Raw genomic sequence first — 57,671 nt, forward strand, 5'->3', positions numbered from 1 at the left:
TTTTTCAGCTACCACCCCATTTAGCATATAGTGAAGATACATTGCAAAGGATACTATCTCAGCTAAACCCTTCCTATTTGAACGTAATTGAATTTAGGCATAAAAGCTGGTGGCGGGAAGACGTGTATGCTCAATTGAAACAGAAGAGAATTGTCTTTAGCGGTATCTCCTACCCTAGCTTACCCGATGATGTGATCAGCAATGGAAGTACTGTTTATTACCGTTTTCACGGGCTGCCTAAGCTTTATTTTTCAGATTATGATCCAGCCTTTCTACGCCAGATCGTTTTGCTAATCAAAGAAGATCCTACTATTAAACAAGCCTATTTATATTTCAACAATACGGCAGCTGCAGCCGCTTTAAGCAACGCGAAATATGTTCAGGAGTTTATACAAGGTAACACTGAGCAATACTATCAATCACCATTACACTAAATAATAGACAAAACTACAGAGCCCATAGCGGAGTGCTATGGGCTCTGTAGTTTTAATTCAATAATTACTTATTTACTCACTTCTTCTATCACCTCACCTATTGTAGCATTGGGCGTTTGAATCCTCAATAAGGCAGCAACTGTAGGTGCAATATCTGTCATATACACTTTCCGATTCAGCTTACCCGGTTTGATATTCCATCCAAACCACAACAAAGGAATGTGTGCGTCATACGGCGACCACACACCATGGGTAGTACCTTTTGTAGACCAGCTATCATACCATTGAGGCTTGAATACAAATTGTATTTCGCCACTCAGTTTCTGGTTATAGCCGTTAGCCACCATCATTTTTAGTGGCCCAGGAAGCATTAAGTCATTTAATTGGTTAATCTCAAATGCTTTTGCGATTCCAGGATATTTTAATAATTCCTGTATGATAAACTGGTTAATTGCCGCTCTATTCAATTTAGAAGAGGCAATTATTTCATCATTTAAGTAGATCTGATAGTTAATAACCTGTGCAATGATCTGCTTTACGCCAAAGGCGGATTCTAATAAAACATCCAGGTTCTTTTTGATATCCGCATCATCCAGAACACCAGCCGGGAGTTTATGTTCTTTAGAAAACTCTACGTTATGGGCAGCACCATGATCGGCAGTCAAGAACAGTAAATAGTTACCTTTTCCAACTTTGCTATCCAAGTACTTTAAAAAGTCGCCCAGCTCTCTGTCAAACCGCAAATAACAATCTTCTGCTTCAATAGAGTTAGGCCCAAAGGCATGTCCTATATAGTCAGTGGAAGAAAAACTTATCGTTAAGAAATCGGTAAGTCCGCTCTTGCCTAGTTGCTCGGCTTCTACTGCAGCCTTAGCCATTTCAAAGGTTAGCGTATTACCATAAGGCGTACTGCGGAAACTCTCATATTTATTTTTGGTTATAGCATCAGTATTGTGGTCAAAAGTATTGTCTTCCCCAGGTATCGGGTTTTCATAACTTTTATTGTCTTCCGTACTCTGAACATAAGTATTAATCGGGTAAAGCGTTTTCCAACCTTGCTTTAGATAGGTATCAGGTAAATGCTTAGCATTAAAATTTTGTACCCATTGAGGCAAACTGTTCATATAAAACGTACTACTAATAAACTGCCCATTGGCGTTATCAAACCAGTAAGCGCCATTAGCGGTATGCCCACCCGGCAAAATAGCACCTCTATCTTTTAGAGCGATGGCAATGGTCTTATTCCGGAAATTGGTCGCTAGTCTTAATTCATCTGTAATGGTATTAGCCCAAAGGTTTTTGGGAGACATCTTTCCGGCAGAAGATGTGCTACCTACCGTTTGTACGCTATCATCTTCTGTACAATAAACATTACGCTTAAGCGCTTTATTGTACCAGGAGTTACCCATGATACCATGAAATGAAGGCACACTACCTGTATATACGCAAGTATGGCCGGCAGCCGTATAAGTAGGCGTATAAGGTATAAACGTATTTTCACAACTAAAGCCCTCTCTAAGGAGGCGCTTAAAACCATCTGTACCGTACCGCTCTGAATAACGGTATAAATAATCCCATCGCATTTGGTCCACCACAACACCAACAACTAGCTTAGGCTTATTTTCATTGTTGATCTTAGCAGGTTGAGCAAAAACTGTTAGAGAAACGATAGTTAAAAGAAGCGTCAAACGACTTTTCATTGATAACAGATTAGGGCGCAAAATTAGCATTTGCCTATTACTCAACAGTATTATAAATGTATTAATTCGACAGTTGATCCATAAACTCCGCCCTTTGATCCACAATTTGAGCCTGTCGAGCAACGGATTCAATACATTTATAAAAACTGACTATTAATGAGAACGCTGCTATTTTTATCTTTTGTCGCCTTTTATTCAACGGTAAAGGCTCAGCAGGTTGCTGAAGTAATCAACGCTGAAAACAGCTTTGCCGGCTATGCGAAAGCGTATAATACAAAAGATGCCTTTTTAAACTTTTGCGACAGTAATGCTGTTGTTTTTAATCAAGGAAACGCAATAAATGCAAAAAAGGCTTTTAGCAGGTTAAAACCATCCTCTGACAAATTATTGTGGCAACCAGCATTTGCTGGTATTGCAGCCTCTGGAGATCTGGGCTTTTCCACGGGACCATATGAAAAACGCCCATCTTTAACAGATACTATCACGTATGGTGGTGCCTTTTCTACTATTTGGCGTAAAACAGAAGATGGCCAATGGAAGTTTTTGGTGGACATGGGCGTGACGTTGGGAAATGCGCCCATGGCGGTCCAGCAAGTAAAAAAGGCATCTGTAGGTAAAAAAACCAGCCTTAAAGAAATAGAAAATGTTAAAAACCTAGACCTTCAGTTCATTTCCGCATACAAGGAAAACGCTGAAAAAGCATATACCACCCATTTACACAAAGAAGCCTGCCTAAACCTCAAAAATGCCATTTTATTACTAGGGGAAAGCCAGTGGTCTAAAGTAATAAATAGCATTCCTACCGGCTTAGAAATGGCTCCAATGGAAGCTGGCATCTCTAAAGCGGGCGATCTGGCGTATGTATATGGTCTTGTTACATTTGAAGGCAAAAAAGAAAACTATCTCCGTGTCTGGCAAAACACCGCGAAAGGCTGGAAAATCATATTACAAACATTAAGCTGGTAATCAGCCAATAATACCATTCAACTAATCATTTTATTACCTTTGCGCGGCAGCAATGAGTTTTAAGGCTCCCTATTAAGCCAATTCATTACTGCCTGCGCTTTTTTATTTTACTATAGAAACACTAGAAAACCTTTATAATTAATCGTAAACCATCAATAATAAATTTGCAATTATGGCAGATATTTTTGAGCGCCTTATGAAAAACTATGGTCCGTTAGGACAGCATCGTGAAAGAGCACATGGTTATTTTGCCTTTCCTAAACTGGAAGGTGATATCAGCAGCCGCATGAAATTTCGTGGCAAAGAGGTAATTGTTTGGAGTTTGAACAACTACCTGGGCTTAGCTAACCATCCGGAAATCCGTAAGGCTGATGCAGATGCCTCAGCTGAATTTGGTTTAGCTTACCCAATGGGTGCACGTATGATGAGCGGTAACTCTAATCATCATGAACAACTAGAGAGTGAATTAGCAGAGTTTGTTGGCAAAGAAGATGCGGCCTTACTGAACTATGGTTACCAGGGTATGGTTAGTATCATAGATGTATTGTGCAGCCGCCATGATGTGATTGTTTACGACGCAGAAAGCCATGCTTGTATTATAGATGGCTTGCGCTTACATCCGGGTCACCGTTATGTATTTAAGCATAACGACATGGAAGATTTTGACAAACAAATGCAACGCGCTTCTGCTTTAGTTCAAAAGCAAGGTACAGGTGGCATCCTTGTAATTACGGAAGGTGTGTTTGGTATGGCTGGTGATCAAGGCAAGCTGAAAGAAATTGTTGAATTAAAAGATAAATATGAGTTCCGTCTTTTAGTAGACGATGCGCATGGATTTGGAACACTCGGTGAAACAGGCGCTGGCGCAGGTGAAGCTCAAGGTATTCAAGATGGTATAGATCTTTACTTCTCTACATTCGCCAAATCAATGGCCTCTATCGGTGCGTTTGTAGCTGGTGATAAAGCGATCATCGATTATATCCGTTATAATATTCGTAGCCAGATCTTTGCAAAGAGCCTTCCAATGCCAATTGTAATTGGAAACCTGAAGCGCTTAGAGATGTTGCGTACAATGCCTGAACTCCGCCAGAAACTTTGGGAAAATGCATTAAAACTGCAAGCTGGTCTAAAAGAGTTAGGCTTTGATATTGGCAATACAGATACAATGGTAACGCCTGTTTATATGAAGGGCGGTGTAGAAGAGGCTACCTCTATGACCATGGATCTGCGTGAAAACTATAGTGTTTTCGCCTCTGTAGTTGTATATCCAGTGATTCCAAAAGGTCACATCATTTTCCGTTTGATTCCAACTGCGACTCACACAGATGAAGATATCCAGGCTACTTTAACAGCATTCGCTGAAACAAAGAAGAAGCTAGATCAAGGAGCTTACAAATCAGAAGCTATTCCTGATATGGCTGAACAACGCTAGAATTTTGAAGTATCCATAATAAAAAAGCACTGCCCTTAAGCAGTGCTTTTTTATTATTTCAGTATCCGTTCCATGTAAGAAAGTGCAGGCCTGTAGTACATCTTAACGACCAATGTTCCAACTTCATCTATTCAAAAAAAACGTACTACAAGTCACGTAAGCCTTCTGGCAATTCATACAATACACAGTTTCTACTGCAAGTACGATCAACCAGTTTTGTTACATGTTTACCCATCGCCCTATATTGGAAACAGACCGGCTCCGCATTGTGCCATTAACTCACAATCAGTTAATTAATTACTTACAAGCAGATGGCTCATTGGAAGAAGAATTGGAGGTAGAACCATTAAAAAGAAAAATCAGTCTAGAGCTGATAGAGGCTTTTGAAAAGGTCATATTGCCTGCGGTTGGAAATCCAACCTGCAATTATCTCTTTTCTACTTTATGGACAGTAATTGATAAAGAGAGAAAGGCTATGGTTGGCGATATTTGTTTTAAGGGTGATGCTAACCCAGATGGCGAAGTGGAAATTGGATACGGCACATATCCACAATTTCAAAAACAAGGCTATATGACAGAAGCTGTGGGAACTCTCTGTCAATGGGCATTTGACCAAACAAGAGTGGCATGCGTATTAGCCAATACCCACTCCACCAACATAGCATCTCAAAGGATCTTACTCAAAAACGGTTTTAAACCCTTTTTTGAGACACCAAATAAAGTCTATTGGCGCTTGCAAAAAGTAGAAGGATTAGCAGTAGAAAGAGCTTAACACCTACTCTATTCACTATTTAAAGAAATTTATAACATAACCTTGATTAACATTTTCTAAAAATTTATTCAGGAACGCTTTTAATCCAATCTGCATTCGCTCACAATCAAGTACATTTAGGACTTAAATTTTTCGTTCATGAGAAATCTGTTCCTACTTCTCTTTTTTGTACCGTTACTGACCCTGGCACAAAAAAAGCAAATCACCCTTGAAGATATTTACAAGAAATCAACGTTTAGAAGCGAACCATTTGGTGGCTTTGCAGGAGAAGACAATAGCGGCCTCTTTGATCCAAAAGAAATAAAGGATGAAGCTGGTCAAGCTGTAAATACTCAAGACTATCAAGTTAGTGCAGACAAGAAACGCATTATCTTCTTTACCGGCAAGGAAGCTATCTATCGCCGTTCTTCAAAAGCAACTGTCTATTTGTATGATGTAGCATCAAAAAAAACAACCCGCTTAAATGCTGGAAAGATCCTACACCCTACTTTCTCTCCTGACGGTAATAAAGTTGCCTACGTTTTCGATAACAACCTTTATGTTTATGATATAGCCTCTGCAAAAACTACTGCAGTTACTACTGATGGCAAGTGGAACTATATCATTAACGGTAACTCTGATTGGGTATATGAAGAAGAGTTCTCTTTTAGCCGTGCATTCGATTGGAGTCCTAATGGTAATTATATTGCTTTTTATAAGTTTGACGAAAGCAAGGTTAAGGAATTCAACATGACCATGTTTGATGACCGCTATAACAAAGACTATCGTTATAAATATCCCAAAGCTGGCGAAAGCAATTCAACTGTAAGCATTCAAATCTATAATGTTAACACCGGAGCTATCGTTCCTGCTCAATACGAACAAGGCGACATCTATATTCCTCGCATTAAATGGACTGAGGCAGATAATAAATTAGTCGTGTATTGGATGAACCGCTTGCAAAACGAACTTAAACTGTTATTAACGGATGCTGCAACAGGTACAGCCACTACTATGTACGATGAAAAAAACAAGTACTACGTTGATATTAATGATGATTGGTGGTTCCTTAAAGATGGTAAAAACTTCTTGTTTGGTTCAGAAATGAACGGTTTCTACCGCTTATATTTATATAGCATTGACGGCAAGCGTAAAACAGAAATCACTAAGAACAACTATGACATCAGTGATGTAAACGCCATTGATGAAAAGAACCGCCTGATCTACTATACCGCAGCTTATCCTACTCCAATGGATCGCACCCTGTTTGTTACAGATTTCGACGGAAAGATGAACAAGCAGTTAACTACAGAAACAGGCTGGCATAGAATTCAATTTAACGCTGACAATACAAAGTTTCACGATTACTATTCCAACATTAACACACCGCAGACTGTAACTCTTTACAACCTTGTAAAAAACAAAGGAAGTATTACAGCAGTTAAGGAAAAAGTAGTGAGTGAAAATGCCAAGCTAATATCTACGTTAAATGAATATGCGATAGGTAAAGTTGACTTTATCCGCGTACCAAATACAAAAGGTGATACGCTTAATGGCTGGATGCTAAAACCCACAAACTTCGACCCAAATAAAAAATACCCAGTACTGTTTTGCAACTATGGCGGCCCTGGCTCTCAACAAGTAGCGAATCGCTTTGGCGCAGCTAGTATGTGGCATCAGATGCTGGCAGAAAAAGGATTTATCGTTGTTTCTATAGACAATAGTGGTACAGGTTTCCGTGGTGAAGAATTTAAAAAGAAAACCTATCTGAATCTAGGTAAGCTAGAAATTGAAGACCAGATCGACGCTGCCAAATGGTTAGCCAAAATGCCTTTTGTTGACGGCAAAAACATTGGCCACTGGGGCTGGAGCTTTGGTGGATTTATGAGCTCTTTGGCTATTACAAAAGGGGCCGATGCGTTTAGTGCAGCAGTAGCTGTAGCACCTGTTACCAATTGGAAATTCTACGACAATATCTACACTGAGCGCTTTATGCGTACGCCACAGGAGAATCCTAAAGGATATGAATCAAACTCTCCTGTTAATTATGTAGATAAGATTCGTGGTAAATATTTAATCATTCACGGCACAGCAGACGACAACGTACATTTTCAAAACTCTGCACAAATGATTACAGCTTTGGTAAAAGCGAATGTAGATTTTGAAAGTGGCTACTATCCTAATAAGAACCATAGCATTTCTGGAGGCGTAGACAATACCAGCTTCCACTTATGGAGTAAAATGACGAACTGGATTTTAGAAAACCTGGGAAATGAAAATGTAAACAAAGCTCCAGTTGGCAATGCAATTAATGCCCAACCGAGTCAAACAAATAAAACGTTTTAATTAATAAAACAATTTAAAAAAGAGGCTTCGTTTGAAGCCTCTTTTTTTATTTAACTCCTCACGCGTAATTTTATACCCTATCCCCTTTCCATATGCATATACAAGAACGCTATATCTTAATGTTGGAGGACGATTATGACGATCGCTATTTTACAAGCGAAGTAATGAAAGGCTTAGACATAGCCGTTCCTATTAGGTTTTTATCCAACACCGACCTGCTCTTTGCCACACTTGAAGAAAGTAATCCGCTTTTAATTGTGATCGACTATAACCTACATCCTGAAACAGGTCTTGAAGTTCTCCAAAAAATCCGTCGCCACCCTACCTACCAGCATATTCCTGTTGTTATCCTTGGTGACACAAAAAACCCTGACTTTGTAACAAAGTGCTATCAATGCGGAGCCAATACCTACGCCACAAAACCTACAACAATCGATGCTACTAAGAATAAAATAGAGTTGTTCTTTAAATATTGGTTGGAAGTGGCAGAAACTTTATCTCCCTTAGATGAAAACGAAAATGCAGAAAACCAATGAATGCAAAAAAAATTGCGATAGCTATAACTGGCGCCAGTGGCGCTATCTATGCTCAACTACTGTTACAGAAATGCCTGCAATTGAAGGAGCAGTTTCAGGAAGTTTCTGTTGTAATGAGTGATAATGCTAAATATGTATGGCAAACAGAATTGGGTAACGATAGCTATAAAACTTTTCCCTTTCGCTTTTTTGAAAAGAGTGATTTTACAGCACCTTTTGCTTCTGGCTCTGCACAATACGATGCCTTGATTGTAGCACCTTGCTCCATGGGAACTTTAGGTAGAATTGCCAATGGCATCTCTAATGATTTAATTACACGAGGAGCAGACGTAATGCTCAAGGAACGTAAAAAACTGATATTAGTACTACGCGAAACACCATATAACTTGGTACACATTAAAAACATGGAAACAGTAACACTCGCAGGTGGCGTCCTGTGTCCAGCTACTCCATCGTTTTATAGCAAGCCACAAACAATTGAAGAATTAGCTTTAACGGTTGTAGATCGCGTCATCGATCTAGCCGGCCTTTCTAATAAGTCATTTAGGTGGGGGCAAGATAGCTAGTTAGCATATGTTCCACCTGCATTGATCCAGTCAACTATCTTTTGCCTGTCTGCAACTGATAACGCTGGATTGGGAGGCAGCGGCATTTGGTTTGGCGTTCCCGCTGCATCTACAGCTCGTGCTTTTATACGCGCTTTTTGTTCTACTATATTACAGGCAATAGTCCAGTTCATGCCACCTTGCAGATTCGAATTGTTATGACAAGTAACACAATTTGCTTGAAGAATATTGCGTACTGCTGTAAACAAAGGACCAGCCGCCGTTTCACTTACAGTTGCAGATGCCGTTTGTGTACATCCATTGGCATCTTTTACAACCACACTGTAATTACCGGCATTAAGATTAGTAAATGTATTGGCTGACTGAAAAGCGCCATTGTTTATACTATAAGTAAAGCCTGTACTACCTGATGCAGTAACAGTTATACTTCCTGCTGTACCACCACAAGGAACGGCACTGGTAGTATTTGATGATATTGAAATTGTGGTGCCAATACATGCAGTAGTGGCCGTAACTGTAAATTGTTGCGAGCCTGTACATCCATTACTATTTTTTGCAGTCAGGGTGTAAGTTCCAGCAGCCAAGTTATTAAAAGTGCCGGACGACTGAAAGGCACCACTATTAAGACTATAAGTAAATCCAGTTCCCCCTGAAGCAGTAGCTACAATACTTCCAGTACTTTGTCCGGTAGGTGTGCTAGTTACGCTACCCGTAAGTAACACTGTTACACCTGCACATGGATCTGTGTTGTCCGATCCGCCACCTTTACTACAAGAAATAAAGGTGAATACAATAAAACAGACCTTTATTAAGGATAGATTTCTTCGCATGGTAAGGGGCCATTTATCTTACCATACGCTGATATAGCAATTCAGGTTGCCTATATTAAAGTTCAGACAATGCTTTAAACAATAAAAAAGCGAGGCTTTGTGCCTCGCTTTACTATCAATTAGTCAAAGAAATTAAGCTGATGCAAATTGCTTGCGAATTAAGTTTAAGGCACTACCGGCTTTAAACCATTCAATCTGCTGTTGGTTGTAAGTATGGTTCAACTTGATTTTATCTTGTGTACCATCCTGGTGTTTCAGCACCATAGTCAATTGATGACCTGGAGCCAATTCAGTTACACCAACAATATCGATCACATCATCTTCCAGTACTTTATCGTAATCTTCTTTGTTGGCAAACGTTAAAGCCAGCATACCTTGCTTTTTCAGGTTGGTCTCGTGGATACGGGCAAAGCTTTTTACCACTATCGCACGAACACCTAAATGACGAGGTTCCATAGCCGCATGTTCACGAGAGGAACCTTCACCGTAGTTCTCATCGCCTACTACTACTGCACCAATACCTGCTGCTTTATACTGACGTTGAGTTGCAGGAACAGGTCCGTACTCTCCAGTCAGTTGATTCTTCACGCTATCCGTTTGTCCGTTAAAGAAGTTAACAGCACCAATAAGCATGTTGTTAGAGATATTATCCAAATGACCGCGGAATTTCAACCATGGACCAGCCATTGAAATGTGGTCTGTAGTACACTTGCCTTTGGCTTTGATCAATAAACGCAGGTTGTTTATATCAGTGCCTTCCCACGCTGGGAATGGTTCCAGCAATTGTAAACGGCTAGATTCGGGGCTAACCACCACTTGTACGCCACTACCGTCTTCTGCAGGAGCTTGATAACCTGGATCTTCTACAGAAAAGCCTCGAGGAGGTAATTCAAAACCTTTCGGCTCATCCAGCATTACTTCTTCACCTTTCTCGTTGATCAGCTTATCTTTTAATGGATTGAAAGATAAACGTCCCGCAATAGCGTAAGCAGTAACAATTTCAGGGGAAGCAACAAACGCATGCGTAGATGCTAAACCATCATTACGTTTTGCAAAGTTTCTATTGAATGAGGTAACGATCGTATTCTTTCTGCTTGGATCGTCCATATGACGTGCCCACTGACCAATACAAGGTCCGCAAGCATTTGCCAGTACCACACCACCAATCTCATCAAATGTGTTCAGGTATCCGTCTTTTTCAATGGTATAACGCACCAGCTCAGAACCTGGGGTTACAGTGAACTCACTGCTGGTTTTCAGACCTTTTGTTTTTGCTTGTGCAGCTATAGAAGCTGAACGGCTGATATCTTCATAAGAAGAGTTGGTACAAGAACCAATCAGGGCCACTTCAACAGCATCAGGCCATCCGTTAGCAGCTACAGCCTCTGCCATTTTAGAAATAGGAGTAGCCAAATCTGGTGTGAACGGACCATTCACATGTGGTTCTAATTCATCCAGGTTAATTTCAATTACCTGATCATAATATTTAGCTGGAGTAGCCTCTACTTCAGTATCTGGACGCAAATGCTCACGAACGCCATCAGCTAATGCAGCCACTTCTTCACGTCCTGTAGCTTTCAGGTAACCAGCCATTCTTTCATCATAAGCAAACAATGAACAGGTAGCACCTATTTCAGCACCCATGTTACAGATAGTTGCTTTACCAGTACAGCTGATGCTATCAGCACCTTCTCCAAAATATTCAACAATAGCACCGGTACCACCTTTAACAGTAAGGATACCAGCAACTTTTAAGATCACATCTTTGGCAGAAGTCCAACCACTCATTTTACCGGTTAGCTTAATACCAATCAGCTTAGGCATTTTTAATTCCCATGGCAAACCAGCCATTACATCTACCGCATCAGCACCGCCTACACCAATGGCAATCATTCCCAATCCACCAGCATTGGGCGTGTGAGAATCTGTACCAATCATCATTCCACCTGGGAAAGCATAGTTCTCCAATACTACCTGGTGAATAATTCCAGCACCCGGCTTCCAAAAGCCAATGCCATATTTATTAGAAATTGAGGCAAGGAAATCGTACACCTCTCTATTTGTATCAATAGCGGTATCCAAATCCTGCTTTGCACCAACTTTGGCTTGAATTAGGTGATCACAGTGTACCGTAGATGGCACTGCTACCTGCTTGCGACCACATGTATCAAACTGTAATAATGCCATTTGAGCCGTTGCATCCTGCATGGCTACACGGTCTGGAGCAAAGTCAACATAATCTTTACCTCTTTCATACGTACGTGCAGCAGGGGTAAAAGAGTGTGCATACAGGATTTTCTCAGCCATCGTAAGGGGACGGTTCAATAACTTACGGGCATTTGCCACTTTTGCAGGCAATTCGCTATACAGCTTTTTTATCAGGTCTAAGTCAAATACCATTTCTTAATTGTATTTTAAAACAGAACTATATACAGGCATTCCATTTGCGGTTTACCTAACTTGCTTGAAGTGTGCAAAGTTATTGAAAACGAATTAAACATTGAGACCCCATCTGAAAGCTTGGCCGGTTATCTCAAAAAAATTATATTAGCCATATGAACCAATTGAAAGACTATATTGAGTGGCAGGCATTTGGTGTTTGTACCGCTTTAGGAGAAAAAATGGGAATTGCCACTACTCGTATCCGTATGTGGTTCATTTACATTTCTTTTTTAACGCTTGGATCTCCGGTAGTGATTTATATGATTGCAGCATTCTGGCTCAACATTAAGCGCTACATCTTTGCGGCCCGCCGCAACCCGCTGCGTTATTTGTAGTTTTTGCAGAGCCTTAAATGATTGAATTCCACTATAAACTTGACTCTTACCAATCTATGCTAGGTCAGTTGGCTGAAGTTTTCCAAACCAAGCTAGTTGATCAAACCCTAAATATTCCTCTATCGTTTGGCCAAGGCTTTTTTAAATTGGTAAACCTCCCCTACGGATTACAATCGCTAGTTTATAATATTCACTTAAATGATGACCTTCTATTCGTTAGAGAAAAAAATGACAAAGAATTCTATTTGCTAAGTTTCGACCAGATAAGTAGGGCCAACAAAGGTTCAATTCGCATCAATTCAGAAGATCTTACAGCAGAGCAATTACGGAATACCGCCATATATCTTACCAGCTTTCTTTTCGATGTGGAGTTAGGGCTCCAAAAAGATACCACACTAACAGGCATTCGTATCTTATTACCTGTACAATGGATGAATGAATACCTGGAACTAGGTGAAAAAGAAGATATCCTGGAAAAATATGTGAGCCTGAAAACTGCAGGCATTTGGTACATGCCCGTCGACATAGAACTTAAAGAGCTTTTAGATGAGATTTTATCAACTGAAAGAAAGCCACTGCTATTCACTTCAAACAGGATGATGCGTATTGTAGAGAAGTTTTTTGATTGGCTCTACAATCAATTACAATACCTATCGCCGTCAAACGGTATTTCACGTGCAGATATACTGGCTGCCCAAAAGGTAGAGGCTATACTTACAAAAGATATTACAGCACTCCCTCCTACTATAAAGGAGCTGGCCAGGGAAATAGCTATGAGTGAGTCTAAACTAAAAAAGATCTTTAAATCAGTATACGGAATGCCCCCTTACGAATACTTTCAGAAACAACGTATGCAAAAAGCCATGACGTTATTAAAAAGTGGAGTGCATTCCATTAAAGATGTGGGTTATACTTTGGGATACGCCAATTTGAGCAACTTCACGTTGGCTTTTAAAAAAGTCTATGGTGTACTTCCTTCAGTTATAATTAAGGAGTCTAAATAAGTTCTTTCAACTTATTTACAACTGTATCAACTTCAGCTGTTGTATTAAATCGGCTAAAAGAGAAGCGTAAAGTCACCCAGTTATCCACTTTTTTTAAGGCTTGCATTACATGCGATCCCACAGAAGCTCCACTACTGCAAGCGCTTCCACCAGAAACACAGATGTTATTTATATCCAGATTGAACAATAACATTTCGGATTTCTCGCTTTTGGGAAAGCAAGCGCTCAAAACTGTATAAAGAGAGTTACCAGCACAATTAAACTCAACTCCTGGAATATTTTCTTGAAGCTGCTCCATCATATACTGGCGCAGCGACTTGATATAAGTACTATCCTTTTCAAAGTTTGCCATAGCCAGTTCAAGAGCCTTAGCAAATCCAACAATCCCATAAACGTTTTCAGTACCAGCACGCATATTCCGCTCTTGACCGCCTCCATGTATAAATGGCTTGATAGAAATATTCTCGCTTACATAAAGAATACCGGTCCCTTTTGGTCCATGAAACTTATGCCCAGCACCAGATATAAAATGCACTTTATATTGATGTAAGTTCAAAGGGTAATGACCTACTGTTTGAACACAATCAGAATGAAAAATAGCACCATATTTCTCACACAAACCACCTACATATTCGATATCGAGTAACGTTCCAATTTCATTATTGGCATGCATTAGCGTTACAAGCGTTTTCTCTGTCTGATTAGCCAATTGGTTTTCCAGGTCATTGTAATCAATCTCGCCATTCTGTAATAGGCCTACAAAGCTGGTGCTAACAGTATTTTGGTGACCATAATACTCTACAGTGTGGAGTACAGCATGATGTTCAATAGGAGAAGTAATTATATGACGGCAGCCCAAATCACGAATGGCTGCAGCAATAGCCGTATTGTTGCTTTCCGTTCCACCTGAAGTAAAGAAAATCTCACCAGGCTTGGCGCCCAAAAGACGCGCTACTGTTTTACGTGCATTTTCTATCCCCAATCTTGTTTCTCTACCATAAGAATAAATGGAAGAAGGGTTTCCAAAATAAGTAGACATGTAGGGTAACATGGCCTCCATTACTTGTGGGTCCAGAGGAGTGGTTGCAGCATTATCAAAATAAATACGTTCCATATTAATTTTCAAGACGGCTTAAGTTTTCAAAACAGCTTTACGGTTCTTGTTGTATCCTTACATCCCTCTACACCTCAATCTTTCGCACTATAAGCAAGCAAGACGGCGCAAAGTTACGTAAAGAACTATAGAAAATCGAATGAATGAAATAGCACCAAACCCTTATTCCATCTACTTTTCAATAAGCAAAACCCTACCAAAGAGCTAGATTAAGATTTATTTCCCTACTTGAAAGCACTATAAAAAAAAGCAGGCTAGTTAGCCTGCTTGTAAAGTTCTTTTATAAAAAAGGAAAATAACCTCCTAAGTTCCCCTTTAGAGGACAGGGGTTTACATGAACTCCCGAATATCTTGCATCAAACGCATAGCAATATTATTGGCAGTTGTCTCAAAATTGCTTTCGGCATAAATGCGAATGATCGGCTCAGTATTAGAGGTACGCAAATGCACCCAATCATTATCAAACTCAATCTTCAAACCGTCCTCAGTATTTATGGGATTGTTCTTGTATTTCTTTTGAATACTTTCAAATATCGCTTTTACATCAAAGCCTTTTTGAAGCTCTATTTTATTCTTAGAAATAAAATAGTCAGGGTAATTTCCACGGAACGACTTTAAACCCTTACCATAAGCAGCATAGTGAGATAAGAACAAGCCAATTCCAATTAAAGCATCACGTCCATAATGAAAGTCAGGAACGATGATACCACCATTACCCTCACCGCCAATGACAGCTTCTTTTTCTTTCATCTTAGTTACAACATTCACCTCACCTACTGCCGATGGATAATAATTGCCGCCATTTTTTAAAGTCACTTCCTTAAGCGCTTTCGTACTACTCATATTGCTTACGGTATTGCCTTTCCGCTTGCTTAATACATAATCAGCAATGGCCACAAGTGTATACTCCTCGCCAAACATAGATCCGTCTTCACACACAAAACAAAGTCTGTCCACATCAGGATCTACAGCTATTCCAAAATGAGCATTCTGTTTTACCACTTCATTACTAAGTGCTGTCAGGTGCTCCGGTAAAGGCTCTGGATTATGGGCAAATTTGCCATTCACTTCTCCATTTAACACAATCACTTCTTCTACTCCTAAAGCCTTTAATAGGTCAGGAATTACCATTGAACCGGTTGAGTTGATACAATCAACAACTACTTTAAACTGGCGTTGCGCAATTAATTCTCTATTGGTTAATGGATAATTTAAAACCAGTTCTATGTGTTTTTGTAGATAAGTATTATCAACAGCTATCGTTCCCAGCTTATCTACAGGGGCAAACGTAAGTTCCTCTGCAGCAGCTCTTTTTAATACTTCAGCACCAACAGCAGCTGAAATAAATTCGCCTTCACTATTCAGAAGCTTTAAAGCATTCCATTCTTTTGGGTTATGGCTGGCCGTAATAATAATACCGCCTATCGCTCCCTCTTTTTTAGTAGCAATTTCAACTGTTGGTGTTGTCGACAATCCTAGATCTACTACATCTACTCCTAACCCAATTAGGGTATTTACAACCAGGCTGCTAACCATAGAGCCACTGATACGGCCATCGCGACCAACTACTACCTTAGGGCTAGTAGTTTTATTGTTATGTTCTTCTGCCAAAATACTTCCGAAAGCGGCAGTAAATTTTACCACGTCAATAGGTGAAAGGGTATCGCCGGGCTTTCCGCCAATAGTTCCTCTAATTCCAGATATGCTCTTGATCAATGCCATGGTACAAAATTTAGGGTGGCAAAAATACGGTTTTAGTGCAAGGTGTTTTCAAAGAGTTGAAATTTGAATGCCACACCTATTACTTTTGCAAAAAAGGTAAAATGGCAGCGGCTGAATGGTATAAAGACTGGTTCAATTCTTCTTACTATCATAAATTATATTTTGACAGGGACGAGAAAGAAGCTGAGGCCTTTATGCAACAGCTAATTCAGCATTTGCGTCCCGCTTCCAACAGTCGCATGGTAGATATTGCCTGCGGAAAAGGCCGTCATAGTAAGTTTCTGGCCACCCAAGGCTTTGATGTTACCGGAATCGACATTTCTCCAGACAGCATCCAATTTGCCCAACAATTTGCTTCAGACAACCTGCATTTTTATGTTCACGATATGCGGCTCTTGTTTTGGATCAATTATTTTGACTATGCCTTTAACCTCTTTACATCCTTTGGCTACTTTGCCACTCGCCGGGAGCATGATGATGCTATACGCACCATTGCCGCTAGTTTAAAGCCGTCTGGGAAAGTGGTCATTGACTATTTAAATGTTCATTATGTAGAAGACCGCCTGGTACATAATGAAGTTAAATCAATTGATGGAACAATCTATGAGATCCATCGCTGGCATACCGATACCCACTTTTATAAAAAGATTACGGTTACCGACCCAGCCCTATCTCACCCACTTTTCCATGAAGAAAAAGTAGCCAAGTTCTCACTTGGCGATTTTACAGACATGCTATCCTTTCAAGGCCTGCAGGTTACAGAGGTTTTTGGCGATTATCAACTGAACCCATACGATATCCGAAAAACTCCTCGCCTCATCCTTATTGCCCAGAAACAATGACACAAAAAATGACTCCTACATATAAAATAAAAGAGGCCTGTTACTTACAGGCCTCTTTTATTTTATTTTCCTCATAATCCCTTTAATCCCAAGAATCTTAGTTCTTTCCTAGTTCTGCTTATTATTCAATAACATCCATTTAGCGGTCTCATAGTAGGCTGTTGTTACCCCCGACAGCTTTTGTTTGATGGAATCCTGCTGGGCTGGAGTAAACTTTTTGTTACTGATAAAATGAAGTTCTTCTTTTATAAAATTGATATTCTTAGTAAAGTAATAGTCGTCCGTTACCAAGCCTATTCGCCCTTCATCATGGTGTATAATAAAGGCAAAATGATTCCCACCTGCATTATTTAAAACGTTTCTGCCCAATGTTGTATTTGTAAAAGTTTGACCAGTAATAGATGCTATGGTAGGCAATACATCTATTTGCGAAACGACTTCACCTCGCTGTTGAGCTGGCACCCATTTCGGTCCGAAAAACAATAAGGGCACGTGCTCATCTGTTAAACGTTCCTGCGTCCATACATCACCATAAATAGCCTTGGCATTCCCCGATACACCATGATCACCTACAAAAACAAATACAGTATTATTAAAGTACTTTTCTTTCTTGGCAGCTTCCATAAACGTTTTGAAACAATAATCCGCATATCGGAAGGAGTTATATTCATCAACTGATTCAAAACCATATTTCTTTAGTGTGTCTACTGGCACGTCTCGCTTTTGAAACACCTTCTCTTCTTCTGGTATCATAAAGGGACGGTGATTATCCGCCGTCTGTACAATAGCAAAAAATGGTTCTGTTTGTGTGGCAAAGCGTTTATTAGCCTCCAAAAACAGATCCTTATCACTTATACCCCATACATTGATAGGCTTAGATTGGAATTGACCTTCCGTTACCATTTCCAGCCCTTTTATGTTTTGTAGAAGGCCAGCAAAATTGTTGAAGGAAGGATCCCCGCCTAAAAAATACATCTTTTTGTATCCCTCAAAATCATTAATAATAGTGTGCTGGTTCAGCGCTTCAGGGTTTCTGGTAGAAAACTTGGATAGCTGTACATCCGGAATGCCAGTTACCGTTGCAAATAACCCTCTGGCAGTAGAGAAATGGGGTGAAAAGCAGCGGTTAAAAAAAGCTCCTTCTCTACGCAATGAGTCAAAGAAGGGGGTCGAGCCTGTTGGATTCCCGCTCATACTGCTTTTATACATACTGAATGACTCACACAATACTAGCACTACGTTTGGTTTGGATAAAACCACGTCGGGCTTAGACATACGCTCATACGACGTTTGCCCTTTGGGCAGTTGCAACCAGTCCTTCATTACGGGGAAGTACTGCTCAGCAGCATTAGACGTAGCCTGTGGTTTCCTAAAACGTAGCGTTGTAAAAAAGTTCTGCAGGGGATTTAATGCCATGTACGAACGGAAACTGTCTTGCAATACAAAGGCATTATTCCATTTCAAAGGTTGACTGGACAAACTTCCGTATACCAGTAAACCAAACAAGCAAGACGCCATTAAAAACCACTTCCGCTGGTATTGAATACCCCGCCCATCAGTTTTTACAATTACATAGGAATGGGTTTGCCAGAATATCCAACGTAATCCTAGTACGGCAAGCAATAACAATAATAACAGCCAAAATACGGGATACGACTCCCACATCATAGTGGCAGAAATACCCGGATCCTCTGCAAAATTCAGAGCGCTGGCATTTAAACGGGTTTTATTATAAGAGAAACAACCAAAATCAGCTGCAAAAAAGAATACAACGATAAAGGTTACAAATGCTAGGTACCAGGTCCACCACTTTCGGTTCCGTTCAGAATAAAATGGCGAAAAAGTTGGATAAAGGCTAATCAAGACTATAGGTAACAAAAGCAAACTTATCCAACGCAGGTCGAAACGAAGACCCAATAGAAGCGATGGTACAATATTTCCCCAAGCCTCCTCTTCTGGCTTAAATGCAATAATTAAAGCCAGGCGAAAAGCCGTAAATAGCAATACATAGATCAACAGTAGGTTGATCACCCACAATATCGTTTTCGGAAGTCCGGTCTTTATTAACATATCAGCTAAAGCAGTTTGAATGGGATAGTAGAGTGCTAAAGTCGCACTTTTATGGGGAAACAGCAATGGTTTTTCGATGGGTGAACATTTTCATTCGCTTACATTTGCCCAATGGATGTTCAGCTATTGACAATGACGATATGGCAAAAATTAGACGCTTGGGATAAATGGCTGTTCATCAAATTAAACAGCGGATATACCAACCGCTTCTTTGACTTCATCCTGCCTTACATCCGCGACTCTGTTTTCTGGGCGCCACTCTATATATTCATTTTGGTTTTCATGACAGCCAATTTTGGTAAAAAAGGCTGGCTTTGGTGCTTGGGATTTATTTGTACCGTTGCCACTATTGATATTATCGGAGCTCGGGTGTTTAAAGAAGGCTTTGAGCGGTTGCGCCCCTGCCAGGACCCCCTGTTTTTTCAAAATGTAAGACTATTGTTAAAAAACTGTTCGGGCAGCTATAGTTTCGTATCCAACCACGCGGCTAACCACTTTGGAATTGCCACTTATATGGCCATCACTCTTCGCCCCACTCTAGGCAAATGGATCTACGCCCTTTATATTTGGGCAGCGTTCATTTCGTATGCACAGATCTATGTTGGAGTACATTATCCGCTAGATGTTATCGCCGGCGCCGGCCTTGGCACACTAATGGGATTTGCTTATTCGAAAACTTTTCACAGACAAGTAGGTAATTTTACCTTAGCATAATTAACCTTGACCTATTAATGGAAATTTTCATACTGCTGGGCCTTATTTTAGTAAATGCGTTATTTGTAATGTCAGAAATAGCACTAGTATCGGCCCGGAAAGCCCGCCTGGAAAGTGCTGCAGAGAAAGGCGATGCCAAAGCAAAACTCGCCTTATATCTTTCAAATAGCCCTGAGATCTTTTTATCAGCTGCTCAAATTGGCATTACCCTCATTGCCATTTTAACGGGTGTTTATTCTGGCGAACGATTCAGCGTATATGTTCAACCCTACCTGGAAAAGATAGAAGCACTGCGTCCGTATGCAGAAACCATCGCCACAACTATCATTGTTATATTGGTGACTTTCCTGTCTATTGTCTTTGGAGAATTGATTCCAAAACGGATCGGCTTATTAAAAGCAGAAAAGATCGCTAAAATGGTAGCTAAGCCTGTACACGTGTTTTCCAAGATCACACACCCCTTTGTTTGGCTGCTAAACAGGACCAGCAATTTATTCTTCAAACTCTTCAATATAAAAACATCCTCAGACGATGCCGTTACAGAAGAAGAAATCAAGGCCATCATTAGTGAAGGAACTGAAGCAGGCACCATTGAAGAAGAAGAAAAGGAAATGATCGAGCGGATCTTTCACCTTGGAGACCGCAATATCACCTCCTTAATGACGCACCGCAGCGATATGGTTTGGTTTAATGTAACGGATAATGAAGAAACGATCCGTCAAACGATAATTGATCACCCCCACTCTTTATACCCTGTTTGTGAAGGAGATATAGACAGCATTAAAGGCGTAGTCTCCATAAAGGATCTTTATGTTGCCGATGATTTCACGCTCTTTAAAGACCTGATGAAACCGGCATTCTTTGTTCCGGACAACAATACCGCCTACCAGGTCATGGAAAAATTTAAGCAGTCACAAACCTATTCCTGCTTTATCGTGGACGAATATGGCAGTATTAGGGGTATGATTACAATAAATGACATCATGGAAGCTATCATTGGCGATATGCCAGAGATAAATGATCATGACGATTATGAAATAATTGAACGCGAAGACGGCAGCTACCTGGTAGATGCCCAAATTCCTTTCTTCGACTTCCTCAACCGTTTTGACAAAACAGAATGGATGGCTGAAAGCGAGTACGAATACGATACATTAGCAGGATGTATTCTTCATGAGTTAGAGCGTATTCCCCAAACTGGCGACAAACTAGAATGGAAAGACTTCAAAATTGAAATCATCGACATGGACGGCCACCGTATCGACAAGGTTTTAGTTACTCCCAGCCAGGAAATCCTTGACGAAATGGAAGAAGATTAACGAACTCTCCTTTTTCTTATTTTCCGTTCTTATCTATTTACTAAAGGCAAATAAATAATTGCAGATTAGAGTTAGTGGGCTGTAATTAACTAGCCTTCTAACCCTAATCCCCAACCCAATGTCTTATCCGCATTCACATCTTACCTATCTAAGGTGTATATAGTGAAATGATATCAAAAGCATTCCAGGTCAACTCTAGTACTATTATCGCCTATTCATCAATCCCGGTTCACCTTTCCTTCCCTACCACTCCCTTGTTACTTCACAACTCCGCCTCTGGTCCTTCATAGTAAAGCCTATGTAAAGCCATAGTAACGTCATGGTAGTCTGTAGGTTCACCCGTACCTTACCCGTAGCTCACCCCTACCTCACCCGTACCTTGGCCCGTATCAGGCTGTCTACGCGCCGTTATAAACTCATAAGAAATAGTAAAGAAAAGTATAATAAGAAAGGCTGAAAACACCTTAAAAGAGAAGAACCTAAAGATACAAAATCAGCCCCTGTAGAGCAAGTTCTCCTGCCTTGAACATTGATAATTGAGCATTAAACATTTCCTTCCTTCACTATTCATCCTTCCTTGTTCCTTGTTCCTTGTTCACTATTCTTTTCTCCCTAATCCCAAAATCACCCCAAATCCCGGTTCCAACAATCTATGGCATGCCATTAGCAACAGTGTCTGATCAATCTTTATAAATCCTCAAAATATGCAGATACAGGAGCTTAAAGTGCTAAAAGGCCCCAATTATTGGAGCATAAGGCGCCCAAAACTCATTCAAATGAAATTAGACCTGGAGGACTTAGAATACCGTCCTTCCAATAAGATTGAAGGATTTAGAGAGCGGATTGAGCAATTAATACCAACATTAATTGAACACCAGTGTAGTGAAGGACATAGAGGCGGATTCTTTAAACGTGTGGAAGACGGCACCTGGATGGGGCATATCATTGAACATATAGCGCTGGAGGTCCAATCTTTAGCAGGTATGAATTGCGGCTTTGGCCGCACCAGAAGCACTGGTGAACGAGATGGCATTTATAATGTGGTATTTGAATATGATCAGGAAGAAGCTGGTATTTATACAACAAAAGCGGCTGTACAAATTGCACAAGCGTTGGTCAATGGTATAAAATATAATATTGAAGCGGACATACTAGCACTTAAAAGAATTCATAAAGAAAATAGACTACCCTCATCCCTAACCCACCTTATAAGGGAAGCCAGTAAGCGTAACATACCGTATATGCTTCTGGATAACAATTCACTTATTCAATTGGGCTATGGCAACCACCAAAAGCAAATTCATACTGACAGGATCAAGCCTGCATCAGGTATATTAATAGAAGATCTTTTTGCTAAAGGCAATAATGGCCGCATTCCCATTATTTCAATTGCAGGTTCCAGAGGGAAGACACTAACGTCTCTCCTAATAGCTCACATAGCTCAAGCCGCCGGTAAAAATGTAGGCCGCTCTACTTCCAACTACTCCTCTATTCAGAACCACCTAACATTTCACAACAATTGTACAGAAAGAGACGCTGCCCAACTTGTGTTAATAGATCCAACCGTCGACTTTGCTGTGTTACCATGTGATCACCAAAGCATATTAACTAGCGGGCTAGCGTTTCAGAAGTGTGATGTGGCAATTGTAACAAATATTATCTCTGATTATGTTGGCTCAAATAACATTCGCTCTATTGAACAACTAGTCAGAGTCATCCAAGTAGTACCAGAAACCGTTTCTGATCAAGGCTATGCGATTCTAAATGCAGACGATGATTTAGTTTATAAAATGCAAGAAGACCTAAGCTGCAAGATTGCTTTGTTTAGTATAAGTGAATGTAACTCACACATTAGAGCACATTGTGAAAAAGGCAACAAGGCTGCCATTCTTGAAAATGGATTTATATCAGTATTGACCGGCAGCGACAAAGTCCGGCTAATGCCAGTTGAAGACATTCCAATCGCATCCGACAGGAAAAATATTGACTTTATATTAGCGGCAGTATTATCTACTTATTTATTTCAAGATATCACACTAGAGAATATCCGACAAGCACTGCAAACGTTTACACCTTTGTCTACACACAAACCAGAAATGCTGAACTTCTCTAACTAAAAGCTATACTACATTACCATTTCAACTCCCATTTAGTTATTCGCCAAAAGACCTTAATTAGCATCATCTATGTTTTCCTAACTTCTCACTATTAAAGCATAAAAAAGCTGACATCTATCTAAAAGAAAATTAACTGATCTTTTTGTTTGAAATTCTTGCTTATTTTTTTTGTTGGAATGGTTGACTCCCTTATTTTTGCACTCCATTTACGGATTGAGCTATGGTGTAACGGTAGCACTACAGATTTTGGTTCTGTCTGTCTAGGTTCGAATCCTAGTAGCTCAACAAAAAAACCAGATGTATTTAGTCTGGTTTTTTTATGCCCCAAACTGATCTGAATTAATAACTTGAGAAGATTTAGGTCATAAAAAAAGCGCTTGTTTACCAAGCGCCTACTTCTTTTAATCGATCCAGACAATGATGTAAACTGGTTTCCCAATCAGGAATCGTTAAACCAAAGGTTGTTTTAATCTTTTCTTTATTCAGCACGGAATAAGCAGGACGCTTTGCTGGAGTTGGAAAAGCGCTAGTTGGAATTGCATTTACTCGGCATTTCGATTGTATATACTGCTGAATAGCATTTGCAAATTCAAACCAGGATATAATTCCATCGTTACTATAATGGTAGATGCCTGGAACCCACTTACCAGAATCAATAATTGATAAAATAGCCTTTGCCAAATCCGCCGCATACGTAGGACTACCCAGTTGGTCTGCTACTACACTGATTTCTTCTTTAGATTGCAGCAGGCGAAGCATCGTCTTTACAAAATTGTTCCCATACTCCGAATACACCCATGCGGTACGAATAATTATGCTTTCTGTATTTACAGCCAAAGCTCCCTCTTCGCCTCTAAGTTTTGATAACCCATAAATATTTTGAGGATCTACAGGATGCTCTTCTTTATAAGGATCACTCCCATTTCCATCAAATACGTAATCGGTGGATATATGAATAAACTTAGTCCCAAATTGAGAAGAAACAAGCGCCAGATTTTTAGTACCTGTTTCATTAATCAGAAAAGCTGTTTCCCTTTCTGTTTCAGCTTTATCTACAGCTGTATAAGCAGCACAATTGATACAATAATCTGGATGTAGCTGATTAAATATCAATTTAACATTTTCCAGATCAGCAATATTCAAATCCTCTTTGGTAAAAAAATGGATTTGCGCCTTAGGATAGCTATTCTGAAAAGCTTGAATCTCTTTTCCCAATTGACCATTTGCTCCTGTAACAACAATTTTCATAGCAGGGATTAAAATTCAAAATTGGATACGCAATCTTTTAGCAAAGGCAATTCAATGTCTTTTGAAGAAACAACGGCTTGCTTTAAGTCAACCTGCCAATCAATATTCAACGCAGGATCATCAAACCGTATTCCCCCTTCACTTTCTTTATTATAAAACTGGTTGCACTTATATAACACAGAGGCTGTTTCAGACAATACAGAAAACCCATGCGCAAAACCGGCAGGAATTAATAACTGCTTTTTATTTTCCGAAGTAAGTTCAACACTAAAGTACTTTCCAAATGTAGGAGACCCTTTACGTATATCAACTGCCACATCTAAAATGGCACCCTCTAAAACACGTACTAATTTTACCTGAGCAAAGGGGTTTAATTGAAAATGCAACCCCCTGATTACGCCATGCGAAGACCGGGATTGATTGTCTTGAACAAATTTGTAGTCAATTCCATTTTTATGAAAAAGGCTCTCATTGTAAGCTTCAAAGAAATAGCCGCGGCTATCTCCAAATACAGTGGGTTCAATAACAATCAACCCGGGTAAATCACAAGCAGTAAACTTCATTTTTAGAAACTCCAGTATTGTCTGGATTTTAATTTATTACGATAGGTACCTTTTAAATCAGCAACTAAGGCATGTGGTTTTGTAAGTGTTGCAAAGTCTGTATCATCTAATTCAGCGTAAGGTTCATGACAAACACTTACAATAACTGCATCATATTCACCATGTGCTTTTTCTGTCAAACCAAAACCATACTCATGCTTCAACTCTTCTGAATCAGCATATGGATCTACTACATCTACATTTAAGAAGAAGGACTGCAACTCTCTTACTACATCAGCCACTTTTGAGTTACGGATATCACTAACATTCTCTTTGAATGTAGCACCCATTACCAGCACTCTTGCTGATTTCACATCGCTTACATTTTTAATTATATGTTGTACCACTTTGCGAGCTAAGTACAGCGACATATTATCATTGATATAACGACCAGCTAGAATTACACGAGAATTATACCCTAGCTCACTAGCCTTATACGTTAAGTAGTAAGGATCCACACCTATACAATGGCCTCCAACTAAACCTGGAGAAAACTTCAAGAAGTTCCATTTGGTACCAGCTGCTTCTAATACTTCATAGGTATTAATTCCCATTTTGTCAAAGATGATCGACAACTCGTTCATCAATGCAATATTCAAATCACGCTGCGTATTCTCAATAATTTTAGCAGCCTCAGCTACCTTAATAGATGAAGCTTTGTGAACACCTGCTTTCACAACCACTTCATAAACCTTCGCAATTATATCTAAAGATTCAGCGTCACAACCAGAAACTACTTTTACAATTGATGCTAATGTATGTTTCTTATCACCTGGATTGATACGCTCTGGAGAGTAACCCAATTTGAAATCTGTCTTCATTCTTAAACCAGACAGCTTTTCAATGATAGGTAAGCAATCCTCCTCTGTACATCCTGGATATACAGTCGATTCAAACACTACATAGTCACCTTTCTTAATCACCTTCCCTATTGTTTCTGAAGCTCTTTTAACAGGGTTCAAATCAGGCACATTATGATCATCAACAGGAGTTGGTACTGCTACAATAAAGAATTTTGCTTCACGTAGTACGTCAAGTGAATTGGTAAAGGTGATATCACACCCTTCAAAAGCTTCCTTTTCCAACTCATTGCTAGGGTCAATGCCCTGCTTCATCAACTCTATGCGCTTCTCATTGATATCAAAACCAATAACAGAAAGCTTTTTGGCAAATTCTAAGGCAATAGGAAGTCCTACATAACCTAATCCAATTACGGCTAACTTTTCTTTCTTTTCCAGTAATTCTTGGTACATAAATGATATTTCGTGTAAGGGTTTAATTGTTCTGGTTTCCCCTTGAGGTTTATTGGCTTTTTATTTTTAATAAGAAGCGTCAGATAGACCATCGCTAGCGAATATAGTCTAAAACACTTTTTGTAATGTACTGCAGTTGACCCTCTTCCATCTCTGTATGAATAGGAAGGGAAACTACTCGTTCGGTCAACCAGTCTGTGACTGGCAGATTAGTAGCATCGGCTCCAAATGAAGCAAACATTTGTTGGCGATGTGCTGGCACAGGATAATAGATCATAGATGGTATACCTTGACTAGCTAAATGATCAACCAATCCGTTTCTATCTACCCCCTCTAGTAAAAGCGTATATTGATGAAACACATGTTTACAATATGGGGCGCGGAATGGTGTTGTTATTTTTGGATGACCAGCAAATGCAGCGTCATAACCATCTGCCACCTTTCTACGTGCATCTATATAGGAATCAAGGTAACGCAACTTTATTTCTAGTATTGCTGCTTGAATAGTATCTAACCGACTATTACACCCTACTACATCATGATAGTAACGCTTACTTTGTCCATGATTAGCAACCATACGTAATTGAGCGGCCAATGCATCATCATTTGTCAAAATAGCGCCACCATCTCCATAACAGCCTAAATTTTTTGACGGGAAAAAAGAGGTTCCGCTACAAGTACCTAACGAACCCGTTTTTTTAGTTGTACCATCAGAAAAATAGTAATCACTTCCTATAGCCTGGGCATTATCTTCTATTACAAATAAATTATGTGCTTCTGCTATTTTCAAAATCTCCTCCATGTTAGCCGCCTGCCCATAAAGATGTACAGGAACAATAGCCTTTGTTTTGGGTGTGATGGCTTTTTGTAAAGCGGCTGCATCCATACAAAACGTTTGCGGGTCCACATCTACAAATACCGGCGTCAAACGTAAAAGGGCAATTACTTCTGTAGTAGCTATATAAGTAAAGGACGGCGTAATCACTTCATCCCCCGGTTGCAAACCTAATGCCATCATTGAAATTTGCAGGGCATCGGTACCATTTGCACAAGGGATCACGTGTTGCACACCATTATATTGGGCTAAAGCTGTAGCAAAACTTTGAACCTGCGGACCATTAATAAAGGCACTACTTTCAAGCACATTTATTACCGCAGCATCCACTTCCTCTTTAATCTTTCTATACTGTTGCTTTAAATCAACCATCTGTATTGGTCGCATGTAAATAATTTTTGGCTGCGCAAAAGTAGCAAATATGAAACGAAACAAACTAGGCTTGCTACATTTGCGGCATAGCCTCCTCAAATAATAGATTGTGCTTATCTTTTATAACATCTTTATTACGCTTTATTCCTGGGCAGTGCGCCTAGTTGCTTCTTGGAACCCTAAAGCCCATGAATGGGTTGCTGGCCGAAAAAACTGGGCGACTACCCTTTCCAATCAAATTAATCAAGATCACCCCTGGATTTGGGTGCATTGTGCTTCTGCCGGCGAATTTGAGCAAGGAAAACCAGTTATTGAACAATTAAAGCAAACGTATACGCGCCATAAAATTCTTGTATCCTTCTTTTCTCCCTCTGGTTACGCAGCGGGGAAAAAATACAAACATGCCGATGCTATTTGCTATTTACCACTAGATACACCAAAAAACTCTAAACAATTTTTAGATATCGTTCAACCACAACTGGTAATCTTTATTAAATATGATTATTGGTATCACTATTTAAAAACTATAGCCAATCGAAATATCCCCCTATTGCTAGTTTCTGCTATTTTCAGAGAAAGCCAACCATTTTTTAAATGGTATGGAGGCCTTCATAGAAAAATACTCACTTTTTTCTCTCACCTATTTGTTCAGGATGCGTCTTCTAAAGAGCGGCTTCAGTCTATTGGCATTTTAAATAGTACCGTTAGTGGCGACACCCGATTTGACCGTGTAGCCGCTATTGCCAAAAACTTTACAGAAGTAACACACATAGAGAGTTTTATCGCAGATGCTAAAGTTTTGGTTGCAGGTAGCACTTGGTCTGATGATGAAAAAATGATTCAAGAAGCGTTGGCAAACCAGAACCATCTTAAGGCTATCATAGCACCTCACGAGATAAATGCTGCCCATGTCGATGACTTGTTGAAACTTTTCCCCAATGCAGTCAAATATTCAGAAGCAGAAAAAAAAGAGGTATGCCAATATCAGGTTCTGATTATCGACAACGTGGGTATGCTTTCACGCCTATATTATTACGCAGATATAACATACATTGGTGGAGGCTTTAATAAAAGCGGTATCCATAATACACTTGAGCCCGCAGTATGGGGAAAACCTGTATTATTTGGACCCAATTACCAAAAGTTCAAAGAAGCTAGGGATCTAATCCAACAAAAAGCAGCTTACACTGTAACAAATGCAGCTGAACTCACTCAAACACTAAAAGCATTATTGGAAGATGAGGAGTTAATAAAAAAAGCAGCCTTTCTGCTCAAGATTATGTACAGGAACAGAAAGGTGCTACAGAAACAATTCTAAATTATATTCAGGAAAAACGTCTTTTCACAAGCTGATAGAAGTATTGAACCACTTCTTTATCATCGTTCCAACCCAATTTGATCTTCAACTCACGGTTGATCCAGTATTCCGCTTCTGGTAAAATATTAAAGGCGTTGATCGTTTTTATACTACGCTCATAAAGGCCTTCATCACCACGGAATAGTTCATTGATAAAAAGAAACTTATCATTTACACCAATACCCTTCCTTAAATCTTTGATGGGTGTATCTTTTAATGCATTGGCTAAATCCGTTTTCTCCTGTTTTAGCTTGTCATTAAGAGATGCTTCTTTACCGCCAATAACCTCATGAACCTCGCGAGACGGTTGCTGCTGCTGCGAGAATGTAGGTATTTCATCCATTACATCAAATGGTAATAGGGTATGATATTGCGGCTGTTCTTGACGCTCCTCTTTTACTGGCTCATGTGGAACAAAATCAGGTTTCTTTAAGAAATAAGGCTCTTTAACGGATTCTGGCTGAACGTCTACAGCTTGCACTGGCTCTTCTTTTATGACGGAAACCGCTTCTGGTTCATCAAAAAAGCTAGGCTGACGGAACATGGGCTTTTCCTCTTTAGGCTCTACCACTGGTGCAACAGGCACAACTTTCACTGGCTGAATCACTTCTTCAGTTTGCAAAACCGCACTTTCTTTTTCAACAGTAACGTTGCGAGCCACTGTAGGCAAAACAACGGCAACCTTTTTACTAGTACCAATATAAGACTCCTGTTGCAGGCGTCGCAACTCCTCATGCAGTAATAGCACGGTTACCTGCAATTGTGCAGGGGTTTCATTGGCAGCTTTCTGTGTTAATAACTTCTCTATTAAGACGTGAACACGATCCATGGGATTATGGTACTTTTGACGGCTTTTAAAAATGGGATGATTGATAACGAATAACGAGCTGGCAAAAGTACAAACACTTTGTAAAATTTTTAAATTAACGCTAACTGCAAACGAATGTTTATTGAACCTCACATAAAAGGAGAATGCGGCGGATGGATAGAAGTCATTTGCGGCTCTATGTTTTCAGGCAAAACAGAAGAGTTGATACGTCGCCTAAAAAGAGCAAAGATTGCTAACCTAAAGGTTGAAATCTTCAAACCGGCTATTGATATACGGTATGATGAAGTAAAGATTGTTTCGCACGATGAAAATCAAATCCATTCTACCCCCATTGACAACTCTCAGAAGATCTTATTGTTAGCGCAAGATGTAGATGTAGTAGGAATTGATGAAGCCCAGTTCTTTGATGATCAACTCCCCTACGTTTGCGATGAATTAGCCTGTAGAGGGGTGCGTGTTATCGTCGCTGGATTAGACATGGACTATCTGGCCAAGCCATTTGGGCAAATGCCTGCCCTACTAGCTAAAGCTGATTATATTACAAAGCTGCACGCTATCTGTATGCGTTGTGGCAATATCGCTAATTATTCGTATCGCAAAATACCCAACGAAGACCGTATCATGCTGGGTGAAAAAGATGTTTACGAACCTCGCTGCCGCCGCTGCTACACCTTAGGTAGCGCTCTTGATTAATACAAACTAGCAATTAAAAAATTTATAAAGGCCTCTTCGGAGGCCTTTGTTACTGAATTAAGATCTTTCTTTACCCGTGACTGTTGCTTTGGTCGTCATCTTCATCTGTCCATCCATCTTCTGCTCATAAACAGCGGTCTCAACCAACCCGGTTTTAGCATTCACCTTCATTTTACCTATTTGTTCGCCCGTTAAATTAGCACCACTGGTAAACTTCATATCTGACTTTGCATCTAACATTACAAAATTCCCTTGAATTGATTTTACGGTATAAGTAGTGGTCATATCCATAGGCATCAAGCTGGTTCCAGACAGTTTCTTTTCCCAGCTATCTCCCACTTTCACAGGCTTATTGGGAAAAATATTGAAGGATTGACTAAACAACTCTTTGATATTTTCTTCATTGAATTGTTGTGTAAAAGCCTGACGAACCATAGGCTTCATTTCTTCCTTTACTTTAATACTACCAACCATAGCATCAGCTATCTGCTGAAGGCCCGACACCTCAGTTACCTTTCCTTCTTTATCTACTTTAATAAGGAAGCTTTTTCCTTTTAAAGCTCCAAACATCGCTGCCATCAATTGACTTGGATCAGAAATTTCGCCAGAAGCAACCGTATCTGGTGCATCTGAGTCGGCTTTAATGATCTTATCGGCCATAGCTATATTCATTGCAAAACGCTTATAGGTAGTTTTTAGCGTTTTTATATTTCCATCATCCTCAATAACCTCCATTACATAATCGCTCTTCATGTTAGTATTAACATTCTGCCCGGACATTTCCTGCTTCATATCAAAATCCATAACATAATCGTAAGCTTTCCCTTTTTGCAGGTTAAACTGAAAGTTAGCCGTAGCTGCATTCTTATTTTCAGAACAGCCACTCCATAAAATCAATAAAAAGAGCGAGGTCATTAAAAATACGGTCCGGGTTTGTTTCATACTTCTGATTTATGTTGTCAAAATAAAGATTTAGCACTTAGCAAAATACATTTGTGAGCTACCTTCGAAAAAAAATTTAGACTATCAATAAAATACTGACCCTTTTTAAAAAGGACTTATTACTGGAAGTTCGTCAACAGTACAGTTTCTATGGTATATTATTATATATAGGATCAACCATTTTTGTATTATTCCTGGCTATAGACGAACCAGAAAGCCGCGTTTGGAATGGCTTATTCTGGATCATACAGTTATTTATCTGTATAAATGCGGTTGCAAAAAGCTTTTTACAGGAAAGCCGGTCTCGCATGCTTTATTTTCAATCAATAGTAAGTCCGCAACATTTTGTATTAGCCAAACTATTGTTCAACTCTCTTTTGATGCTGATAATGAGCATCTTAAGTCTAGCTTTGTTTACCCTTTTCTTTTCCAATCCAGCCGAAAAAGTACTTCCCTTCATTGGACTGGTTTTTTTGGGCGGCTGGAGCCTCAGCCTAGTATTTAGCTTTTTAGCGGCCATAGCTGCCAAAGCTCAACAGAATGCAGCCATTATGGCTATTTTAGGCTTTCCCCTCATTATCCCTCAGTTGGTAATGTTGATGAAAATATCCGCATCAGCTTTTAGTACTACAGCCACGATCCCTACGACACCTGTATTGATGCTCATAGTAATGGATGTCTTGGTTATCCTTTTAGCCAACATTCTTTACCCTTTCTTGTGGAAAGACTAATTAATCAATAGTTAGGTGATTATTGTAACGTTTAAGAAGCCAACAAATGGCATTTAATCAAGAAAAGACATTCTTAAACATTAGCTAATTGGGATATTCCCGAATCAACTAATTACTTTCCCCTTATTTTTGCAACCGATAAAATAATGTAACCACCCGTTACACAATCCGATTATGAATAAATGGTGGTGGAAAATAGTCTGTATAGCATTGCTGGTATATACATTTACCGCAGGTTTAAATGTATTTAGCCTTTCCATTTTTGATGTCCCACGCATCCGCATTTTAAATGAGACCATTCGCAATTTATACTTCCACGTATGTATGTGGTTTAGTATGATGATCTTGTTTACCATTTCAGTAGTGCATGCCATAAAGTATTTACGCAACAATGACCTACGCTCTGATATCCTATCCCGGCAATATGCCGTTGTAGGTATTGTTTTCGGTCTTTTAGGTTATTTAACTGGGGCCATTTGGGCCTCTTATACCTGGGTAGATCCTAATAAAGCAGCTTATGAGTCATTTGGTGCTATCGCCCGTGAGCCCAAGCTTATTGGGGCCGGAATTGCACTGCTCATCTATTTTGCTTACTTGGTATTACGTGATTCCATTAGTGATATTGATAAAAAAGCAAGGATCAGTTCTGTTTACAACATCTTTGCCTTTGCCTTTTTATTTCCATCTATCTGGATCATCCCCCGCTTGCTGCCTAGTTTACATCCGGGAGGCCAAGGAAGCGAAGGAAATCCGGGTCTGAACTTTAGGGAATTAGCACCCAATATGCGTCTGGTGTTTTACCCGGCAATCCTTGGATGGACCTTATTAGGCGTATGGATCGCTACGCTAAAGGTGCGTTTACAATTGATTAAAGAAAAAACTCTATTGAATTCATGAAGCCAAAATTTCTGTTTTTAATCACCGGCCTGTTATTAAACTTATTGGCTTTTGCTCAAGATACTACCATAGACATGGCCGACACCATGCGAAAAGAGGGCAAAATTTATGTGGTTGTTGCTATAATCCTTACCATCTTTGCCGGAATTATTTTTTACCTAGTTCGCCTAGATCGAAAGATTACGAAACTAGAAAAGGAAGAAAAACATAATCATTTTAATAAATAAACGATCGCTTATGTCAGCAAATACAGACTATAGCTTCTTTCAAAGCGTGATCAAAAGCTTTGACAAGGCTGCTAAGTTTACAAAATGGGATCCAGGTGTTTTAGAACAAATCAAAGAATGTAACTCCGTTTACCAAATGAAGTTCCCTGTACGTATGGACGATGGCCGTATTGAGGTTATTGAAGCGTACCGCGTACAACACTCTCATCACAAAACACCTTGTAAAGGTGGTATTCGCTTTGCCGCTGAAGTAAACCAGGATGAAGTAATGGCACTGGCTGCATTAATGACCTATAAATGCGCTATTGTAAACGTTCCTTTTGGTGGCGGTAAAGGTGGTTTAAAAATTTCCCCAAAGAAATATTCTGTATACGAGTTAGAGAAAATCACACGTCGTTATACAGCTGAACTGGTTAAGAAAAACTTTATTGGACCTGGCACTGACGTTCCTGCTCCTGATTACGGAACAGGTGAGCGTGAAATGGCTTGGATCGTAGATACCTATCAAAGCTTACGCCCGGGAGAAATTGATGCTGCTGGTTGTGTTACCGGTAAGCCAGTAACTCAAGGTGGTGTACGTGGACGTAGAGAAGCAACTGGTCTTGGTATCTTCTACGGTATTCGTGAGGTATGTAGCATGCCAGATGTAATGGGCAAATTAGGCCTTACTACTGGTTTAGAAGGTAAGCGCATTATTGTGCAAGGTTTGGGTAACGTAGGTTATCACGCTGCTAAATTCTTCCAGAATGCTGGAGCTAAGATTGTTGCTCTTGCAGAATACGAAGGTGCAATCTACAACGATGATAAAGGTTTAGATGTAGATGCGGTATTCCAACACCGTAAAATGACAGGTTCTATCCTGAACTTTGATGGTGCTACCAACTTTGCTAAGAATACGGATGCTTTAGAGTACGATTGCGATATCCTTATCCCTGCTGCGTTAGAAAACGTTATCAATGGAGAAAACGCTCCACGCATTAAAGCTAAGGTTATTGGTGAAGGCGCTAACGGTCCTTTAACTCCGGAAGCTGATGAACACTTCATCACAAAAGGTACGCTGGTAGTTCCTGATATGTACCTGAATGCTGGTGGTGTAACTGTTTCTTACTTCGAATGGTTAAAGAACCTGAGCCACGTGCGCTATGGTCGTATGGAGAAACGCTTTACGGAGAACATGAACAACCATATCGTTGGTCAGATCGAAGAATTAACTGGCAAAAAAGTAATTGACAGAGAACGCGAGTTTATCATTCATGGACCTGATGAAGTGGATCTGGTATACAGCGGTCTGGAAGAAACCATGATCACTGCTACCCGCGAAATCATGGACGAGTGGAAACGCAACCCACAAATCCCTGATATGCGTACAGCTGCTTTTGTTGTTGCAATCAACAAAGTAGGTACTTCTTACGCTGAATTGGGTATTTTCCCATAATAGATATAACTCATATCTTATATACAAACGCCCTGTTTATTACAGGGCGTTTTTCTTTTGTAGCCAGATAAACGGCTTAAAAAATGATATTCCATGTTATATCTACGCTTTAGTCTAATCTTGATTTAAAACTGAAGGTAGTTTACTCAAGCATTTTCTAAAACATAACCAAAAAATGGAACATAACTTGGCCCTAGCTTGGGAATAGCTTTTCCTCTTAAGACCCACCTATTTGTCAACAAATAAGAAAATATAATTATTCATAGCCAATCTGACCGAGTACAGTGAGCATTTTACAACAAAGTGGTATTATACCAAATTAAACTATTCAGTACGCCTATTTGATGACTGAGGATGATTGACAGGGGACAGTAGCACCCTGTCAACTGCCCTATGTCAACTGCTATCTGTCAACTGCCAACTATCTACTAAATACGCCTTACTTTATTGGAAACGGTATTGGTCTCTCTTTTTTAATTAATACCACCCCATCTTTTTATATTTCTAGTAATTGGCAGCCTCATTTAGTCAAGCATGTGAAGGCAATTGATTTAACAGTGTCAAATTGCCGGCAGCGTTCGACCAACCTAACGTGTTAGTACCATTGGTGATAATAATATATAAAACAGGAACACTGATGTTATAGCGCAACGCCTGTTGTAAGACATCTTCAGATAGTGAAACATGTGGCGCTTTGCATTCCACCAAAAGCCACGGTTGATGGCTGGTGTTATATACCAGGATGTCAAACCGCTTTTTCATACCATTTAGTAACAATTCCTTTTCTACTGCTATGAGTGAAGCCGGATAGTTAACAACCGAAATCAGGTAATTGATAAAGTTCTGCCGTACCCACTCTTCTTCGGTTAAGAGCAGCCATTGTTTCCTTATCAAACAAAATATATAACTCCTATCACCCTCTTTTTTTAAGTTAAATTGAGGCTCAGGAAACTGTACGGGTATCATGCTTCAAACCTAATGATTATTTTTGTAGATCGTTTCACACGATTGCTAATACATCGCAAGCGTACACTTACCACTTCAGGCATAGATTTTAAAGGCTTGTGCTCGTTAGTATACCTCACATCAAAATCATCGACAAATGAAAACAAAAGAAGACATCGTAAAAAACTGGCTACCCCGCTACACCGGAAAGGCATTGGAAGATTTTGGTAAATACATTCTTCTAACCAATTTTAGTAATTATGTGCGTTTATTCTCAGAGTGGACAGGTGCAACGATTACAGGTATTGACAAACCCATGCAGTGTGCAACTGCCAACGGAATTACCATCATTAACTTTGGTATGGGCTCGCCTACTGCAGCAACCATAATGGATTTACTAACGGCTATTGAACCGGAAGCTGTACTATTTTTAGGAAAATGTGGAGGCCTAAAAAAACGTAATAAGCTAGGCGACTTAATTCTTCCCATTGCAGCCATCAGAGGTGAGGGTACCTCCAATGACTACTTCCCTGCTGAAGTTCCAGCGCTACCAGCATTCGCCTTACAAAAAGCAATTTCCACTACGATCCGCGATTATGAAGTAGACTATTGGACGGGTACAGTATACACCACTAACAGACGGGTTTGGGAACACGATGAGGAATTTAAAGAGTACCTGCAAAATATACGTGCTTATGCCATTGACATGGAAACAGCTACTATATTCTCGGTTGGCTTCTATAATAAAATTCCTACAGGTGCGTTATTGTTAGTGAGCGACTCCCCCATGACACCTGAAGGTGTAAAAACCGAGGAAAGTGATAAAAAAGTAACCGAAACGTTTGTAGAACGCCATTTAAAAATTGGAATTGATTCGTTGAAACAATTGATTAATGGAGGTCTAACCGTTAGGCATTTGCGTTTTTAATTTTATGTCATTTATGAAAAAACTATTTACACCACTGGTTATTCTTGCCGCTTTTATTCTTAGTTCGGCTACCTGCCATAAAAAAACTACTGACACCTGCTTTAAAGGCCGACTAGAAATTAAAGGGCTGTGCATGAATTATGTGATCAAAGTAATTGAGGGAAAAAATCCTGCATTAGAAGTTGAAAAGAGTTGGAAAGACGATGCTTCTGGCAAGACGTATGAGAATGTATTTGCGTTAGCTAGTAAGTGTAATTTTCCAGACCTTAAAGAAGGTGAAGAGTTCTATTTCACATTGACTGGCACTGATGTTCAAAACTGCGCAGTTTGCCAAGCCTTTCGGCCTGTGCCTACTGCAAAGAATGCGATAAAGGTTATTACTGAACCTTGCCGCAAGTAGTTAATAATTTTAGTGTTTAAAAAACAAATAAGCAGTATTTTAATTTTCCATTATATGCAACGTCTGTTTTGTGGCCACTGTCAAGGCCATTAAACAGACATTATGAAAAAAAGACTTTTAGCATTTATTCTTGTTAGTACTTTATTTACTATTCTTACTGCCTGCAACAAAAACAATACTAATGGCATCAATGCTCCCGCAAACTGCTTTAAAGGCCGCGTAGAAATAATAGGGCTCTGTAAAAACATTACTATTAAATTGCTAGAAGGGAACATGTCTTCAGACTTATTGAATTCATCCTGGGTCAATCCTTCTACTGGGCTAATCCATCAAAATGTGTTTCGCTTAGATAATATATGCTCTTTCCCCGCTACACTAAAAGAAGGGGACGAATTTTATTTCCAAATAAAAAATTCTGATACAGAAAGTTGCGCCAATTGTAAAGCTTTATATCCTACTCCACCCAAAGGAGCTTCTATTCAAGTACTTTCAGGTCCTTGCCGTGCAAACAACATTAATTAAATTGTAAATTGTGGCGCATGCAGCCACTGTTACAAATAATAGATCTGTCCATTGACTTTTTTTCTGAGAGCGGAACAACTCACGCTGTTAAGAACCTTTCGCTTTCTGTTAATCGCGGTGAAATTGTAGCCCTGGTAGGCGAATCAGGCTCTGGCAAATCTGTTACCTCTTTATCCATTTTACAATTAATACCTGCACCACCGGTACGATATACAAGTGGCACTATTTTATTTACAGAAAAGGAGAATAGCATTGACATTTTAAAGCTGCAGCAAAAAGAATTACAGGCCTTGAGAGGACACAAAATTGCCATGATCTTCCAAGAGCCCATGACTTCGCTAAACCCTGTGATGACATGTGGCAAGCAAGTGGCAGAAGCGCTCCTGCAACACAAGCAACTTACAAAAGAAGCAGCCAAGCAAAAGGTAATTGAGTGGTTTGCTAAAGTTAAATTGCCCAACCCTGAGGCCATGTATCACCGCTATCCACACCAGCTTAGTGGAGGCCAAAAACAGCGGGTAATGATTGCTATGGCCATGTGCTGTGAGCCTTCATTATTGATTTGTGATGAACCTACTACTGCACTGGATGTAACAGTACAAAAGACGATCCTGGAATTGATCAAAGAGTTACAGCAGGAACAAAACATGGGAGTAATTTTCATCACCCATGATTTAGGTGTAGTGGCAGAAATTGCCGACCGCGTAGCTATTCTTTACAAAGGCGACCTGGTAGAACAAGGAAAGACAAAAGACATTTTCACCTCGGCAAAACACCCATATACCAAAGCATTGATCGCCTGCCGGCCTGCTTTACATCCAAAAGGTGAGCGACTACCTATCGTAAGCGACTTTTTAGAAAATAAGATCGTATCAGAAAATAAACAAGAGAAAGAAGCTAAAAAACAAGCTGATGAAGTATTAGTATCGGTTAAAAACCTATTAGTACAGTTTCCCACACACACCAACCTGTTTGGCAAGGTAACCCGTTATTATACGGCTGTAGATCATGTAAGCTTAGATATTAAGAAAGGAGAAACAGTAGGATTGGTAGGCGAAAGCGGCTGTGGCAAAACGACACTAGGCCGTACACTATTACGTTTAATAGATCCAACTTCTGGCCAAATTACTTACGATGGCACAGACATCACCAAGCTGACCAAACAACAATTAAAAGACCTCCGTCAGCAGGTACAACTAGTATTCCAAGACCCCTATTCTTCTCTGAACCCGCGCCTAACGATTGGTGCTGCGCTGGCAGAACCCATGGCAGTTACCGGCTTAGAACCCAATAAAAAGGAACAACAGAAACGTGTAGCCGAATTGCTGGATCGGGTAAACCTACCATCAGCGGTAGCACGCCGCTATCCACATGAGTTTTCGGGTGGCCAACGGCAACGTATAGTAATAGCACGCGCATTAGCATTAAACCCTACTTTTCTGGTTTGTGATGAATCTGTTTCGGCACTTGATGTAAGTGTACAGGCGCAAGTACTCAATCTGCTAAACGATTTGAAAAAAGACCTGGGACTTACCATGCTATTTATATCTCACGATCTTTCTGTAGTTCGCTATATGAGTGATAGAATAATGGTAATGAACAAAGGCCAGATCATTGAAACAGGAAATGCTGAAGATGTTTACCATCATCCACAATCGGAGTATACGCAGCGCCTTTTAGCAGCCATTCCTAAAGTAAAGGCCTATTAGTGACGCCTAAATAAGCTTTGCATATAGTCGGTGTCTGTTTCATAAAATTCCGCTGCACTTTTCCGTTTAGCATTGAGCATTTGCTGCACCAGTTTTTGTAATTGAGAGACTAATGGCTTATCATCATCAATTTTGATAGCAGAGTATCCAGTAAAATCAAAATCTTCATCCGTATACTTTGAACCAATTACAGGTACTATTTCAACATAATTGCCTGCGGCAGGAACTAAACCTACGGTTGCTATCTTCCAATTAGCATCGTCCTTCTGATTTTTATACTCGTACATGTAGATATAACCCTTTTCTCCAAAATGCTCAACATAAATTTTATCTAGAAGTTGCAAGGTATCTACCCTTTGATATTTATTAGAAGCCATCAACTTCGCCTTTGCTAACTGCTCAACACTTTCAAATGTTTTAGGGAATAACGAATACATATCTACTTTATGGAGGTCATTATACAGTTCATACCGGTAATCATCGCGAGATGCAAAGTAGTGAACCAATGTATCCGGCACTTGTCTATGATGCCGCAACAGCAGCAACATTGTATTGTATTTTAATTGAAGATCATTACTGGAAAGTAGTTGCTGCATAAAAGCAGGAACAGAAGCATATTTATCCCAAAAAGGAATTAACAGCGTGGCATATAAATTAAGTTGGTCGTTTCCTTTATTGTTAAAATCAGCGGCCTTATCTCCATTATCACCATCTTCCTGTAATTGCGCCGCCTCTATCGATTTGCTTTTCTCACCTATACTTTGTTTTTTCCAAACCTGTTTAGCCTCCATCATAAACTTTACAAAATAGATGTCGTATTCCTCAGCCTTTAAATAATTACTGTCAATCAATAGTTGCATCAACTGCGTCATTGGCTTTTCATAATCATTTATATTGATTAATGGCAACAGGTCTTTAAATATCCCGGCCGTCAGCTGTAAAGAGTCGGAAAGATTTTTCAAGAAAGCCCCGTCAACTTTATCTGGATAGCCAGAGACCGTAATTTTATTTCTACGAGTGTTTTTAATGTAATAACTAGGATTATAATCATCATAATCCGAAGTCTCTATTTTTAACACCGGTGGTTCATTGAGAATAATATTTGTGAATGTAGAATAAGAGTAAACAGTTTGTTGAGTAAGCAAGCTCTCTAGAATTGCATGTTGTAATTCCAGAGTGTCACCTGCAGCCATATAAAGTTGTTTCAAGTAGTCACTTACCGCTTTGCCTGTGAGCAATCCTAGTTGTCCAATAAACTCTTTTTTGGTATTTAGATAATTCTTCTCTTTCCAGCCTAACATCCCCATTGCCTTTTTCAATTGATCCAGATCGTTAGCATCAAATGTCATAGCGCTAACATTCATTAATGCCTTTTTGTGGCGAATGCTATCTGCACTGAAATAGTCATCAAAAAACTGCGATGATTTCTTTACAAATGGATCAATTGTCTGTATGGTGTCGGACGGACGAAAAGTTTGGAAGAATTGTGTTAGAAACAAACTTTGCTGGGCAGCTGTATCTGTTTCTGCAGCGACCATATACCATAGCCCCTGCTTTAAAAATTGCTTGCACCAAAGTGCTCTGCTGCTATTGGTATCAGTAAATACATACTCCCGCACCTTCATAGCATTCGGAAGTTCATATTTCTTTTCGCTACGCACTATCCAGCCTTCTTGCATGGCTGTTAAATCTGCCGACTTTAATTTTACGCTGTCAGCCTCATAATAGTAAAAAGGGGCATTATAAAAAGCCACATAGACACGTTCGCCTGTGGAGTCATTCTGTATTACCTTTTCTTTAAACTGCCCATTGTCTACCAAGGCTTCGTCTGCACTCCTATAAGCCGTTCTGTACAATTGTCTTACATCAAAAGAAGGAGTTGGCGTTTTCTCTTCTGCTATTGAAAATGGAACTGATACTTTGAAATGCAAACTTGTATCCGTTTGTACTTTACATTCCTTATAAAGGAATGGTTTGATAGAAAATGAAGACAGAAATTGCTTCATTTGTTCATCGATTTTTTTACCATGGGCTATTATCGTATAGTAATGGGGGCCTTTAATTAAATATTTCACCAGCGATACGCTCCCATCTTTATGCCTGTATTGTACATCCAAAGCTGGATAGCCATATTGCGTTGAAAACTTGCGACTAACAGTTTCATCTATAAATTCAGAAGAAGAAAAGCTTTCCTCCATTAAGTTTAGATCAAAGCCATCCTCTTCGGCAAAATCATAATTATGTATATCTGTACGCTGAATTTGAAAACTATTACCGCTCTTCTTATCAGCAGCCGAAAAATACCAGGAATCATTGATATTGTCGATATAAGGATCATGAGGCATAGTAGCTTCAAAACCACCATAAGCTGGCATAAATGGCCTCCAGCTAGTAGAATAGTCTTTTAACTCGATGCTATTAAAAAAGCGATTCACTTCCAATGCCGATTTTACATACTCGCCTGTTCCACTTACTTTAAATATCAATACTTCAAAAGGCGTTATAAATATTGCATTCCGTTGTAAATCACCCCTTCTGGTTTTATTCACTATATCAAACCCTGGATAACCATTGCGCACAATATCTTTCTTTGTTAGTATTTTCCCAGGAATATTTTCATATAACAAACTATCAACTTGTCTAGTTACATCAGCAATTGACGCACTCCATAAAAAAGCATTAGTTGGAATACGGCTTATCATATAATAACTTCCATTTGCCATATCGGCATATTGAAATTGTCTGATAGCTAGTTGAGAGTTATTGGCAAACAGTTCACCAGGCATGTCTACTTGAAAGAAGCCATCATCAGCCACCTGTTTCTTTACCTGCACAGCCACTTTCACCTTATCCACTTCTTCCTTAAAATGGCTATTCCTTTCACCCATTTTCACTGGCCTCAATTGATAACCCATATTTCGAAGCAACTCTATTACGCCGCGTTGTCCAGGCAAATGGGCTGCGCCAACGCCAACAAATAAGGTGGCTTTTGTTTTTAAAATGGAATCAATAGATGCTGCTTGTATCTCATTCCGCTTGTACAAAAACTTTTCAGTAAAAGCGGCCGACTGTTGATTGATTTGGTTTATAGTGTCTAATAGATCCAAATTGCCTGTACGATAGGCGGTTTCAAGCTTATCATAGGAATAATCTGGATTGTATTCATACTGTGTTTTTCTTTTATCATCCTTCATACCATCAACATACGCCTCTGTAGTTAATCGCATGCTTTCATCAAAATTCTCAACACTACATACCCTTTTGCCCCATCTTTTTCCTGTTTGAAAAATATGCAGGTCTAAATAAGTGTCTTCTTCAAAATCACTAGCCTCATCGGAATGACTACGGTATAAAAGATTATTAATGATAACAGGGCGGCTGGATAGTGCTCGTTCAATTAGACTTTCATATCTATTAACCTGCAACGTCCGCATATGCAAATAGTCTTGAGGAAGCAACTCGTAGCGGCCGTCTGAGTACATGTCCCTATAAGCATCCTCTAAATGATCATATTTCCGCAATTCCTTTTGCCAGGTTTCAGGATTTGTTTCCAATGCTACAACATCTGCTTTACGAATGCCTAAGTAAAAAGAATCCGACAGGTGAAAGGCCAATTTGCTACTAACATGCATCGTTCCAAAGAGGTAGGAAGGTTTAGTAAGCCCTTTGCCTGTTATTTCCCATAATAAACTAGGGTATTTTCTGGGCTTGCTTTGAGTATTTTGCCCGTAAACAAAAACACACGCTAGCAGGAATCCTAATAGTAAATATTTTTTCATACTGAGAAGGGCTGTATTTAGGGGTGGATTACCTCTACATTTCCAAGGAGTGGATTTGTATCTAAATGTAATACAAAGGGATGCAATTTCATCCTAATGGTTACGAATGGTTAAAATGCTTGATTAATGCGGGCAAATGCTTAAACAAAACACGTATTTCACATCTTATCCAGCCTTAACATTTCTAGTATTTAACCGGTTTTAAACGTGTAATAAAAGGCCGTACCTTTGCGGCTTCTAAATCAATCCCATGAGCCTTTTTGAAGCACAATCAACTGAGTTTCAACCTCGTCACATCGGCCCCAACGAAAACGAAACAGCCCAGATGCTTAAAGCTGTTGGCGTTAGCGATTTGGATGAGCTGATGGAAAAAACTGTGCCTGCCGGTATTCGCATGCAAGAAGACTTAAACTTGCCTTCCCCGATGAGCGAGTTTGAGTACTTACAACACATTAAAGAAGTCTCTTTAAAGAACAAGGTATTCAAGACTTACATTGGTCAAGGTTATTACGATACGATAACACCTTCTGTTATCTTACGTAACATTTTTGAAAACCCAGCCTGGTATACACAGTATACGCCGTATCAGGCAGAGATCTCTCAAGGCCGTTTGGAAAGTTTGCTTAACTACCAAACTATGGTTAGTGATCTGACAGGCTTACCAATTGCCAATGCCTCTTTATTGGATGAAGGAACAGCAGCGGCAGAGGCCATGACTATGTTCTTTAATACCCTGAATAAAGACATTAATCATATTGGTCGCCCCAAATTCTTTGTTGACGAGGATACCTTCCCTCAAACAAAAGATGTTGTGATCACCCGTGCTCAGCCTGTAGGTATTGAGGTAGTGTTTGGTGACTATAAAAAGGCCACCCTGGATAACACCTACTTTGGGGCATTGGTGCAATATCCGAACGATAAGGGCTCAATTGAAGATTATCGCGATTTCATCAATAAAGTTCATGGCATTGGCGGTTTTGTAGCAATGGCGACTGATTTGTTGGCACTTACGCTTTTAACCCCTCCTGGCGAGTTAGGTGCTGATGTTGCATTAGGTTCAGCTCAGCGCTTTGGTGTACCATTAGGTTATGGTGGTCCACACGCTGCTTTTTTTGCTGCTAAAGATGATTTTAAACGCAGTATCCCAGGCCGTATTATTGGTGTTAGTGTAGACTCTCAAGGAAACCGTGCTTTACGTATGGCTTTACAAACACGTGAACAACACATCAAGCGTGAAAAAGCTACATCAAACATCTGTACTGCACAAGCCTTATTGGCCAATATGGCGGCTATGTATGCAGTGTTTCATGGCTCTAACGGTTTACGCAACATTGCTAAACGTATAGCACTGTTAACCCAGACTTTAGCTAATGCACTGGAAGAGCGTGGCTACACTATTACAAAAGAATTCTTCTTCGATACAATCGTCGTAAAGGTTGACGATGTAACGACTTACCGTCAAAAAGCAGAGCGTCAGCAATTGAACTTCCGCTACTTTGACAACCAACACATCGGTATTTCTTTAGACGAGACAACAACACCTTCTGACCTGTTTGATGTCATTAACTCTTTTGTAAATGATGTTGATCCGGTTGCTTACCAAATTGAGCATGAAGGTGGTTTAGATATCATCCCATCTGCATTAACAAGAACATCAGATTTCTTAACGCATCCTGTATTCAACACGCACCATAGCGAAACACAGATGATGCGCTATATCCGCTTCCTGGAAAGCAAAGATTACTCTCTTGTACATGGTATGATTCCTTTGGGAAGCTGTACCATGAAACTGAATGCTGCCAGCGAAATGATGCCATTAAGCTGGTCACATTGGAGCAAGATCCATCCTTTTGCCCCTGTTGCTCAGACAGAAGGGTATACATATGTAGTAAATGAACTTAGCAAATACCTGTGCGAGATCACACAGTTTGATGCCTGTAGTTTGCAACCAAACAGTGGTGCACAGGGTGAATATGCTGGTTTGCTAGCTATTAAAGGTTTCCATGAAGCTAATGGTGAAGCGCATCGTAATGTAATGCTGATCCCTATTTCTGCACATGGTACCAACCCAGCCTCTGCAGTAATGGTTGGAATGAAAGTAGTGGTAGTAAAAGCGCTGGAGAATGGCTACATCGATGTAGAGGATCTAAAGGCTAAAGCACAGGAACATTCAGCCAATTTAGCCGGTATCATGATCACCTACCCATCTACTTACGGTGTGTATGAAGAATCAGTAACTGAGATTACAGAGATCGTTCATAGCCACGGTGGACAGGTTTATATGGATGGTGCCAATATGAATGCCCAGGTAGGCTTAACTGCTCCTGGTTTGATTGGTGCTGATGTATGCCACTTGAATCTTCATAAGACATTTGCTATTCCTCACGGTGGTGGCGGTCCTGGCATGGGTCCAATTTGCGTAAAAGAGCACTTGGCTAAACACTTACCCGGACACGTAGTATTTAATAATGGGCAGTCTAGCAATTTTAAAGCACATGGTGCTGTAAGTGCTGCACAATATGGATCAGCCTCTATCCTACTGATCTCTTATGCTTACATCCGTATGTTGGGAGCACAAGGTGTTCGTAAGGCTACCGAATATGCTATTTTAAACGCCAACTACATGTTAGCGCGCTTAAAGGACCAGTATGAGATTCTGTACACAAACCATCACCATGCTTGTGCACACGAGTTTATCATTGACCTGCGTCCATTAAAAAAGACAGCAGAAATTGAAGCAGAAGATGTTGCTAAGCGTTTGATGGATTATGGCTTCCATGCTCCTACTTTATCATTCCCTGTACCAGGAACAATCATGGTAGAGCCTACCGAAAGTGAGGACAAAGCTGAATTGGATCGTTTCTGTGAAGCCATGTTAAGTATCCGTCGCGAGATTGACATGATAGAAAATGGAGGACTGGATAAAAAAGATAATCCTTTAAAGAATGCGCCTCACACTATGGCTCAAATCTGCAACGATGAGTGGACAAAGCCATATACTCGTACAATGGCAGCCTTCCCATTGGATTCTATTAAAGCCAATAAATTCTGGCCTACAGTTACCCGTGTCAATAACACAGTAGGTGACCGTAACCTGATATGTGTTTGCTTGCCTACAGAAATGTATGCAGAACAAGCATAACCGTCTAAGTATATTAAAACAAAATGGCCCTGCTCAATGCAGGGCCATTTTGTTTTAATTAAAATTTCGCAGCGTCATAGCAAGATTGGCAAAGTTTGATTAATCTTAATACTGGAATTTCGTATACGAAAGTTAAACGAATGGAAACCGCTATTGCGCCTACAGTAATTAATGAAGTCTTGCAGTATATTCAACAACACCTTGCCGGCAACCTGTCTTTAGACCGGCTGGCGAAGTATGCCGGTTATTCCAGTTTTCACTTGCATCGCCTGATCAAAGAAAGAACCGGTGATTCTGTAGGTAACTATATTAAAACAAAACGAATCGAGACAGCAGCCTTCTTACTTAGTTTAACCGACCAACCTATATCACAAGTTAAAGAGTTAGTAGGCTACTCGAATGATGCAGCCTTCTCTAAAGCATTCCATCAATTAATGGGATGCTCGCCTAGAGAGTTTCGAAAACAAAAGATGTTTAATCGAGATCTCAGTGCCTTACCCCAGGAATACATCTCACTTGAGTATCACATTGAAAGAAAATCCGATTGGCAAGCGCTCTCCTTCCCAAGTATCTGCAACTATTTTGACAATACATTTTTTGATTGTTGGAAACCGGCAAAAGAGTTTCTAACACAATCTACAATTCAATATAAAGACATTGAGTTTTGGGGAACAATCCACGAATGCCCCAATGTTACCGGCAAAGAGAAATGCAGGTTTGATGCTACTATTCAGCCAGCTTCATTTACTGTACCTGCAGACATTTTCAATACTAAATACAAGGGGGGAAAGTTCGCTGTATTTCAGTTTTGCGCCCCATATGCCTATTTCAAAGACATCACTATACGCATTAGCCAATACATACTTGAAGATACTTCACTTGAATTCAGAGAAGGCTATTCTTTTCTGAGATACCATCAGGATCCAATAACAAACGGACCAGACTATATAATGACAAAGTGGTACCTACCTGTTAAGTAATACACAAGCTTCAAATCTTTACTTGCTGCAGCTTTAACTGCATAAACTAGACATGGCATAATGCATAAAATAGAGAACCAAAACTTTAATATATATGTCACAACAAACACCAAATGCAAAGCTTTGGCAACTGGCTCTTGGATTTGCAAACACAAATATCTTATATACACTCATTAAATCAGGTGTGATTGAGCAATTACGAAATAACGCTAGAACATTAAGCGAAATAGCAACAGCTTGTCATCTCAATGCAGATGTCTTATTTAGAACATTACGCTTTGCAAAAGCTATAGATATTGTTACAATTGAAGAAGACAACTATAGCCTAACAGATGTTGGTAGATTGCTTTTAAAAGATGTATCTGGTAGCCTATATGGTGGCTTGCTGATGATAGGATCCGAACCTTGGCAAAAGAGCTGGAACCTGTTGTCTTATTCATTAGAAACAGGGAAAGATGCCTTTACTGAGGCAATGGGTAGTCCTATTTTTGACTATTTAGATAAACACCCTAAGTATGGAGAACCTTATAATCAGTGGATGACAACAGCGACTTCTATGTCAGCCAAGGCAATTACCGCTTCTTACGACTTCTCTCCTTTTAAAACCATCTGTGATATTGGCGGAGGTCAAGGCATCCTTTTAAAAAATATTCTGTTAGCTAACCCAAACCTGAAGGGCATCTTATATGATCAGGAAAGTGTAGTAGCTAATCATGTATTGAATGAAGTGATAGAAAGAGTCACCATTCAAACAGGAAACTTCTTTGAAGAGGTACCAACAGCAGATGTTTTGATAATGAAAAGTGTACTACATGATTGGGACGATGAAAAATCACTGAGTATCCTAAGTAATTGCAAGAAGGTTATGACACTCGAATCCCGCTTATTGATTGTAGATATGGTTTTAAATAATGAACCCGATCCTTTCGGCTCTTTCTATGACTTACATATGCAGGTATTGTTAGCTGGCAGAGAAAGAACAGAACAGGAGTTTCAAACACTCTTAAACAAAGCCGAACTCCAATTAAAACAAATTATTCCAACTCAATCACCACTAAAAATTATAGAAGTTTCTTTATAGGTAGCCTTTGATGTAGATCCAATATCCTAACAAATGGCAATCAAAACTTTGAACGTTTTAAAACAGCTTAAAGCGTTCAAAGCATGCCTTTTCCAATTGTTCTCGATCTTCTGGGTGAGCTATGCTGATCAAAGCCTTAGCACGCTGACGTAGGTTTTTTCCAAATAAATAAGCAATACCATATTCTGTAACCACATAGTGTACATGTGCACGGGTGGTTACTACACCAGCACCAGGCTTTAACATAGCTACAATTCTTGATACGCCTTTAGCTGTACGGGATGGCAAGGCTATTATAGGCTTACCACCTTTACTTAGAGCAGCACCTCGCATAAAATCCATTTGACCACCCACACCAGAAAACTGATAGGTTCCAATAGAGTCAGAACATACCTGTCCAGTAATATCAATTTCAACGGCACTGTTTATGGCTACCATCTTATTGTTGCGGCGTATCACATGCGGATCATTCACATAATCAATATCCAAAAATTGAAATGCAGGATTATCATCCACATAATCATATAAGCGACGGGTACCTAATGCAAACCCAATCACCGCTTTATTAGGATGAATATTTTTGTGTTTGTTGTTGATGATATCTTTTTCAAAAAGATCTACAATACCATCTGAACACATCTCCGTATGAACACCCAAATCTTTATGGTTAGTGAGTGATTTCAATACAGCATCTGGTATAGAACCGATTCCCATTTGTAAGGTGCATCGATCATCAATTAATGAGGCTACATACTCGCCTATTCTTAGCTCATCCGCTCCTACCTTTTCACCAAAATGTGCTTCGTATAATGGATCCTCACAATACACCATGCTATGAAAACGATTAATATGAATTAATCCATCGCCGTGTGTACGTGGAACATTGGGATTAACCTGTGCAATAACATATTTAGCTGTATTTACCGCAGAGCGAGCTATATCTACAGACACTCCCAATGAGCAATACCCATGAACGTCAGGAGGAGAAACCTGAACAATAGCCACGTCTATCGGTAATATATTTTGATAGAAAAGGTTGGGTATATCACTTAAAAAGACAGGAACATAATCAGCTCTACCTTCATTTACGTCTGCACGGATGGATGCAGATACAAATAAAGAATTCATATGAAAGCTTTCTAGAAGCGATGGCTTATTTACATGTATATCGCCATATACACTTATAGATACTAACTCTACATCTTTAAAGCGATCTGCCATTTTTGCCAGTTCGCTTAGCAGGAAAGTAGGTGTTTGAGCACTACCTTGTACAAAAACCCTATTCCCAGATTGAATAATACTTAATGCTTCTGGAGCAGTCTTATATTGGATAGCAACTTTCATAAACAATTAAAGATTTGTAAAGTTATTGCTAAGTCTTTAAGAAGGAAATGAGCAGTATTATTTTTACATCTGACTATGCTCATCCATAAAGACTATTAATAGGTAAAAAGGGAGGCATAGTTTTAGTCAAAGCAGTATATTCAATAGAGCAAGGACTTAATCATTAAGAAGATCTACAGATGAGAAATCAGCTTAGGGAGTTTAGATATTTTTTCTTTACGCAAGAGTTTGCAGATGGTTTACGAACCACTATTGCCATTCTCTTGCCTTCCTTAATACTTTACTTTTTTGGGCAGTTACATATAGGTACCACTATTTCATTAGGTGCACTTTGCGTAAACTTTGCTGACGCCCCAGGTCCTGTCATTCACAAGCGCAATGGCATGTTTTTTAGCATTCTGTTCATGTTCATTTCAGCCCTACTTACAGGTTTCGTTCATACAAATGTGTATGCCTTAGGGCTAGAGATTTTGCTGTGCAGCTTTCTTTTTTCCATGTTTACCGTTTATGGTGCACGGGCTACGGCTGTGGGCAGCGGCGCTTTATTGGTATTGATATTAACAATGGACCAGCCCAACCATGGCTATGGAATTCTATGGCAAGCATTATTTATTGTAGCCGGAGGATTATGGTATGCTGGAATAAGTTTACTCTTTTACAATATTAGCCCTTATCGCCCAGCGCAAAGAGCATTAGGGAAATGCATTAGAGAACTGGCAAAATATTTAAGAATCAAGGCAAAGTTTTATAATACAAATGCAGATTTAGAAAAAGCGTATCAGGAGTTATTCTCGCAACAAGTAGTCGTTAGTGAGAAGCAAGAAAGTGTTAGAGAACTTTTCTTTAAAAGCCGCCAAATTGTAGGGGAGCCGTCATTTACAGGGCATACCTTGATTCTCACATTTGTAGATGTAATGGATATGTTTGAAGAAGTAACCGCCACCTATTACGATTACCCTTCGTTACATCAGCGCTTTCAGAAATACCACATATTATCTGATATAAACAAATTTATTCATTCCATTGCCAATGAGTTAGATGCAATTGGACTGGCTATTTTAGCTAATCACCCTTATAGGAAGGGAGTCAATTTTGAACAAGAGTTTGATGCTTTAAAAGTACAAATTGACAAGATCAGCGAAGAGGAAAAGGGTATCAGTAATATCGTACTTAAGAAGATCCTGGTAAATATCCGTAGATTAGTTCTGCGCATCAACGATATCTCCAATTACTTTGAACCAGCTACCCATAAATCAGAGCGCGTTAAAAACATAGATTTTCAACGGTTTGTTTCCCATCAGAGTTTTGACGCCAAGCTGTTTTGGGATAATATGAACCTGAACTCCTCAATATTCAGGCACTCCATACGCGTAGCCATTGCATGCTTAATAGGCTTTACTATTAGTAAGGTGTTTCACTATGGGCAACATAGTTATTGGATCGTATTAACGATAGCCTTCATTTTAAAGCCAGCCTACAGCCTTACCAAACAACGAAATATTGAACGCATAATAGGTACTGTCATAGGTGGTATGATTGCCATTTTAATACTGGCCTTTATTCCTAATACTAACATATTGTTTGCGCTAATGGTAGTATTTATGTTAGGAACATATAGCACACAGCGAACGAATTATATAGCCATGGTTCTCTTTGTAACACCATTTGTACTGATCTTGTTTAAGCTAATGGGGTTACGATTTATTGCAGTAGCCAGAGAGCGTATTTTAGATACAGTTATCGGTTGTGCTATTGCCTTCCCAATTAGTTACCTCTTATTTCCCAAATGGGAGGCTGAAGATTTTAAAGACCATATCCGTAAAATGCTTCAGGCCAATATTGATTATCTACTTACTGTTGCCAAAAAATTTTCAGGAGAGGTAATGAAAACAACCGACTTTAAACTGGCTCGCAAAGAAGTATACATTCAATCAGCCAACTTATCAGCAGCTTTTCAACGCATGCTTTCTGAGCCTAAGGGGAAACAGAAAAATAAAAAGATATCCACCAGTTTGTAGTACTAAACCACATACTTTTTTCAAATATTGCTTCACTTACTACAACTAGTACAAAAACAATTGGCCAGCAATATGCATTGCGACTTACCAAACAATCGCTGTCAGCACTTTGCAATGCTATTAAAAGAATAGACACCACTTGTTCTGTGCCCGATCTGGAAAAACTACCGGAAGTCCCTCAACAGCTTTTGGATCAATCTGCTGAAGAAATATTACAGAAAGAACAGTTGGAGTTCATTCATAAGGTAACTGTAGATATCGACAAGGTGACCAAAAGAATTGTTACTACCTGATAAACCATTCAACAGCTAGTTCATAACCTTTTAATCCAAGGCCAAAAATACTGCCCACTGACTTGCCAGACACGTGAGACAACTTACGAAATTCCTCACGGGCATGCACATTAGAAATATGGACTTCAATAACAGGCGTTTTAATAGCAGCAATGGCATCACCGATAGCTACTGAAGTATGCGTATAACCGCCAGGATTAATGATAATACCATTGTAATCAAAGCCCACCCGTTGAATTTCGTTAATGATTTCACCTTCAATATTGCTTTGGAAATAATGAATATGCACGTGCGGATACTTGGTCTTTAATGACACCAGAAAGGATTCAAATGGCTGACTTCCATAAATATCAGTTTCGCGTTTACCTAACAAGTTCAAATTTGGACCATTAATGATAGCAATGTTCATGTGCAATATTTAAGGTGTCTGTTGAAAGTAGACTATAAATTGATAAGCTAATGTAGTTCTCGTTTTTGATTTCACAATCACGCATGCATCCCTCGTAGGTAAAACCCAGTCGTTTCAATACATTTTCACTGGCCGTATTACCTGTTTCTACTAGCGCTTCTATGCGATGGATTTTCTTTTTATGAAGAATGAAATCAATCATTACAGGTAGCACTTCTTGTATGATACCATTCTTCCAATATTGAGGCAGTAACCAATACCCTATTTCAGTCCGACTATGTTGCTTATTATAATTGTTAAAGCCTATAGCCCCTACTCTTTCGCCTGTTTCCCTCTTTACGATCTTCCACCAGGTACCCGTTTCATTTACCTGCATATCCCTATAAAAATCCATTTGCGTTTCTACTGCTTCAAGTGTTTGATAGGATACACCATAAAAAGGTATCACCTGCGGATGACTAAGTCCTTCAAATATAAAAGCTTGGTCATCTGCTATGATTTCATGCAGCAAAAAACGATCAGTAGTTAGTACTGGAAACATAAAAAAAGTCACGCGGAGCGTGACTGTAAATTTATGCTTTTGAATGCTTTTTGATCAAATCGATGAATTCATCAAAAAGGTAGCGGCTGTCGTGTGGCCCAGGAAAACTTTCCGGGTGGTATTGTACTGAAAAGGCCGGTTTACCTTTTACACGAATCCCTTCAATGGAGTTATCATTCAAGTTTACGTGTGTTATTTCAATATGCGGTGCATTGCGTACTGCTTCAGGGTCTACACCAAATCCATGGTTTTGGGTAGTGATCTCACATTTACCAGTGATCAGGTTCTTTACTGGATGATTCATCCCTCTATGGCCATGGTGCATCTTAAACGTAGGAATATCATTTGCTAAAGCCAGCAACTGGTGTCCTAAGCAGATACCAAACGTTGGCTTCTCATCTTCCAACAAACCCTTTACAGTACCAACAGCATATTCCATAGAAGCTGGATCGCCAGGGCCGTTTGAAAGGAAATATCCATTAGCATTGAATGCTTTGATTTCCTCTAGCGGCGTCTTGGCAGGGAATACTTTTACATAGGCGCCACGCTCCACCATACAATGCAGAATATTACGCTTAGTACCATAATCTAATACAGCTACACGTATTGGCGAAACAGGGTCTCCAATTTCATAAGGCACATTAGTACTAACAATAGATGCCAACTCCAGACCCGACATATCAGGTACTTCTTCCAGCTTTTTCATTAATACTTCAGGATCCAGAATTTCAGAAGAAATAATGCAGTTCATGGCACCTTTGCTTCTTACTGCGGTAACAAGCGCTCTTGTGTCAATACCCTCAATAGCAACAATATTTTGACTCTTCAGATATTCATCTAATGAACCTTGAGCTTGACGGCGAGAGAACAGCTCTTCCAGGTTTCTACCGATCAAACCCTTTATTTTAATGCTATCACTTTCTATATCCGCTTCATTTACCCCATAGTTTCCAATATGTACATTGTTCATGATCAAAACCTGACCATAATAACTAGGATCTGTAAATACTTCCTGATAGCCGGTCATACCAGTATTAAAGCAAAGCTCACCGCCTGTGGTACCAATAGCACCAAAAGCCTGACCTCGGCAAACCGTTCCATCTTCTAAAACTAAAAGGGCTTCTTTCTGTGACATAGTGTTTAATGAATTGTGCAAAGAAAATTCGAATGTTTGGTTATATGAAAAAAAATCTACAAAATGAGCATAAAAAAAGGCAAGATGAACAAACATCTTGCCTTTTGTATCATAGAACATGCAATCATTAAGATGGTTGTTGTTCAGTTGCTTCAGGTTGAGCATCAGATGCTTCAGCTTCAGGAGCCGCATCAGTAGTAGCTTTCTTTTTAGCAGTACCACCAGCACGACGTGTTCTTTTAGCAGGAGCTTTCTTCTCTTCTTTACCTTTTCCGTAGATCTCGTTAAAGTCTACTAATTCGATCAGGGCTTGTTCAGCATTATCACCAGGACGAGTGCCTAATTTGATAATACGAGTGTAACCACCTGGACGACCGCCGATTTTCTCGATGATTGTTCCAAATAATTCTTTGATCGCTTCTTTGTCTTGCAAATAACTGAACACCACACGACGTTGGTGAGTAGTGTTTTCTTTTGCTTTAGTGATCAAAGGCTCAGCATAAACACGCAACGCTTTAGCTTTAGCCAAAGTAGTTACGATTCTTTTGTACTGAATTAATTGGCAAGTCAAGTTGCTCAAAAGGGCCTCGCGATGCGCTTTCTTACGACCCAGGTTGTTGATTTTGTCTCCGTGACGCATGACATTTGTTTTAATTCAGCTGCACCGTGTCAGGAATTGCAGCCTACTGTTATAAATAAAGTCCACAGACAACTTTCGACAGTCGACTGTGGACTATTAAACTGATTTAGAAATCATCTTTATCTACACCCAGCTTGCTCAGATCCATACCGAAGTGTAAACCTCTTTCGTTCAGAACCTGTTCGATTTCAGAAAGTGATTTCTGACCGAAGTTTCTGAATTTCATCAGGTCTTCTTGCTCGTATTGAACCAGCTCGCTTAAGCTATTGATCTTAGCTGCTTTCAAGCAGTTGAAGGCACGTACAGAAAGATCCAAGTCTTCCAAAGGAGTCTTCAACACTTTACGCAGTTGTAAAGTTTGCTCGTCTACGATATCTTCTTTCTTCTCTTCTTTGTTGTCGAAAGTGATATTTTCATCCGTAATGATCATCAGGTGCTGGATCAAAATACGGCTAGCTTGCTTAACAGCCTCTTCTGGGTGAATAGTACCGTCGGTAGTAACATCCATTACTAACTTTTCAAAGTCAGTACGTTGTTCCACACGGGTATTCTCAATGCTGTATTTTACATTCTTGATAGGAGTATAAATAGCATCTGTAGGGATAAAACCTAAAGCAGCGTCTTTTGGTTTGTTTTCCTCTGCAGGTACGTATCCACGGCCCTTACCAACACTGATTTCAATATCCATCTTTGCTGAAGCATCTAACGTGCAGATCAACAATTCTGGGTTCATGATCTGGAAAGACTGAGTGCCTTCACCGATCATAGCAGCTGTAAATTCAGCTCTGTTCTTTATAGAAAGAGTGATCTTTTCAGACTGTACATCGTGGTCAACCACTTTTTTCAAACGAACTTGTTTCAAGTTCAAAATGATTTCCACAACGTCTTCAGAAACACCTGGAATGGTAGCAAATTCATGCTCTACGCCTTCAATACGAACACCTGTAATAGCATAACCCTCTAAAGAGCTAAGTAATACACGGCGTAATGCGTTACCAATGGTAACACCGTAGCCTGGTTCTAACGGACGGAACTCAAACTGAGCTTCAAAATCCGTAGCTTTCTGAAGTACGATTTTGTCAGGTTTCTGAAAATTTAAAATGGCCATTTGTTATTTCAGATTTAAAGGTTTAAAAGTTACCTAAGAGACTGAAGGAGAAGAAAGAGACAAGGAGAAACCCCCTCTTTTACTCTTTATCCTCTTTTATCCTCTTAGCATAGTGAAATTTAACTGATGACTTTTTCTAAGATACACTCTTTTGCAAGACATTATACAAAAGAGAAAGTGATGAGTCTTAACTCATCACTTAATTTATTACTTAGAATACAATTCGACGATCAGTTGTTCCTTGATGTTTTCTGGAACGTTTTCTCTTTCAGGATAAGTGATGAACGTACCTTGGAAAGAAGTTTCATTCCAATCAACCCAAGTGAATTTAGGATTACGGCCACGGATCTGGCTAGTAACCGCTGAATTATCTTTTGACTTTTCTTTCAAAGTGATAATATCACCTGGTTTTAATTGGAAAGAAGGGATGTTCACAACTTCGCCATTCACCATTACGTGTTTGTGGCTAACCAACTGACGAGCAGCTGGACGAGAAGGAGCAATACCCATACGGAATACAGTGTTGTCCAAACGGGCTTCCAATAATTTAATCAAGTTTTCACCAGTAACACCTTTACGACGTGAAGCTTCTTCAAACGTCTTGCGGAATTGCTTCTCTAATACACCATAAGTGTATTTAGCTTTTTGCTTTTCACGCAACTGAAGGGCGTATTCACCCATGGTTTTACGCTTGCGCTGTGCACCATGTTGACCGGGAGGGTTGCTGTTTTTAGTCAACCATTTACCATTGCCTAAAATAGGCTCACCGAAAATGCGGGAGATTTTGGTCTTAGGACCATTGTAACGTGCCATGTTTGTTTATTTCATTTCCGCTTTTTAGAAACCGGTGCATTCATCGTTGAAAGCGGTAAAAATTAATGAAGCACCCTTTGATTAAATGAAACCGTTTGGCTCAATATGTTGAATGCGAAAGTTGAAAAGCGAAATGCGGAATTTCAAAATCCGCATTTCACCCTTCGCATTTATTAAACTCTTCTCTTCTTAGGAGGACGACAACCGTTGTGTGGTAAAGGAGTAACGTCTTTGATCATTACGATTTCAATACCACTTTGAGATAAAGAACGGATAGAACCTTCTCTACCTGCACCAGGACCTTTTACATAAACGTCTACTCTTTTTACACCAGCGTCTAATGCTACTTTAGCAGCATCAGCAGCAGCCATTTGAGCAGCGTATGGAGTGTTCTTCTTAGAACCTCTGAAGCCCATTTTACCAGCGCTAGACCAAGAGATAACCTGACCTTGCTTGTTTGTTAAGCTGATAATGATGTTGTTGAATGTTGCGCTGATGTGTGCATCACCGTAAGCATCAACCTTTACAATTCTTTTCTTTGCGGCCGCTTTCGCGCTTTGTTGTCCTTTACCGCCTTGTGCTTTTGCCATGTTTGAGGTAATCTTTACTTTAATTAATTCCTCCGACTAAGTCGAAAGACCCGAATCAACCCTCCACCCGCACCAAGGGCATCCGTAATTGATTCAGAAAATCAGGTGCATATACAAAAAGCTACAAGCCGTAAGCTTCACGCTACAAGCAAATATTGCGTGCGGCGTAAAGCGTACAGCATGCAGCTATTTATTTATTTCTTAGGCGCCTTCTTCTTACCAGCTACAGTACGACGTTTACCTTTACGAGTACGGCTGTTGGTTTTAGTGCGCTGACCTCTTACCGGTAAGCCTTTACGATGGCGAAGACCACGGTAGCAAGCGATATCTAATAAACGCTTGATACTCATTTGAACTTCTGAACGTAAAGCACCTTCTACTTTAAACTCTTCGTTAATAGTAGTACGGATGTTGTTCAGGTCCTCATCGTTCCACTCGTTTACTTTCTTGCTACGGTCAATGCCGTGTTTGTCAAGAATATACTGAGCAGTAGAAGGTCCGATACCATAGATATAGGTAAGACCGATTTCGCCTCTTTTGTTTTTGGGTAAGTCTACACCGGCAATACGAGCCATGTTCTATTTTAGATTTTAGATTTACGATTTTAGATTTCAGAAAGCAATCGCCAATCTG

At 39.7% G+C, this 57,671-nt stretch carries 51 protein-coding genes and 1 tRNA gene (1 of these 52 cut by a window edge); 29 read left to right on the forward strand and 23 right to left on the reverse strand.

The window, feature by feature from the left end; all coding sequences use genetic code 11:
* Positions 1 to 434: the 3' portion of a DUF72 domain-containing protein gene (locus tag SY85_RS06760; protein ID WP_226999031.1), read on the forward strand. The gene continues 331 nt to the left of window position 1, outside the view; the window shows 434 of its 765 coding nt (coding positions 332-765); its start codon lies beyond the left edge, outside the window; it ends in the stop codon at positions 432 to 434.
* Positions 435 to 502: 68 nt separating this feature from the next.
* Here SY85_RS06760 and pafA read toward each other — a convergent pair whose 3' ends face one another.
* Positions 503 to 2,134, reverse strand: coding sequence for an alkaline phosphatase PafA (gene pafA, locus SY85_RS06765; RefSeq protein WP_066402737.1), 1,632 nt, complete (start codon positions 2,132 to 2,134; stop codon positions 503 to 505).
* Between the two features lie 156 nt (positions 2,135 to 2,290).
* On the opposite strand from pafA, the gene SY85_RS06770 reads away from it, so the two are divergent.
* From SY85_RS06770 to SY85_RS06795, 6 genes are all read left to right on the forward strand, one after another.
* Entirely contained in the window at positions 2,291 to 3,100 is an 810-nt protein-coding gene (locus tag SY85_RS06770) for a YybH family protein (protein WP_066402739.1), read from the forward strand.
* Between the two features lie 172 nt (positions 3,101 to 3,272).
* Positions 3,273 to 4,532, forward strand: a complete 1,260-nt coding sequence (locus SY85_RS06775; protein WP_066402740.1) for an aminotransferase class I/II-fold pyridoxal phosphate-dependent enzyme — start codon at positions 3,273 to 3,275, stop codon at positions 4,530 to 4,532.
* 244 nt (positions 4,533 to 4,776) lie between these two features.
* Positions 4,777 to 5,304 (forward strand): GNAT family N-acetyltransferase, encoded by a 528-nt coding sequence (locus SY85_RS06780; protein ID WP_226999032.1) that lies wholly within the window; start codon positions 4,777 to 4,779, stop codon positions 5,302 to 5,304.
* 138 nt (positions 5,305 to 5,442) lie between these two features.
* On the forward strand, positions 5,443 to 7,629 hold the full coding sequence (locus SY85_RS06785; RefSeq protein ID WP_066402743.1) for a S9 family peptidase: 2,187 nt from the start codon (positions 5,443 to 5,445) through the stop codon (positions 7,627 to 7,629).
* 92 nt (positions 7,630 to 7,721) lie between these two features.
* The gene (locus SY85_RS06790; RefSeq protein WP_082886314.1) at positions 7,722 to 8,165 is read left to right on the forward strand and encodes a response regulator; all 444 of its coding nucleotides are present in this window, start codon (positions 7,722 to 7,724) and stop codon (positions 8,163 to 8,165) included.
* Positions 8,162 to 8,731: a UbiX family flavin prenyltransferase gene (locus tag SY85_RS06795; protein ID WP_066402747.1), complete on the forward strand. Its 570-nt coding sequence runs from the start codon at positions 8,162 to 8,164 to the stop codon at positions 8,729 to 8,731. Before SY85_RS06790 ends, SY85_RS06795 begins: the two co-directional genes overlap by 4 nt.
* Here the strand turns inward: SY85_RS06795 and SY85_RS06800 are convergent.
* Together SY85_RS06800 and SY85_RS06805 are read right to left on the reverse strand one after the other, a co-directional pair.
* Positions 8,728 to 9,561, reverse strand: coding sequence for a c-type cytochrome (locus SY85_RS06800; RefSeq protein WP_066402750.1), 834 nt, complete (start codon positions 9,559 to 9,561; stop codon positions 8,728 to 8,730). The genes SY85_RS06795 and SY85_RS06800 overlap by 4 nt on opposite strands.
* A 132-nt stretch (positions 9,562 to 9,693) precedes the next feature.
* Entirely contained in the window at positions 9,694 to 11,961 is a 2,268-nt protein-coding gene (locus tag SY85_RS06805; RefSeq protein WP_066402752.1) for an aconitate hydratase, read from the reverse strand.
* 155 nt (positions 11,962 to 12,116) lie between these two features.
* Between SY85_RS06805 and SY85_RS06810 the strand changes: the two genes are divergently transcribed.
* Together SY85_RS06810 and SY85_RS06815 are read left to right on the forward strand one after the other, a co-directional pair.
* A complete protein-coding gene (locus tag SY85_RS06810; protein WP_066402754.1) occupies positions 12,117 to 12,338 on the forward strand; it encodes a PspC domain-containing protein in 222 nt (73 codons plus the stop codon).
* Between the two features lie 56 nt (positions 12,339 to 12,394).
* On the forward strand, positions 12,395 to 13,342 hold the full coding sequence (locus SY85_RS06815) for a helix-turn-helix transcriptional regulator (protein WP_158512941.1): 948 nt from the start codon (positions 12,395 to 12,397) through the stop codon (positions 13,340 to 13,342).
* Here SY85_RS06815 and SY85_RS06820 read toward each other — a convergent pair.
* Complete coding sequence (locus SY85_RS06820; RefSeq protein WP_066402758.1) at positions 13,335 to 14,456, reverse strand: cysteine desulfurase family protein; 1,122 nt, start codon at positions 14,454 to 14,456, stop codon at positions 13,335 to 13,337. The genes SY85_RS06815 and SY85_RS06820 overlap by 8 nt on opposite strands.
* 330 nt (positions 14,457 to 14,786) lie before the next feature.
* Positions 14,787 to 16,178, reverse strand: a complete 1,392-nt coding sequence (gene glmM / locus SY85_RS06825; protein WP_066402766.1) for a phosphoglucosamine mutase — start codon at positions 16,176 to 16,178, stop codon at positions 14,787 to 14,789.
* 101 nt (positions 16,179 to 16,279) lie between these two features.
* Between glmM and SY85_RS06830 the strand changes: the two genes are divergently transcribed.
* Entirely contained in the window at positions 16,280 to 17,020 is a 741-nt protein-coding gene (locus SY85_RS06830; RefSeq protein ID WP_066409453.1) for a class I SAM-dependent methyltransferase, read from the forward strand.
* Between the two features lie 108 nt (positions 17,021 to 17,128).
* Here the strand turns inward: SY85_RS06830 and SY85_RS06835 are convergent, their stop codons facing one another.
* Positions 17,129 to 19,090, reverse strand: a complete 1,962-nt coding sequence (locus tag SY85_RS06835; protein ID WP_066402773.1) for an LTA synthase family protein — start codon at positions 19,088 to 19,090, stop codon at positions 17,129 to 17,131.
* A gap of 111 nt (positions 19,091 to 19,201) precedes the next feature.
* Between SY85_RS06835 and SY85_RS06840 the strand changes: the two genes are divergently transcribed.
* From SY85_RS06840 to SY85_RS06855, 4 genes are all read left to right on the forward strand, one after another.
* A complete protein-coding gene (locus SY85_RS06840; RefSeq protein WP_082886315.1) occupies positions 19,202 to 19,804 on the forward strand; it encodes a phosphatase PAP2 family protein in 603 nt (200 codons plus the stop codon).
* Between the two features lie 17 nt (positions 19,805 to 19,821).
* Positions 19,822 to 21,123 carry a hemolysin family protein gene (locus SY85_RS06845; RefSeq protein ID WP_066402776.1) on the forward strand — a complete coding sequence of 434 codons (1,302 nt, stop codon included), beginning with the start codon at positions 19,822 to 19,824 and terminating at the stop codon, positions 21,121 to 21,123.
* A gap of 776 nt (positions 21,124 to 21,899) precedes the next feature.
* On the forward strand, positions 21,900 to 23,240 hold the full coding sequence (locus tag SY85_RS06850) for a cyanophycin synthetase family protein (RefSeq protein WP_158512942.1): 1,341 nt from the start codon (positions 21,900 to 21,902) through the stop codon (positions 23,238 to 23,240).
* Between the two features lie 214 nt (positions 23,241 to 23,454).
* Positions 23,455 to 23,525 (forward strand) — tRNA-Gln (locus tag SY85_RS06855).
* Positions 23,526 to 23,621: 96 nt separating this feature from the next.
* Here the strand turns inward: SY85_RS06855 and rfbD are convergent.
* The 4 genes from rfbD to SY85_RS06875 form a co-directional block, all read right to left on the reverse strand.
* Complete coding sequence (rfbD, locus tag SY85_RS06860) at positions 23,622 to 24,488, reverse strand: dTDP-4-dehydrorhamnose reductase (RefSeq protein ID WP_066402781.1); 867 nt, start codon at positions 24,486 to 24,488, stop codon at positions 23,622 to 23,624.
* Between the two features lie 8 nt (positions 24,489 to 24,496).
* Positions 24,497 to 25,051: a dTDP-4-dehydrorhamnose 3,5-epimerase gene (gene rfbC / locus SY85_RS06865; protein ID WP_066402784.1), complete on the reverse strand. Its 555-nt coding sequence runs from the start codon at positions 25,049 to 25,051 to the stop codon at positions 24,497 to 24,499.
* 2 nt (positions 25,052 to 25,053) lie between these two features.
* Positions 25,054 to 26,343 (reverse strand): nucleotide sugar dehydrogenase, encoded by a 1,290-nt coding sequence (locus SY85_RS06870; RefSeq protein WP_066402786.1) that lies wholly within the window; start codon positions 26,341 to 26,343, stop codon positions 25,054 to 25,056.
* Positions 26,344 to 26,437: 94 nt separating this feature from the next.
* Complete coding sequence (locus SY85_RS06875; protein ID WP_066402790.1) at positions 26,438 to 27,565, reverse strand: DegT/DnrJ/EryC1/StrS family aminotransferase; 1,128 nt, start codon at positions 27,563 to 27,565, stop codon at positions 26,438 to 26,440.
* 94 nt (positions 27,566 to 27,659) lie between these two features.
* On the opposite strand from SY85_RS06875, the gene SY85_RS06880 reads away from it, so the two are divergent.
* A complete protein-coding gene (locus SY85_RS06880; protein WP_158512943.1) occupies positions 27,660 to 28,868 on the forward strand; it encodes a 3-deoxy-D-manno-octulosonic acid transferase in 1,209 nt (402 codons plus the stop codon).
* A gap of 7 nt (positions 28,869 to 28,875) precedes the next feature.
* Here the strand turns inward: SY85_RS06880 and SY85_RS06885 are convergent, their stop codons facing one another.
* Positions 28,876 to 29,736 carry a hypothetical protein gene (locus tag SY85_RS06885; protein ID WP_066402792.1) on the reverse strand — a complete coding sequence of 287 codons (861 nt, stop codon included), beginning with the start codon at positions 29,734 to 29,736 and terminating at the stop codon, positions 28,876 to 28,878.
* A gap of 114 nt (positions 29,737 to 29,850) precedes the next feature.
* Between SY85_RS06885 and SY85_RS06890 the strand changes: the two genes are divergently transcribed.
* Positions 29,851 to 30,429, forward strand: coding sequence for a thymidine kinase (locus SY85_RS06890; protein ID WP_066402795.1), 579 nt, complete (start codon positions 29,851 to 29,853; stop codon positions 30,427 to 30,429).
* Between the two features lie 57 nt (positions 30,430 to 30,486).
* On the opposite strand, the gene SY85_RS06895 is transcribed toward SY85_RS06890, so the two are convergent.
* Positions 30,487 to 31,371, reverse strand: coding sequence for a DUF6263 family protein (locus SY85_RS06895; RefSeq protein ID WP_066402796.1), 885 nt, complete (start codon positions 31,369 to 31,371; stop codon positions 30,487 to 30,489).
* A gap of 95 nt (positions 31,372 to 31,466) precedes the next feature.
* Here SY85_RS06895 and SY85_RS06900 point away from each other — a divergent pair, with 95 nt between their 5' ends.
* The 4 genes from SY85_RS06900 (at position 31,467) to SY85_RS06915 (ending at position 34,661) form a co-directional block, all read left to right on the forward strand.
* Positions 31,467 to 32,102: a heme exporter protein CcmB gene (locus SY85_RS06900; protein ID WP_071890953.1), complete on the forward strand. Its 636-nt coding sequence runs from the start codon at positions 31,467 to 31,469 to the stop codon at positions 32,100 to 32,102.
* Positions 32,103 to 32,276: 174 nt separating this feature from the next.
* Entirely contained in the window at positions 32,277 to 32,999 is a 723-nt protein-coding gene (ccsA, locus tag SY85_RS06905; protein WP_066402798.1) for a cytochrome c biogenesis protein CcsA, read from the forward strand.
* On the forward strand, positions 32,996 to 33,226 hold the full coding sequence (locus SY85_RS06910) for a CcmD family protein (RefSeq protein ID WP_066402800.1): 231 nt from the start codon (positions 32,996 to 32,998) through the stop codon (positions 33,224 to 33,226). The genes ccsA and SY85_RS06910 overlap by 4 nt, the downstream gene beginning before the upstream one ends.
* 10 nt (positions 33,227 to 33,236) lie before the next feature.
* Entirely contained in the window at positions 33,237 to 34,661 is a 1,425-nt protein-coding gene (locus tag SY85_RS06915; RefSeq protein ID WP_066402802.1) for a Glu/Leu/Phe/Val family dehydrogenase, read from the forward strand.
* Positions 34,662 to 35,189: 528 nt separating this feature from the next.
* Here the strand turns inward: SY85_RS06915 and SY85_RS06920 are convergent.
* Positions 35,190 to 35,555 carry a type I restriction enzyme HsdR N-terminal domain-containing protein gene (locus tag SY85_RS06920; RefSeq protein WP_226999033.1) on the reverse strand — a complete coding sequence of 122 codons (366 nt, stop codon included), beginning with the start codon at positions 35,553 to 35,555 and terminating at the stop codon, positions 35,190 to 35,192.
* Positions 35,556 to 35,763: 208 nt separating this feature from the next.
* On the opposite strand from SY85_RS06920, the gene SY85_RS06925 reads away from it, so the two are divergent.
* The 4 genes from SY85_RS06925 (at position 35,764) to SY85_RS06940 (ending at position 39,165) form a co-directional block, all read left to right on the forward strand.
* Positions 35,764 to 36,534 carry an AMP nucleosidase gene (locus SY85_RS06925; RefSeq protein WP_066402812.1) on the forward strand — a complete coding sequence of 257 codons (771 nt, stop codon included), beginning with the start codon at positions 35,764 to 35,766 and terminating at the stop codon, positions 36,532 to 36,534.
* A gap of 13 nt (positions 36,535 to 36,547) precedes the next feature.
* Positions 36,548 to 36,934, forward strand: coding sequence for a hypothetical protein (locus SY85_RS06930; RefSeq protein ID WP_066402815.1), 387 nt, complete (start codon positions 36,548 to 36,550; stop codon positions 36,932 to 36,934).
* A 102-nt stretch (positions 36,935 to 37,036) separates the two neighbouring features.
* The gene (locus SY85_RS06935) at positions 37,037 to 37,456 is read left to right on the forward strand and encodes a hypothetical protein (RefSeq protein ID WP_066402817.1); all 420 of its coding nucleotides are present in this window, start codon (positions 37,037 to 37,039) and stop codon (positions 37,454 to 37,456) included.
* A 17-nt stretch (positions 37,457 to 37,473) separates the two neighbouring features.
* Positions 37,474 to 39,165 (forward strand): ABC transporter ATP-binding protein, encoded by a 1,692-nt coding sequence (locus SY85_RS06940; RefSeq protein ID WP_066402820.1) that lies wholly within the window; start codon positions 37,474 to 37,476, stop codon positions 39,163 to 39,165.
* On the opposite strand, the gene SY85_RS06945 is transcribed toward SY85_RS06940, so the two are convergent.
* The gene (locus tag SY85_RS06945) at positions 39,162 to 42,944 is read right to left on the reverse strand and encodes a TraB/GumN family protein (RefSeq protein ID WP_066402823.1); all 3,783 of its coding nucleotides are present in this window, start codon (positions 42,942 to 42,944) and stop codon (positions 39,162 to 39,164) included. The two genes, SY85_RS06940 and SY85_RS06945, sit on opposite strands and share 4 nt — an antisense overlap.
* 250 nt (positions 42,945 to 43,194) lie before the next feature.
* Between SY85_RS06945 and gcvP the strand changes: the two genes are divergently transcribed.
* The 3 genes from gcvP to SY85_RS06960 all read left to right on the forward strand — a co-directional run bounded on the left by gcvP (position 43,195) and on the right by SY85_RS06960 (position 48,147).
* Entirely contained in the window at positions 43,195 to 46,086 is a 2,892-nt protein-coding gene (gcvP, locus tag SY85_RS06950; RefSeq protein ID WP_066402824.1) for an aminomethyl-transferring glycine dehydrogenase, read from the forward strand.
* Positions 46,087 to 46,226: 140 nt separating this feature from the next.
* Entirely contained in the window at positions 46,227 to 47,066 is an 840-nt protein-coding gene (locus SY85_RS06955) for an AraC family transcriptional regulator (RefSeq protein ID WP_066402825.1), read from the forward strand.
* 94 nt (positions 47,067 to 47,160) lie between these two features.
* Complete coding sequence (locus tag SY85_RS06960; RefSeq protein ID WP_066402827.1) at positions 47,161 to 48,147, forward strand: methyltransferase; 987 nt, start codon at positions 47,161 to 47,163, stop codon at positions 48,145 to 48,147.
* Positions 48,148 to 48,204: 57 nt separating this feature from the next.
* On the opposite strand, the gene SY85_RS06965 is transcribed toward SY85_RS06960, so the two are convergent.
* Complete coding sequence (locus tag SY85_RS06965) at positions 48,205 to 49,491, reverse strand: acetyl-CoA hydrolase/transferase family protein (protein WP_066402829.1); 1,287 nt, start codon at positions 49,489 to 49,491, stop codon at positions 48,205 to 48,207.
* A gap of 179 nt (positions 49,492 to 49,670) precedes the next feature.
* Between SY85_RS06965 and SY85_RS06970 the strand changes: the two genes are divergently transcribed.
* Both SY85_RS06970 and SY85_RS25415 read left to right on the forward strand, forming a co-directional pair.
* A complete protein-coding gene (locus SY85_RS06970) occupies positions 49,671 to 51,509 on the forward strand; it encodes an FUSC family protein (RefSeq protein WP_082886317.1) in 1,839 nt (612 codons plus the stop codon).
* Between the two features lie 77 nt (positions 51,510 to 51,586).
* Complete coding sequence (locus tag SY85_RS25415; protein ID WP_148661128.1) at positions 51,587 to 51,802, forward strand: hypothetical protein; 216 nt, start codon at positions 51,587 to 51,589, stop codon at positions 51,800 to 51,802.
* Here the strand turns inward: SY85_RS25415 and aroQ are convergent.
* The 8 genes from aroQ to rpsM all read right to left on the reverse strand — a co-directional run bounded on the left by aroQ (position 51,795) and on the right by rpsM (position 57,613).
* A complete protein-coding gene (aroQ, locus tag SY85_RS06975) occupies positions 51,795 to 52,211 on the reverse strand; it encodes a type II 3-dehydroquinate dehydratase (protein ID WP_066402831.1) in 417 nt (138 codons plus the stop codon). The genes SY85_RS25415 and aroQ overlap by 8 nt on opposite strands.
* Entirely contained in the window at positions 52,192 to 52,752 is a 561-nt protein-coding gene (locus SY85_RS06980) for a GNAT family N-acetyltransferase (protein WP_066402833.1), read from the reverse strand. Before SY85_RS06980 ends, aroQ begins: the two co-directional genes overlap by 20 nt.
* 31 nt (positions 52,753 to 52,783) lie before the next feature.
* Complete coding sequence (gene carA / locus SY85_RS06985; RefSeq protein ID WP_066409457.1) at positions 52,784 to 53,887, reverse strand: glutamine-hydrolyzing carbamoyl-phosphate synthase small subunit; 1,104 nt, start codon at positions 53,885 to 53,887, stop codon at positions 52,784 to 52,786.
* A gap of 127 nt (positions 53,888 to 54,014) precedes the next feature.
* Positions 54,015 to 54,527, reverse strand: coding sequence for a 50S ribosomal protein L17 (gene rplQ, locus SY85_RS06990; RefSeq protein ID WP_066402834.1), 513 nt, complete (start codon positions 54,525 to 54,527; stop codon positions 54,015 to 54,017).
* A gap of 106 nt (positions 54,528 to 54,633) precedes the next feature.
* Positions 54,634 to 55,635 carry a DNA-directed RNA polymerase subunit alpha gene (locus tag SY85_RS06995; RefSeq protein WP_066402837.1) on the reverse strand — a complete coding sequence of 334 codons (1,002 nt, stop codon included), beginning with the start codon at positions 55,633 to 55,635 and terminating at the stop codon, positions 54,634 to 54,636.
* A 207-nt stretch (positions 55,636 to 55,842) separates the two neighbouring features.
* A complete protein-coding gene (gene rpsD, locus SY85_RS07000) occupies positions 55,843 to 56,448 on the reverse strand; it encodes a 30S ribosomal protein S4 (protein WP_066402839.1) in 606 nt (201 codons plus the stop codon).
* A gap of 173 nt (positions 56,449 to 56,621) precedes the next feature.
* Positions 56,622 to 57,038 (reverse strand): 30S ribosomal protein S11, encoded by a 417-nt coding sequence (rpsK, locus tag SY85_RS07005; protein WP_066402841.1) that lies wholly within the window; start codon positions 57,036 to 57,038, stop codon positions 56,622 to 56,624.
* A gap of 194 nt (positions 57,039 to 57,232) precedes the next feature.
* Positions 57,233 to 57,613: a 30S ribosomal protein S13 gene (gene rpsM, locus SY85_RS07010; RefSeq protein WP_066402850.1), complete on the reverse strand. Its 381-nt coding sequence runs from the start codon at positions 57,611 to 57,613 to the stop codon at positions 57,233 to 57,235.
* Between the last annotated feature and the right edge of the window lie 58 nt (positions 57,614 to 57,671).

This window comes from Flavisolibacter tropicus (genome assembly GCF_001644645.1).
Lineage (GTDB): Bacteria > Bacteroidota > Bacteroidia > Chitinophagales > Chitinophagaceae > Flavisolibacter > Flavisolibacter tropicus.

What these genes read in the sequence shown, in the direction of transcription:
- SY85_RS06885 (WP_066402792.1), bottom strand. Translation starts at nt 29,736, where the DNA reads ATGGATCGTGTTCACGTCTTAATAGAGAAGTTATTAACACAGAAAGCT.
- rpsM (WP_066402850.1), bottom strand. Translation starts at nt 57,613, where the DNA reads ATGGCTCGTATTGCCGGTGTAGACTTACCCAAAAACAAAAGAGGCGAA.
- gcvP (WP_066402824.1), top strand. Translation starts at nt 43,195, where the DNA reads ATGAGCCTTTTTGAAGCACAATCAACTGAGTTTCAACCTCGTCACATC.
- SY85_RS06980 (WP_066402833.1), bottom strand. Translation starts at nt 52,752, where the DNA reads ATGTTTCCAGTACTAACTACTGATCGTTTTTTGCTGCATGAAATCATA.
- SY85_RS06870 (WP_066402786.1), bottom strand. Translation starts at nt 26,343, where the DNA reads ATGTACCAAGAATTACTGGAAAAGAAAGAAAAGTTAGCCGTAATTGGA.
- SY85_RS06850 (WP_158512942.1), top strand. Translation starts at nt 21,900, where the DNA reads ATGAAATTAGACCTGGAGGACTTAGAATACCGTCCTTCCAATAAGATT.
- glmM (WP_066402766.1), bottom strand. Translation starts at nt 16,178, where the DNA reads ATGGCATTGATCAAGAGCATATCTGGAATTAGAGGAACTATTGGCGGA.
- SY85_RS06930 (WP_066402815.1), top strand. Translation starts at nt 36,548, where the DNA reads ATGAAAAAACTATTTACACCACTGGTTATTCTTGCCGCTTTTATTCTT.
- SY85_RS06955 (WP_066402825.1), top strand. Translation starts at nt 46,227, where the DNA reads ATGGAAACCGCTATTGCGCCTACAGTAATTAATGAAGTCTTGCAGTAT.
- ccsA (WP_066402798.1), top strand. Translation starts at nt 32,277, where the DNA reads ATGAATAAATGGTGGTGGAAAATAGTCTGTATAGCATTGCTGGTATAT.
- SY85_RS06815 (WP_158512941.1), top strand. Translation starts at nt 12,395, where the DNA reads ATGCTAGGTCAGTTGGCTGAAGTTTTCCAAACCAAGCTAGTTGATCAA.
- SY85_RS06995 (WP_066402837.1), bottom strand. Translation starts at nt 55,635, where the DNA reads ATGGCCATTTTAAATTTTCAGAAACCTGACAAAATCGTACTTCAGAAA.
- SY85_RS06845 (WP_066402776.1), top strand. Translation starts at nt 19,822, where the DNA reads ATGGAAATTTTCATACTGCTGGGCCTTATTTTAGTAAATGCGTTATTT.
- SY85_RS06790 (WP_082886314.1), top strand. Translation starts at nt 7,722, where the DNA reads ATGCATATACAAGAACGCTATATCTTAATGTTGGAGGACGATTATGAC.
- SY85_RS06960 (WP_066402827.1), top strand. Translation starts at nt 47,161, where the DNA reads ATGTCACAACAAACACCAAATGCAAAGCTTTGGCAACTGGCTCTTGGA.
- SY85_RS06770 (WP_066402739.1), top strand. Translation starts at nt 2,291, where the DNA reads ATGAGAACGCTGCTATTTTTATCTTTTGTCGCCTTTTATTCAACGGTA.
- SY85_RS06925 (WP_066402812.1), top strand. Translation starts at nt 35,764, where the DNA reads ATGAAAACAAAAGAAGACATCGTAAAAAACTGGCTACCCCGCTACACC.
- carA (WP_066409457.1), bottom strand. Translation starts at nt 53,887, where the DNA reads ATGTCACAGAAAGAAGCCCTTTTAGTTTTAGAAGATGGAACGGTTTGC.
- SY85_RS06795 (WP_066402747.1), top strand. Translation starts at nt 8,162, where the DNA reads ATGAATGCAAAAAAAATTGCGATAGCTATAACTGGCGCCAGTGGCGCT.
- SY85_RS06965 (WP_066402829.1), bottom strand. Translation starts at nt 49,491, where the DNA reads ATGAAAGTTGCTATCCAATATAAGACTGCTCCAGAAGCATTAAGTATT.
- SY85_RS06945 (WP_066402823.1), bottom strand. Translation starts at nt 42,944, where the DNA reads ATGAAAAAATATTTACTATTAGGATTCCTGCTAGCGTGTGTTTTTGTT.
- SY85_RS06875 (WP_066402790.1), bottom strand. Translation starts at nt 27,565, where the DNA reads ATGCGACCAATACAGATGGTTGATTTAAAGCAACAGTATAGAAAGATT.
- SY85_RS06940 (WP_066402820.1), top strand. Translation starts at nt 37,474, where the DNA reads ATGCAGCCACTGTTACAAATAATAGATCTGTCCATTGACTTTTTTTCT.
- SY85_RS06805 (WP_066402752.1), bottom strand. Translation starts at nt 11,961, where the DNA reads ATGGTATTTGACTTAGACCTGATAAAAAAGCTGTATAGCGAATTGCCT.
- SY85_RS06840 (WP_082886315.1), top strand. Translation starts at nt 19,202, where the DNA reads ATGGATGTTCAGCTATTGACAATGACGATATGGCAAAAATTAGACGCT.
- SY85_RS06890 (WP_066402795.1), top strand. Translation starts at nt 29,851, where the DNA reads ATGTTTATTGAACCTCACATAAAAGGAGAATGCGGCGGATGGATAGAA.
- SY85_RS06810 (WP_066402754.1), top strand. Translation starts at nt 12,117, where the DNA reads ATGAACCAATTGAAAGACTATATTGAGTGGCAGGCATTTGGTGTTTGT.
- SY85_RS06820 (WP_066402758.1), bottom strand. Translation starts at nt 14,456, where the DNA reads ATGGAACGTATTTATTTTGATAATGCTGCAACCACTCCTCTGGACCCA.
- SY85_RS06935 (WP_066402817.1), top strand. Translation starts at nt 37,037, where the DNA reads ATGAAAAAAAGACTTTTAGCATTTATTCTTGTTAGTACTTTATTTACT.
- rplQ (WP_066402834.1), bottom strand. Translation starts at nt 54,527, where the DNA reads ATGCGTCACGGAGACAAAATCAACAACCTGGGTCGTAAGAAAGCGCAT.
- pafA (WP_066402737.1), bottom strand. Translation starts at nt 2,134, where the DNA reads ATGAAAAGTCGTTTGACGCTTCTTTTAACTATCGTTTCTCTAACAGTT.
- SY85_RS06830 (WP_066409453.1), top strand. Translation starts at nt 16,280, where the DNA reads ATGGCAGCGGCTGAATGGTATAAAGACTGGTTCAATTCTTCTTACTAT.
- aroQ (WP_066402831.1), bottom strand. Translation starts at nt 52,211, where the DNA reads ATGAACATTGCTATCATTAATGGTCCAAATTTGAACTTGTTAGGTAAA.
- SY85_RS06800 (WP_066402750.1), bottom strand. Translation starts at nt 9,561, where the DNA reads ATGCGAAGAAATCTATCCTTAATAAAGGTCTGTTTTATTGTATTCACC.
- rpsD (WP_066402839.1), bottom strand. Translation starts at nt 56,448, where the DNA reads ATGGCACGTTACAATGGTCCTAAGACCAAAATCTCCCGCATTTTCGGT.
- SY85_RS06775 (WP_066402740.1), top strand. Translation starts at nt 3,273, where the DNA reads ATGGCAGATATTTTTGAGCGCCTTATGAAAAACTATGGTCCGTTAGGA.
- rpsK (WP_066402841.1), bottom strand. Translation starts at nt 57,038, where the DNA reads ATGGCAAAAGCACAAGGCGGTAAAGGACAACAAAGCGCGAAAGCGGCC.
- SY85_RS06970 (WP_082886317.1), top strand. Translation starts at nt 49,671, where the DNA reads ATGAGAAATCAGCTTAGGGAGTTTAGATATTTTTTCTTTACGCAAGAG.
- SY85_RS06910 (WP_066402800.1), top strand. Translation starts at nt 32,996, where the DNA reads ATGAAGCCAAAATTTCTGTTTTTAATCACCGGCCTGTTATTAAACTTA.
- rfbC (WP_066402784.1), bottom strand. Translation starts at nt 25,051, where the DNA reads ATGAAGTTTACTGCTTGTGATTTACCCGGGTTGATTGTTATTGAACCC.
- SY85_RS06785 (WP_066402743.1), top strand. Translation starts at nt 5,443, where the DNA reads ATGAGAAATCTGTTCCTACTTCTCTTTTTTGTACCGTTACTGACCCTG.
- SY85_RS06895 (WP_066402796.1), bottom strand. Translation starts at nt 31,371, where the DNA reads ATGAAACAAACCCGGACCGTATTTTTAATGACCTCGCTCTTTTTATTG.
- SY85_RS06835 (WP_066402773.1), bottom strand. Translation starts at nt 19,090, where the DNA reads ATGTTAATAAAGACCGGACTTCCGAAAACGATATTGTGGGTGATCAAC.
- SY85_RS06915 (WP_066402802.1), top strand. Translation starts at nt 33,237, where the DNA reads ATGTCAGCAAATACAGACTATAGCTTCTTTCAAAGCGTGATCAAAAGC.
- rfbD (WP_066402781.1), bottom strand. Translation starts at nt 24,488, where the DNA reads ATGAAAATTGTTGTTACAGGAGCAAATGGTCAATTGGGAAAAGAGATT.